Origin of the sequence: Salinisphaera sp., from assembly GCF_002729955.1 — a bacterium.
Taxonomy (GTDB): domain Bacteria; phylum Pseudomonadota; class Gammaproteobacteria; order Nevskiales; family Salinisphaeraceae; genus Salinisphaera.
Genome location: NZ_PBYA01000029.1, coordinates 55821 through 113251, shown reverse-complemented (window position 1 = coordinate 113251; position 57431 = coordinate 55821). Strand labels below are relative to the sequence as shown.

50 protein-coding genes (1 of these 50 only partly in view) are annotated in these 57431 nt (G+C 65.2%); 28 read left to right on the top strand and 22 right to left on the bottom strand.

Annotated features, from left to right (window positions below; all coding sequences use genetic code 11):
• From CMN27_RS08650 to CMN27_RS08640, 3 genes are all read left to right on the top strand, one after another.
• Nucleotides 1–77, top strand: partial view of a DASS family sodium-coupled anion symporter gene (locus tag CMN27_RS08650; protein ID WP_293625635.1) — the final stretch only. The gene continues 1420 nt to the left of window position 1, outside the view; 77 of the gene's 1497 nt are visible here — the last part of the coding sequence; its start codon lies off the left edge, out of view; it ends in the stop codon at nucleotides 75–77.
• A 7-nt stretch (nucleotides 78–84) separates the two neighbouring features.
• The gene (locus tag CMN27_RS08645) at nucleotides 85–681 is read left to right on the top strand and encodes an exonuclease domain-containing protein (protein WP_293625634.1); all 597 of its coding nucleotides are present in this window, start codon (nucleotides 85–87) and stop codon (nucleotides 679–681) included.
• Between the two features lie 122 nt (nucleotides 682–803).
• Nucleotides 804–1721, top strand: coding sequence for an oxygenase MpaB family protein (locus CMN27_RS08640; RefSeq protein ID WP_366515431.1), 918 nt, complete (start codon nucleotides 804–806; stop codon nucleotides 1719–1721).
• 650 nt (nucleotides 1722–2371) lie between these two features.
• On the opposite strand, the gene CMN27_RS08635 is transcribed toward CMN27_RS08640, so the two are convergent.
• A complete protein-coding gene (locus CMN27_RS08635; protein WP_293625632.1) occupies nucleotides 2372–3499 on the bottom strand; it encodes a M23 family metallopeptidase in 1128 nt (375 codons plus the stop codon).
• A gap of 133 nt (nucleotides 3500–3632) precedes the next feature.
• Here CMN27_RS08635 and CMN27_RS08630 point away from each other — a divergent pair, with 133 nt between their 5' ends.
• From CMN27_RS08630 to CMN27_RS08620, 3 genes are all read left to right on the top strand, one after another.
• Nucleotides 3633–5054 (top strand): amidase, encoded by a 1422-nt coding sequence (locus CMN27_RS08630; protein WP_293625631.1) that lies wholly within the window; start codon nucleotides 3633–3635, stop codon nucleotides 5052–5054.
• A gap of 199 nt (nucleotides 5055–5253) precedes the next feature.
• Entirely contained in the window at nucleotides 5254–6651 is a 1398-nt protein-coding gene (locus tag CMN27_RS08625; protein ID WP_293625630.1) for an FAD-linked oxidase C-terminal domain-containing protein, read from the top strand.
• Nucleotides 6652–6708: 57 nt separating this feature from the next.
• Nucleotides 6709–7104, top strand: a complete 396-nt coding sequence (locus tag CMN27_RS08620) for a PaaI family thioesterase (protein WP_293625629.1) — start codon at nucleotides 6709–6711, stop codon at nucleotides 7102–7104.
• On the opposite strand, the gene CMN27_RS08615 is transcribed toward CMN27_RS08620, so the two are convergent.
• From CMN27_RS08615 to CMN27_RS08605, 3 genes are all read right to left on the bottom strand, one after another.
• Nucleotides 7101–8285, bottom strand: coding sequence for an MFS transporter (locus CMN27_RS08615; RefSeq protein WP_293625628.1), 1185 nt, complete (start codon nucleotides 8283–8285; stop codon nucleotides 7101–7103). The genes CMN27_RS08620 and CMN27_RS08615 overlap by 4 nt on opposite strands.
• Before the next feature lie 99 nt (nucleotides 8286–8384).
• A complete protein-coding gene (locus CMN27_RS08610; protein ID WP_293625627.1) occupies nucleotides 8385–9578 on the bottom strand; it encodes an HD-GYP domain-containing protein in 1194 nt (397 codons plus the stop codon).
• Between the two features lie 249 nt (nucleotides 9579–9827).
• Entirely contained in the window at nucleotides 9828–10841 is a 1014-nt protein-coding gene (locus tag CMN27_RS08605; RefSeq protein ID WP_293625626.1) for an FAD-dependent oxidoreductase, read from the bottom strand.
• Between the two features lie 99 nt (nucleotides 10842–10940).
• On the opposite strand from CMN27_RS08605, the gene CMN27_RS08600 reads away from it, so the two are divergent.
• Nucleotides 10941–12230, top strand: coding sequence for a hypothetical protein (locus tag CMN27_RS08600; RefSeq protein WP_293625625.1), 1290 nt, complete (start codon nucleotides 10941–10943; stop codon nucleotides 12228–12230).
• Entirely contained in the window at nucleotides 12227–12994 is a 768-nt protein-coding gene (locus CMN27_RS08595; RefSeq protein ID WP_293625624.1) for a VacJ family lipoprotein, read from the top strand. Before CMN27_RS08600 ends, CMN27_RS08595 begins: the two co-directional genes overlap by 4 nt.
• A 10-nt stretch (nucleotides 12995–13004) precedes the next feature.
• Here CMN27_RS08595 and CMN27_RS08590 read toward each other — a convergent pair whose 3' ends face one another.
• Nucleotides 13005–14153, bottom strand: coding sequence for a glycerate kinase (locus CMN27_RS08590; protein ID WP_293625623.1), 1149 nt, complete (start codon nucleotides 14151–14153; stop codon nucleotides 13005–13007).
• Nucleotides 14154–14265: 112 nt separating this feature from the next.
• Between CMN27_RS08590 and CMN27_RS08585 the strand changes: the two genes are divergently transcribed.
• From CMN27_RS08585 to CMN27_RS08575, 3 genes are all read left to right on the top strand, one after another.
• Nucleotides 14266–15603, top strand: a complete 1338-nt coding sequence (locus CMN27_RS08585; protein ID WP_293625622.1) for a sigma 54-interacting transcriptional regulator — start codon at nucleotides 14266–14268, stop codon at nucleotides 15601–15603.
• Between the two features lie 284 nt (nucleotides 15604–15887).
• On the top strand, nucleotides 15888–16604 hold the full coding sequence (fliA, locus tag CMN27_RS08580) for an RNA polymerase sigma factor FliA (protein WP_293625621.1): 717 nt from the start codon (nucleotides 15888–15890) through the stop codon (nucleotides 16602–16604).
• A 145-nt stretch (nucleotides 16605–16749) separates the two neighbouring features.
• A complete protein-coding gene (locus CMN27_RS08575; protein WP_293625620.1) occupies nucleotides 16750–17277 on the top strand; it encodes a gamma-glutamylcyclotransferase family protein in 528 nt (175 codons plus the stop codon).
• A gap of 56 nt (nucleotides 17278–17333) precedes the next feature.
• On the opposite strand, the gene CMN27_RS08570 is transcribed toward CMN27_RS08575, so the two are convergent.
• The 5 genes from CMN27_RS08570 to CMN27_RS08550 form a co-directional block, all read right to left on the bottom strand.
• Entirely contained in the window at nucleotides 17334–18443 is a 1110-nt protein-coding gene (locus CMN27_RS08570; RefSeq protein ID WP_293625619.1) for a glycosyltransferase family protein, read from the bottom strand.
• 79 nt (nucleotides 18444–18522) lie between these two features.
• Nucleotides 18523–19497 (bottom strand): hypothetical protein, encoded by a 975-nt coding sequence (locus CMN27_RS08565; RefSeq protein ID WP_293625618.1) that lies wholly within the window; start codon nucleotides 19495–19497, stop codon nucleotides 18523–18525.
• A 63-nt stretch (nucleotides 19498–19560) separates the two neighbouring features.
• Complete coding sequence (locus CMN27_RS08560) at nucleotides 19561–20661, bottom strand: glycosyltransferase family 9 protein (protein ID WP_293625617.1); 1101 nt, start codon at nucleotides 20659–20661, stop codon at nucleotides 19561–19563.
• A 166-nt stretch (nucleotides 20662–20827) separates the two neighbouring features.
• Entirely contained in the window at nucleotides 20828–22102 is a 1275-nt protein-coding gene (locus tag CMN27_RS08555; protein ID WP_293625616.1) for a HAMP domain-containing sensor histidine kinase, read from the bottom strand.
• Between the two features lie 2 nt (nucleotides 22103–22104).
• Nucleotides 22105–22785: a response regulator transcription factor gene (locus CMN27_RS08550; RefSeq protein WP_293625615.1), complete on the bottom strand. Its 681-nt coding sequence runs from the start codon at nucleotides 22783–22785 to the stop codon at nucleotides 22105–22107.
• A gap of 225 nt (nucleotides 22786–23010) precedes the next feature.
• Between CMN27_RS08550 and CMN27_RS08545 the strand changes: the two genes are divergently transcribed.
• The 3 genes from CMN27_RS08545 (at nucleotide 23011) to CMN27_RS08535 (ending at nucleotide 26464) form a co-directional block, all read left to right on the top strand.
• A complete protein-coding gene (locus CMN27_RS08545) occupies nucleotides 23011–23826 on the top strand; it encodes an HAD-IIB family hydrolase (protein ID WP_293625614.1) in 816 nt (271 codons plus the stop codon).
• Between the two features lie 12 nt (nucleotides 23827–23838).
• Nucleotides 23839–25074: a glycosyl transferase gene (locus tag CMN27_RS08540; RefSeq protein WP_293625613.1), complete on the top strand. Its 1236-nt coding sequence runs from the start codon at nucleotides 23839–23841 to the stop codon at nucleotides 25072–25074.
• Between the two features lie 94 nt (nucleotides 25075–25168).
• Nucleotides 25169–26464 (top strand): GGDEF domain-containing protein, encoded by a 1296-nt coding sequence (locus tag CMN27_RS08535; protein ID WP_293625612.1) that lies wholly within the window; start codon nucleotides 25169–25171, stop codon nucleotides 26462–26464.
• On the opposite strand, the gene CMN27_RS08530 is transcribed toward CMN27_RS08535, so the two are convergent.
• On the bottom strand, nucleotides 26461–28176 hold the full coding sequence (locus CMN27_RS08530; RefSeq protein WP_293625611.1) for a sugar phosphorylase: 1716 nt from the start codon (nucleotides 28174–28176) through the stop codon (nucleotides 26461–26463). The genes CMN27_RS08535 and CMN27_RS08530 overlap by 4 nt on opposite strands.
• Nucleotides 28177–28270: 94 nt before the next feature.
• On the opposite strand from CMN27_RS08530, the gene CMN27_RS08525 reads away from it, so the two are divergent.
• The 6 genes from CMN27_RS08525 to CMN27_RS08500 all read left to right on the top strand — a co-directional run bounded on the left by CMN27_RS08525 (nucleotide 28271) and on the right by CMN27_RS08500 (nucleotide 35954).
• Nucleotides 28271–28678: a GFA family protein gene (locus CMN27_RS08525; protein ID WP_293625610.1), complete on the top strand. Its 408-nt coding sequence runs from the start codon at nucleotides 28271–28273 to the stop codon at nucleotides 28676–28678.
• A 10-nt stretch (nucleotides 28679–28688) separates the two neighbouring features.
• A complete protein-coding gene (locus tag CMN27_RS08520; protein ID WP_293625609.1) occupies nucleotides 28689–30077 on the top strand; it encodes a DUF945 family protein in 1389 nt (462 codons plus the stop codon).
• Nucleotides 30078–30272: 195 nt separating this feature from the next.
• A complete protein-coding gene (gene mnmG, locus CMN27_RS08515; protein WP_293625608.1) occupies nucleotides 30273–32186 on the top strand; it encodes a tRNA uridine-5-carboxymethylaminomethyl(34) synthesis enzyme MnmG in 1914 nt (637 codons plus the stop codon).
• 280 nt (nucleotides 32187–32466) lie between these two features.
• Nucleotides 32467–34074 (top strand): peptide ABC transporter substrate-binding protein, encoded by a 1608-nt coding sequence (locus tag CMN27_RS08510; protein WP_293625607.1) that lies wholly within the window; start codon nucleotides 32467–32469, stop codon nucleotides 34072–34074.
• 40 nt (nucleotides 34075–34114) lie between these two features.
• Entirely contained in the window at nucleotides 34115–35029 is a 915-nt protein-coding gene (oppB, locus tag CMN27_RS08505; RefSeq protein WP_293625606.1) for an oligopeptide ABC transporter permease OppB, read from the top strand.
• 37 nt (nucleotides 35030–35066) lie between these two features.
• Entirely contained in the window at nucleotides 35067–35954 is an 888-nt protein-coding gene (locus CMN27_RS08500; RefSeq protein WP_293625605.1) for an ABC transporter permease subunit, read from the top strand.
• 4 nt (nucleotides 35955–35958) lie between these two features.
• Here CMN27_RS08500 and CMN27_RS08495 read toward each other — a convergent pair whose 3' ends face one another.
• The 4 genes from CMN27_RS08495 to CMN27_RS08480 all read right to left on the bottom strand — a co-directional run bounded on the left by CMN27_RS08495 (nucleotide 35959) and on the right by CMN27_RS08480 (nucleotide 39175).
• Entirely contained in the window at nucleotides 35959–36315 is a 357-nt protein-coding gene (locus tag CMN27_RS08495) for a cupin domain-containing protein (protein WP_293625604.1), read from the bottom strand.
• The gene (locus CMN27_RS08490; RefSeq protein WP_293625603.1) at nucleotides 36312–37616 is read right to left on the bottom strand and encodes a cytosine permease; all 1305 of its coding nucleotides are present in this window, start codon (nucleotides 37614–37616) and stop codon (nucleotides 36312–36314) included. The genes CMN27_RS08495 and CMN27_RS08490 overlap by 4 nt, the downstream gene beginning before the upstream one ends.
• Nucleotides 37617–37665: 49 nt before the next feature.
• A complete protein-coding gene (locus tag CMN27_RS08485) occupies nucleotides 37666–38361 on the bottom strand; it encodes an isochorismatase family cysteine hydrolase (protein WP_293625602.1) in 696 nt (231 codons plus the stop codon).
• A 109-nt stretch (nucleotides 38362–38470) separates the two neighbouring features.
• Entirely contained in the window at nucleotides 38471–39175 is a 705-nt protein-coding gene (locus CMN27_RS08480) for a GntR family transcriptional regulator (protein ID WP_293625601.1), read from the bottom strand.
• A 275-nt stretch (nucleotides 39176–39450) separates the two neighbouring features.
• On the opposite strand from CMN27_RS08480, the gene CMN27_RS08475 reads away from it, so the two are divergent.
• Together CMN27_RS08475 and CMN27_RS08470 are read left to right on the top strand one after the other, a co-directional pair.
• Nucleotides 39451–40269, top strand: coding sequence for an ABC transporter ATP-binding protein (locus CMN27_RS08475; protein ID WP_293625600.1), 819 nt, complete (start codon nucleotides 39451–39453; stop codon nucleotides 40267–40269).
• Nucleotides 40266–41729, top strand: a complete 1464-nt coding sequence (locus tag CMN27_RS08470; protein ID WP_293625599.1) for a phospholipase D-like domain-containing protein — start codon at nucleotides 40266–40268, stop codon at nucleotides 41727–41729. The genes CMN27_RS08475 and CMN27_RS08470 overlap by 4 nt, the downstream gene beginning before the upstream one ends.
• Nucleotides 41730–41751: 22 nt before the next feature.
• Here CMN27_RS08470 and CMN27_RS08465 read toward each other — a convergent pair whose 3' ends face one another.
• Nucleotides 41752–42579, bottom strand: coding sequence for an endonuclease/exonuclease/phosphatase family protein (locus CMN27_RS08465; protein ID WP_293625598.1), 828 nt, complete (start codon nucleotides 42577–42579; stop codon nucleotides 41752–41754).
• Between the two features lie 56 nt (nucleotides 42580–42635).
• On the opposite strand from CMN27_RS08465, the gene CMN27_RS08460 reads away from it, so the two are divergent.
• The 3 genes from CMN27_RS08460 to CMN27_RS08450 are packed head-to-tail and all read left to right on the top strand — an operon-like array spanning nucleotide 42636 to nucleotide 46721.
• On the top strand, nucleotides 42636–43646 hold the full coding sequence (locus CMN27_RS08460) for an oligopeptide/dipeptide ABC transporter ATP-binding protein (RefSeq protein WP_293625597.1): 1011 nt from the start codon (nucleotides 42636–42638) through the stop codon (nucleotides 43644–43646).
• A 3-nt stretch (nucleotides 43647–43649) separates the two neighbouring features.
• The gene (locus tag CMN27_RS08455; protein WP_293625596.1) at nucleotides 43650–44879 is read left to right on the top strand and encodes a hypothetical protein; all 1230 of its coding nucleotides are present in this window, start codon (nucleotides 43650–43652) and stop codon (nucleotides 44877–44879) included.
• 57 nt (nucleotides 44880–44936) lie between these two features.
• Nucleotides 44937–46721, top strand: a complete 1785-nt coding sequence (locus CMN27_RS08450; protein WP_293625595.1) for an alkaline phosphatase D family protein — start codon at nucleotides 44937–44939, stop codon at nucleotides 46719–46721.
• 191 nt (nucleotides 46722–46912) lie between these two features.
• Here CMN27_RS08450 and CMN27_RS08445 read toward each other — a convergent pair whose 3' ends face one another.
• Complete coding sequence (locus CMN27_RS08445) at nucleotides 46913–47185, bottom strand: RNA-binding protein (protein WP_006914093.1); 273 nt, start codon at nucleotides 47183–47185, stop codon at nucleotides 46913–46915.
• Nucleotides 47186–47402: 217 nt separating this feature from the next.
• Nucleotides 47403–48170, bottom strand: a complete 768-nt coding sequence (locus tag CMN27_RS08440; protein ID WP_293625590.1) for a M48 family metallopeptidase — start codon at nucleotides 48168–48170, stop codon at nucleotides 47403–47405.
• 134 nt (nucleotides 48171–48304) lie between these two features.
• On the opposite strand from CMN27_RS08440, the gene uvrD reads away from it, so the two are divergent.
• From uvrD to CMN27_RS08425, 3 genes are read left to right on the top strand one after another with little or no spacing between them, the layout of a single operon-like run.
• Nucleotides 48305–50464 carry a DNA helicase II gene (uvrD, locus tag CMN27_RS08435; RefSeq protein WP_293625588.1) on the top strand — a complete coding sequence of 720 codons (2160 nt, stop codon included), beginning with the start codon at nucleotides 48305–48307 and terminating at the stop codon, nucleotides 50462–50464.
• Between the two features lie 54 nt (nucleotides 50465–50518).
• Nucleotides 50519–51538, top strand: a complete 1020-nt coding sequence (locus CMN27_RS08430; protein WP_293625586.1) for a DUF3187 family protein — start codon at nucleotides 50519–50521, stop codon at nucleotides 51536–51538.
• Between the two features lie 26 nt (nucleotides 51539–51564).
• A complete protein-coding gene (locus CMN27_RS08425) occupies nucleotides 51565–52719 on the top strand; it encodes a transporter substrate-binding domain-containing protein (protein WP_293625585.1) in 1155 nt (384 codons plus the stop codon).
• Between the two features lie 32 nt (nucleotides 52720–52751).
• Here the strand turns inward: CMN27_RS08425 and CMN27_RS08420 are convergent, their stop codons facing one another.
• The 4 genes from CMN27_RS08420 to CMN27_RS08405 all read right to left on the bottom strand — a co-directional run bounded on the left by CMN27_RS08420 (nucleotide 52752) and on the right by CMN27_RS08405 (nucleotide 57367).
• Nucleotides 52752–53480: an SPOR domain-containing protein gene (locus tag CMN27_RS08420; RefSeq protein ID WP_293625584.1), complete on the bottom strand. Its 729-nt coding sequence runs from the start codon at nucleotides 53478–53480 to the stop codon at nucleotides 52752–52754.
• Nucleotides 53480–55126, bottom strand: coding sequence for an arginine--tRNA ligase (argS, locus tag CMN27_RS08415; RefSeq protein WP_366515430.1), 1647 nt, complete (start codon nucleotides 55124–55126; stop codon nucleotides 53480–53482). Before argS ends, CMN27_RS08420 begins: the two co-directional genes overlap by 1 nt.
• 235 nt (nucleotides 55127–55361) lie before the next feature.
• On the bottom strand, nucleotides 55362–56705 hold the full coding sequence (locus CMN27_RS08410) for a HAMP domain-containing sensor histidine kinase (protein WP_293625582.1): 1344 nt from the start codon (nucleotides 56703–56705) through the stop codon (nucleotides 55362–55364).
• Complete coding sequence (locus tag CMN27_RS08405) at nucleotides 56702–57367, bottom strand: response regulator (protein WP_293625581.1); 666 nt, start codon at nucleotides 57365–57367, stop codon at nucleotides 56702–56704. The genes CMN27_RS08410 and CMN27_RS08405 overlap by 4 nt, the downstream gene beginning before the upstream one ends.
• Between the last annotated feature and the right edge of the window lie 64 nt (nucleotides 57368–57431).

Sequence of the window (57431 nt, the reverse complement as noted above, 5' to 3'; positions counted from 1 at the left end):
CCGGCTTCGCGCTCAATATCGTCTGTGTCGTACTCGCCACGCTGGTGCCGTATCTGATCATCAGCATGTTCTGGTAAGCGGCGCATGGCACGGCCGATCCCGGCGCCGGCGCTCGTGGCCGGCGTGCCCGACTTCATTGCCATCGACGTGGAAACCGCGAACCACGACGCCGGCAGCATCTGCCAGATCGGCTTCGCCGCCTTTGCCGACGGCGTGCTGATCGAGAACTGGGCCTGGCTGATCAATCCCCAGACCTGGTTTTCGGCGCACAACATCGGAATTCACGGCATCCGTGCCGCGGATGTCGCCGCCGCGCCGAGCTGGCCCGAGGTTTACGACGAGATCGTGGCCCTGCTGGCCGGGCGTATCGTGGTTTCCCATACGGCCTTCGATGTGACCGCCACGGCTCGTGCCTGTGCCCGCTACGATCTACCGCTGCTGGGCGCGCACTGGCTGGACTCCGCCCGCGTGGCGCGCCGTGCCTTTGCCCGGTTCGCACGCCGCGGCTGGGGGCTGGCCAGCCTGAGCGAGTATCTGGCGATCGAATTCGACCACCACGACGCCGGCGAAGACGCGCGCGCGGCCGGGCTGGTGGTGCTGGCGGCGGTCGAAGCCAGCGGTCGATCGGTGGCCGACTGGCTGACCGATGCCCACCGGCCGCTGCGCGAATTCGCCGGCTGATCCGCAACGCCAGGCCGGTCGAATGCTTGAACTTATTGCATCTGCGCCGGCGGTGTCGGCGGTATAGTCGTAAGCCCATCTTTCCAATCGGTCTTTGCGTGCCCCATCGTTTCAGTCAGCGCCTGCCCGCGCCGAGTCAGTGGCTTACGCCGCTGCATGCACGCCTGCGCGACTGGATCGTGGGCGTGGTGGCCACCACCGAGGATTTCGGCATCGACTACGATGCCCCCGTGGGCGACCCCGGCCTGTTCGGCCCCGACAGCGTCACCTGGAAGATCCACGGCGACTTCCCCGGCATGATGGCCGGCGGTATTGCCGCCCTCATGCTGCAGACCCTGCACCCGCGTGCACTGGCCGGCGTGGTCAACCACTCGCGGTTTCGTGAAGACCCGCTCGGCCGGCTGCGCCGTACCACCATGTTCGTGGCTGCAACCAGCTATGCGCCGACGGGCGACGCCGAGCGCATTATCGATATCGTCGATCGCATGCATGCCCGGGTCGTCGGCACCACCGACGAGGGCGAGCCCTATTCGGCCCGCGATCCCGAGCTGCTCACCTGGGTGCATTGCACCGAAATGGCCAGCTTTCTGGCCGGCTACATGCGCTATCGGCGCGCCGATCTGAGCGTGGCGGTACAGGATCGCTACTTCGACGAAACCCGACGGGTCGCCGAAGCGCTCGGGGCGAAGAACGTGCCCGCATCGCGGGCCGAAATGGACGACTATTTCGCCGCCATGCAGCCGCAGCTGCGCTTTGACCATCGTTCGCGCGAAACGCTGGCCGTGCTCGAGGCCATGGATCTGCCCATTCCCGTTGCCGGTGTGTCGCGGCGCATGTTCCTCGGCGCCGGCGCCGCGCTGCTGCCGCCCTGGGCCCGGGCGTTGATCCACCGCAGCTCGGCCCAGCGCTTGATCGACCGGGCCTCGGCCGAAAGCCTCAACCGGATCGCGCCGCTCATTCGCGCCTCCATGACGGAGGGCGTTGCCATGCGCTCGGCACGGCGCGTTGACGCGCCGCGCGAGTGTTTGCACTTCGATTGATGAGGCGACGTGCTCCCGGCGCGGATTGTTTGCCGGTTCCGACGTGGCAAAGTCCGCAAATAAACGCGAGAAGCGCAAATGACGGCGGGCGAGGGTTATTTACTCCCCATAGCGAACGTGGGCCGTAGGTGGATTAGCGAAGCGTAATCCAACAGGAAACACAGCCCGTGGGCCGATTCTGCCGCGTCTTTCAACCGTGTCACGGCGCCCGTCCAGCCCTGGTTTTACGCCTTGGCTCCAAGGGCAGGACGTAGGTTGGATTAGCGCAGCATAATCCAACAAGGAACGCAGCCTGCCCGGGCTGATGCGAGCTGCGTGTTCCGACCGCGCCGAGGTGGCGCGCCGTGTTGGCTTACGGCCTGTCGGCCTAACCCAACCTACGCGGCTTGGGCGCAGGGAGCACGTCTGCAAATGCACACCGGAAGCGCGAATGATGGATCGCGGCTCGATGATGACGCCCCAAAGCGAACGCAGGGCGTAGGTTGGATTAGCGCAGCGTAATCCAACAAAGAACGCAGCCTGCGGGGCCGATTCGGCCTGCGTCTTTCGACCATGTGCCGATGGCCGTGCCGCGTTGGTCGCAGGCACTTCGCCCCACATGCAGCTGTTCGGTACAAGGACGCCGATGTGTAGCCCCAGCCCCGACGCGCTCAGCCCTCCGGCAAATCCGGCGCCGGCCGCAGGAAGGGCGCGGGGTCGACCGGTCCGAAGCCGGTGTAGATGCCGAAATGCAGATGCGGCGGCGTGGTTCGGGCATTGCCGGTGTTGCCGACGTAGCCAAGCACGTCGCCGGTCGATACCGACGCCCCGGATTCGACGTTGAACGAATCGAGATGGGCATAGTAATAACGCGCCCCACCGATGCCGAGCATGCCCGACGACAGCCAGACATGTTTGCCGCCGATGCCGCCGGTGCCAATACGCACCCGTCCGTCGGCCACGGCGGTCACCGGTGTGCCGCGTGCGGCAAAGATATCCACGCCGTGATGCTTGCGCGCGCCGCCGTCGCGCGGCGCGCCGAAACCGCTGCCGATATCGCGCTCGGCTGCGCCGGTGACGGGAAACGACAGCGATCCACCACGGGCCATGGCCAGCTGGTAGCCCACCGCGGCCGCGAGTTCGGGTTGGAGCACGACTCGATAGTCGCCGTCGCGATCGGCAACGAATTCCACCACCTCGCCATCAGTACCCAGCATGCGCACGGTGACCCAGGCGTTCGGATCGTCGCTGTCGGCGTCGCGGCGCTGGATATCCGCATAAAGCGCGCTGCGACAGTCTCTACAGGCCGGCGCATCGCGCAGCAGCCGCACTTTGAAACGTTCGCCGCGTTCGAGCGCGGTCTGAAATACATGCGCCTCGATGGTGTCGGGTTCGAACATGCCGCGCGTGGCGTAGCGGGTGGAAAACCGGCCCGGATCCTCGCCGGCCCGCGCCACCGCACTGCGCCAGCGCTCGCCCAGGGCGCTGTCCGCGAGCCCGGCAATACGCAGCCTTGCGCCGTACACGTCGCGCGGCGAGATGTGGAAGGTTTCCATGGCCGTGGTGCGTGTCCAGGCAGCGGCTTCTGCGCGCCAGGCCGGACGATAGACGAGCAGGGCGATCAACGCCGCCAGAAGCAATGCCAATAACCACGGCCGGGCACGGCGATGGGGCGCGGCCGGCGTCGAGGCCGTTGTATTCGTCTCGGTGTCGCGGGCCGCTTCGTCGGGCCGAGTACGGGCCGGGTTTTCGTCGAGGTCGGTCGTACTGGCCGCCGGCCCGGTTTGATCTGATTGCATAGGGTCGATACGTTACCCATCGCAGGGCGGATGTTGCAGTCGTGGGCTTTCGGTGGGTAGTTGTACCCATGTTCGCGAGCGTTGATCGTCGGTACGCTCCGCGCCCCTTTTTCCAAGGCACCGCAGGGACAGCATGAGCGCGAGAGACGACGATCTGGGCACGATGGATGCCGGCAAGCTGATCGATCTATTCGAATCCGGGGACGCGTCGCCGCTGGAAGCCACGCGCGCCGCGCTGGATCGGATCGATCGCTTCAACGATGACGTCAACGCCTACGTCTATATCGATCGTGAAGGCGCCGAAGACGCCGCCCGTGCTTCGGCGCGGCGCTGGGGCCAGGGCAAGCCGCTGTCGCCGATCGACGGCGTGCCCACCTCGCTCAAGGATCTCACCGAGGTCAAGGGCATGCCGGCCCGTGATGGCTCGCTGACCACGGGCACCGGCAAGTGCGATACCGATGCGCCGCCGGCGCGCATGCTGCGCGAAGCCGGCGCCGTGCTGTTGGGAAAGACGAATACGCCCGAATTCGGCTGGAAGGCGGTGACCGACAACCGCGTATTCGGCGCGACCTGCAATCCCTGGGATACGCGGCTCACGCCGGGCGGCTCGTCGGGCGGTGCCGCGGCGGCGGCCGCCTTGAACATGGGCGTGCTGCATCAGGGCGGTGACTCCGGTGGCTCGATTCGTATCCCGGCGGCGTTCACCGGCGTATTCGGCTTCAAGCCGACCTTTGGCTGGACCCCGCAGTGGCCGCCGGCGAAGATGCCCACGCTGTCGCATCTCGGGCCGCTCACCCGGCATCCCCGCGATGCCGCCCGCATGCTCAACGTGATGGGGCGCTACGACTATCGCGACCCCTACGCGACCCGCGGCCAGCCCGAAGACTGGGGCGTGGATCTGGAATGCGACCTGCGCGGACTGCGCATCGCCTATTCCCCCGATCTGGGCTATGCCGACGTCGACGATCAGATCGCAGCCCGGGTCAAGGAAGCGGCCCTGAAGCTCGAGGATCTCGGCGCGGAAGTGGTCGAAGTGAACCCGGCCTTCAAATCGCCGATCGATATCTTTCGCAAGCTGTGGTTCACCGCCTCGCTGCAGGTCTGGGACCGCTGTGATGAAAAGGGCCGCGAGCTGCTGGACCCGGGCCTGGTGGCCAACGCCAAGCATGCCCAGAACTGGGACGCGCTGGAGCTGTTCGATGCCTTCTCCGAGCGCGCCGAGCTCACGCTGGCGCTGGAGAAGTTCAACCAGGACTACCACTTGCTGATGACGCCCACGGTGCCGTTGCAGCCGTTCGAGGTGAACCACGAAGTCCCGCCCGGTAGCGGCATGCGCGACTGGGAGGAATGGGCGCCGTTCTCCTATCCGTTCAACCTCAGCCAGCAGCCGGCGGCCTCGGTGCCCTGCGGGTTCACCGACTGCGGGCTGCCGGTCGGCTTTCAGCTGGCGGGCGGCAAGTTCGACGACGTGCGCGTGCTGCGTGCGGCCAACGCCTATATGGCCGCCTATCCGGCACGTTTCCCGGCGGTGCCGAACCCGGCGCAATACGGCTAGGCAGGCGCGATTGAATCGAGCGTTCTGCGTGGCGCGCGGCGGGAGTCGTGCGCTGCCTGAACGCGCCGCATCGAAAAGGCCGGGGCGCGGTTATGCGCCGGTGATGACCGGGTAAGCTGTATACTGCAGCGTTTCTTGTGCGCCGCGCGACGTCCGCCGTGTACAAGGGCAAGCTCTTTTCGTTGAACGAGGTGCCGCCATGGCAACCCAGGCCACGCTTCGCGCTCCGGCCGTTGCGCTCGAAACGGTCATCGTTGAAATCCGTGCGCTGCTCGGCGATCGCGTGAGTACCACCACCGCGACTCGCGAACAGCACGGCCACGACGAGTCCTGGCATCACCCGGCCATGCCGGACGCCGTGTGCTTTGTGCATGGCACGGCCGAAGTCGCCGCGATCGTCAAAGCCTGCAATACGCACCGCGTGCCGGTGATCGCCTATGGCGTGGGCACGTCGATCGAAGGCCAGATCATTGCCGAACAGGGCGGCATCTGTATCGACCTGTCGCAGATGAACGCGATTCGCGCGGTGCGACCCGAAGATATGGACGCCACGGTCGAAGCCGGCATTACCCGCGGCCAGCTCAATACCTATCTGCGCGATACGGGGCTGTTCTTTTCGGTCGACCCGGGCGCGGATGCGACGCTGGGCGGCATGGCGTCGACGCGGGCCAGCGGCACCAACACGGTCCGGTACGGCACGATTCGCGAGAACGTACTGTCGATGACCGTGGTCATGCCCGATGGTGAAGTCGTGCGTACCGGCGCCCGGGCGCGCAAGTCCGCGGCCGGCTACGATCTCACCCATCTGTTGATCGGTGCCGAAGGCACGCTCGGCATCATCACCGAGCTTACGGTACGCCTGCACGGTCTGCCGGAAGCGATGAGCGCGGCCACGGTCTGTTTCGAAGATGTCGCCGGCGCGATCGATGCCGTGATTGCCTCCATTCAGTACGGCATTCCCATGGCCCGTATCGAACTGCTCGACAGCCTGTCGATGTATGCAGTCAATCGCCATGGCGGGCTCGACCACCCCGAAAAACCAACGCTGTTTCTGGAATTCCACGGCACGGCCGCAGCCGTGGCCGAGCAGGCCGAAAGCATGGACGCGCTTTGTCGCGAGTTCGGCGGTACCGGCTTTCGCTGGGCCACGCTGGAAGAAGAACGCAGCGCGCTCTGGGTCGCGCGCCACAGCGCGGCGTATGCGGCCAAGCAGTTGCGCCCCGGCATGGAATTTCATGCCACCGACATCTGCGTGCCGATTTCGCGCCTGGCCGGCTCCATCGAAGCCGCCCAGGCCGATGTGGCCGAACTTGGCCTCACCGCGCCGCTGTTCGGTCATGTGGGCGACGGCAACTTCCATCTCGTGGTGGTCGTCGATCGCGACAACCCGGACGAGCTGGCCGCTCTCGATACGCTCAACGAGCGTCTGATCACCCGCGCCCAGGCAGCCGACGGCACCTGTACCGGCGAGCACGGTATCGGGCTGGGCAAGCGTCGGTATCTGGAAGCCGAGCACGGCGCGGGCTTGAACGTGATGCGCGCCATCAAGGCCGCACTCGATCCCAACGGAATCATGAACCCGGGTAAGCTGCTGTAGCGCTTTTCAGGGGTAACGAACCGCCGCGTGGAAACTTCGCAGGAATAACGAATCGCCATGAATGCCCGTCTGCAACAGGTCATCGACCATCCGCTGCACCAGCATCTGGGTATCGAAACCATCGACTCGGAAAACGGCGCAGCGCGGTTTTCAATTCGAGTGGATGAGAACACCCTCAACCCGGCCGGCGTCTTGCACGGCGGCGTGCTCTATCTGCTGTGCGACGTCTGCGCCTATGCCGGCCTTCTCAGCACTCTGGATACCAATACCGAAGCGGTCACCCACGATATCCATGTATCGGTGATGCGCGCGGTGGCGGCCGGCGAAGTCGTGCTGTTCGAATCGGAGCCGATCCGCGTGGGACGGCGTATCGCCTTCATCGACGTCAGCGCCCGCGTGGACGAGCGCGTTGTCGCCCGGGCACGGGTCACCAAGACGCTGTTGCAGGCCTAGTCGATGGCATCGCCGAGCGCTTCGCGCCGCGGCTTGCCGGGAAACAGCAGGACGGTCGCCAGCGAAAGCCCGGCGTTGGCGACGAAGGTGGTCGCCAGGCCCAACGGCTGTGCGGCGAAGCCCCCCAAAGCCGGGCCGATGATATTGCCCAGCGCGAACATCGTGAGCGTTGCGGTGAAGCCGACGGTGGGCAGGCGTGGGTGCAGATGGCTGCTCCAGAACGAAAAGATCGCGCTCAGAACCATGATGCAGGTGCCCTGCAGGGCAGCCGACACGAGCAGGCTGCTCCACGAGGTCGGCAGCAGGCCGAGCAATAGCAGCGACAAAAGCGAGCAGACGAAGATGCCGCGCACCAGGCCAGTCAGGCCCACACGCGCCTTGACGTCGGCGGTGAGAAAACCGACCAGGCCCCCGGCGCCCAGGGCGATATAGAGCACCGGCCCCGAGAGTGCCGTGGCAATGCCGGGCAGCCCGCCGGCCTGGGATACATGATCCACCGCGAACGACAGATAGAAGCCGTTGGTCAGGCCGAACGACAGGGCGATTGCGAGCAATGGCCAGGCCGGACGTGAAAACAGGCCGCCTAGTGCATCGCGATCAACGCTATGGCTATCACTGCGTGGCAGCCGCGCCAGGGCATACAGGTTGACCGCCGCCGTGATCAGCGCAGCCAGCGCAAACACCACCCACACCGTACGCCAGCCGTGTTCGAGCCCGGCAACCGCCAGCGCCAGAATGCCGGCGCCTACGATCCCGCCGGCCGTGCCCGTACTGATGATCGACAGCGCGCGTTCGCGCTCGTTAAATGGCACGCCGCGCTCGGCGGCATCATTGAACGGCGACCAGCAGAATCCCGCGCTGGTGGCGGCCAATACCGTGCCGACTGCCAGCATGGTCGGGTTCTGAGCGATGGCTACGATTGCCATGCCGAACAGCGCGGCGAAGCAGCCCAGGGCTACCGCGAGCCGGGGCCCCTGGATGACCACCAGCCATACGGTGAGCAGCAGGGCCAGAAAGAATCCGCCGAACGCGCTGCTCGCGATCAGCCCGGCCGTCGACGTGGACAGCGAGAATTCATCGCGAAATACCGGCAGGAACAGGCCGAAGCCCATGCGCGCGGGCCCGAAGGCCATGGCTGTTGCGAGGGCGCCGCCGGCAGCGAGGGGCCAGGCTCGTGACACGGGATCTCCCGTTGCGAATGCGAGCCGGCAGCCTAATTACAGGTTCTGGCCAGTACCATCCGTTAAAGCACGTGGGAACCGTCGGCGTCGCGTGATCGGCTAGGCTTCCCAGTTTTCCGCATAGTCGTCTATATCCACCCCGTAGCTGCCGGGGGTGAGCATGCGGTTGACGAAGAATTTCGGAAAACGCATCAGATCGCGCACGCGCTGCGGGAAATACCGGCGTTTCCTGTAGTCGAGTACGAGCAGCACCGTGGGCTTGGGCTGGCGCTCGGGGCTGGGGATCACCAGCCCGACTTCGCCGGTATTGAGTTCCACCAGCGTGCCGATCGGGTATTCGCCGTGATAATCGGTGAACTGGCGCAGCAGTTCGTCGTTGAAATCGCCCTCGAAGCTGGCCATGAGCTCCAGTGCCTGGGCCGGCGTACGCCCTTGCTGGTAAACCCGGTCGGTGGTCATGGCGTCGTAGACATCAGCGATGGCAACGATCTGGGTGTAATAGGAAATCTGTGCACCACGCAGCCCGCGGGGGTAGCCGCGACCGTTGAGGCGTTCGTGATGGTCGCGCACGATATCAAGGCTCGCCTGCGTCAGCCCGGAGGCCTTTTCCAGAATCTCCACACCGTACTGCGGGTGTTTCTTGATTTGTTCGTACTCGCTCGGCGTCAGCTTGCCGGGCTTGTTCAGAATGGCCAGCGGAACCTTGATCTTGCCTACATCGTGAAGAAGGGCGCCGACGCCCATTTCCTTGATGGCGCGTTCGTCGTTGCCCACGAATGTCGCCAGCGCGACCGCCTGCATGCACACGTTGAGGCTGTGAATCGCGGTGTATTCGTCCCGGCTTTTCAGATTGCTGAACCAAACCAGGGCGTCGGGATGACGGGCGACGCTGTCCATCATCTGTTCCACCACTTCCGCCACGGCGGCCGTGTCCGGGCGTCGGTTCTCGCTGATTTCCTCGTGGATGGTGCGAATCAGTCCGCGTGCGTTGTCGTGGATCTTGCGTGCGACCGGCAGTTCCTGGCGGAACGAGTGCGGCTCGTGATCGCCCGGCGGCGGTATGGTGGCCGCGCCCACACCGTTGCGGCGCCCGCGGCGGTCGTCATTCGCGGGGTCATCGCTGCGGATATAGGCGTACTCACACCGCGTTCGCAGTTGATCGATATCGGCTTCGGTCCTGATATCCACCCCTTCGAGAAGATAGGGCGTTTCCAGCCAGGGCCGATCAAGGGCCTCGACATACATGCCGATGCGCAGATCGCGGGTCTCGATTTTTTTCAGGTGTAAAGCCATCGACGGGTGCCACGAGTGCGGCGGAGGGGTTTATTTCACGCTCAGGTTATCTCTCTTCCCTGATATAGCATGAACGGTTGTCAAAAATATTATTGAGCGCGGCTGAAATCGCATTTCATAATAGCTCATGTGCAGCCGAATGCTGAGGCCGACCACGGCAGGGCGGCTCGGCACGTAGGGTCTAGCCAGGTGCAGCGCCGCATGCGGCGCCGAAATCGGCGGCGCCAGGCCGACGGGTTCAGCGTCCGGTCACTCGCTCAGTTGGGCGGCCGCGGCCGCACCGGATAGCCAGGCACCCTCGACACGTCCGCCGGCAAGCCAGTCGCCGGCCAGTACAATGCGCTCGTCGCGCGCGGCCTGGCAACGATCGGCGAGCGGCTCGGCCGCCGGGCCCGGGCGCGCATAGCGCCAGCGATGGGTTCGTACCAGTCGCATGTGCCGGGTGCTCGTGCCGGTGATCGCAGCGAATTCGCGGGTGAGCGTTGTCGCGATGGATTCCGGCGTATCTTCGAGATGCGCGGCGCTGAATTCGGGCCCGGCATGCAGCGTCCACAGGCGCGCGCTGGTGTCGGTATGGCCGGCCTTGTGGCTGTTGTCGGCACACCAGGACAGGGGGCCGTCCTTGACGAAAATCGCCTGGCAGTCCGGTAGCGCCGGTGCGGCCACCACCAGCGAATGGCAGGGCAAAAGCATACGGTCGGCCTCGGCCAGCGCCGGCAGGACGGCTGCCTGTTCGCCCAGCAGGCGCCTTGCCTGTACCGGCGGTACGGTGAGCACGATGGCGTCGGCGTTGAAGCGCCCGTGTTCGCCGAGATCGGCACGCCAGCCCTGGCTGGTGCGGCTCAGGCGACGTACCGGTTGGCCGCAACGCACATCGATATCGGCCTGCTCGAATACATAGCGCACCCAGTGGTTGAGCCCCTCCGGGCCGACCAGGCGCTCGCGTTCGTCGGGTGAGCGCTTGAGCTGCCAGCCGCTCGCGGCGTGTTCGGCCATGCATACCGCCGGCGACCAGCGCTCGAGCACCCCGGCAGCCAGGTCGCTTTCAACGCGCGCACGAAACGCGGTATCCCGCGCCGTGAAGTACTGGGCGCCGTAATCGAACCACGGGCTATGGCGATCGGGCGCGAGCCGGCGCGTGGCGCAACGTCCGCCGGGCCGGCGGGCCTTGTCGACCACAACCACGTCCCAGCCGGCGCTGTCGAGCGCCAGCGCGGCACTTGCGCCGGCCACCCCGGCACCGATGATGAGCACTTTAGCCATCACCGTATTGTCTTTGGCGCGTGGATAGCGCGCAAATGGTTATGAAATCGGTATGATCTGCGCTTTGTGTTCGATGCCTACGAAGCGCGGGTCCTGTCCATGCGTATTTTCTTGCGTGCGTGTCTTGCGCTGGGTTTGCCGCTGATCGCGTTCGTCGCGGTCGCCCAGCCTGTCACGGGCCCTTATCCCATCGACGACGGGCTGGCCGCGACGGTGGTGGGTACCCCGGCCGACTATCAGGCCGAGCTGCCCGCCAACCTCGATTTCGAAGTGCGCCGACTCGAGCCGCTGGTCGAACGCGAGACGCCGCCGACTTTGCGCTACGCGCGCCCACTGCAATATCTGCGCGTCGTGCAGGACGAGCCTGCACCGTTGGCATTCGTGATCGCGGGCACCGGCGCCAGTGCTCTGTCGAGCAAGTGCGTCACGCTTTCGAGCGCCTTGTACGAGGTGGGCTACAGCGTGGCCTGCCTGCCTTCGCCCACGAGCATGACTTTCATGCTCGGCGCCGCGGAACATCCGGTGCCCGGGCGCATGCGCAGCGATGTGCGCGATCTGTATCGGCTGATGCAGGCAGTTCGCGACGATCTTGATCCGCAGGCCCAGGTCACCGGCTATGCCTTGACCGGCTGGAGTCTGGGTGCAACCCAGGCCGCTTTCATCGCCCGTCATGATGAGACCGCCGGCGAGTTCAATTTCTCGCGCGTGCTGCTGCTCAATCCGGCGGTGGACGTCTGGGCGTCGGTGCAGCGCATGGATGCGTTGCTGGCCGAGAATCTCGACGGCGGCTTCGACGGCATCCCGGCCTTCGTCGCTCGGGGGCTGGGCGGGCTCAAGCAGCTGTATTCGGCGGGCGACCCGCTGCGCTTCAACGAGGATTTCCTCTATCGCGCCTACCGTACGCAGTCGCCCGAGCGCGGTGATATCGCCGCGATCGTCGGGCTGGCGTTCCGGCTGTCTCTGGCCAATATGGCGTTCGGCGCGGATGTGCTCACCCGTGCCGATGTCATCGTGCCGAAGAATGTCGAACTCGGCCCTTATGATTCGCTGGACCCCTATATCCGGCGCTCGTTCGAGATGTCCTTCGAAGACTATTTCGAGCGTTTGCTGTTGCCGTACTGGAACCGCGATGGCCGCCAGCTCACGCGTGACGAGCTGATCGCCGGCTCGGATCTGCGCGGTATGCGTGATTATCTTGCCGGCCACGCCAATATCGGCGTGTTCACCAGCGAGGACGATCCGATCCTCGGCGACGACGAGATTGCTTTTCTGCGCGACACCTTCGGTGAGCGGGCCCGTATCCGCCCGCGTGGTGGGCATATGGGTAATCTCGGGTCGGCCAATTCGATAGCCGCTCTGCAGCAATTCTTCGCACGGCCCGCGCCATGAACAACCCCAACGCACGCATGTACGCACGCCCGCCGTGCGCTTTTCTTCTTTTGCTGTGCCTCTGGCTGGCAGGCTGCGCGAGCACGCCCGTGCCGCAGACCGTGAGCCCGGATACCCCCGATGAGGTGCCGGTGGCAGAGACCACGGCCAATCCGCTGGCGATCTACGACCCCTGGGAAGGCTTCAATCGGCGCGTGTATCGCTTCAATGCGCTGGCCGATCGCTATGTGCTGATGCCGGTGGTACAGACCTATCGCACCATCACGCCGGGGTTTGCGCGCACCGGCGTACAGAACTTCTTTTCCAATCTGGGCGAGATCAACACCTTTGCCAACAGCGTGTTGCAGGCCAAGCCCACCAGTTCCGCGGTCACGCTGTCGCGTTTTGCGCTCAATACCACCGTGGGCCTGGCCGGGCTGTTCGACCCGGCATCTGCCATCGGCCTCGAACAGCGCAACGAGGATTTCGGCCAGACCCTGGGTCATTACGGCGTGGGTGCGGGCCCGTATCTGGTGCTGCCATTCTTCGGGCCGTCGACGCTGCGCGACAGTATCGGCCTGGCCGGCGACCAGGGCCTGATCTTCGCGCTCGACCCGCTCCAGCTCGACGACCACCCGTGGGCACGCCTGCCCTACTGGGCAATGTATGCCATCAACACGCGCGACAGCGTGAGTTTTCGCTACTACCAGACCGGTTCGCCGTTCGAATACACCCTCGTGCGCCTGGTCTACATGAACTATCGCGCGTTGTTGATCGAGGAGTAGCCCGGCCGGCTCAGCGGGGCGGCGCGTCGATCAGCCGGGGCAGATCGCGGCCGATATCGGCCGCGGCGCGCCGCGCCCAGTGCAGCGGCTCGGCCAGGGCCGCTTCGACCGAGCCGGCGCGTTCGATCAGCGTATAGCAGCCCGCGAAGTGCGCGCCCAGCTCGGTGCGTGCCTCATCGGCGATCGCCCCGGATAGCAGAACCGTGGGTGTTGGGCCCGCCGCGCGGGCGACGGCCAACGGCAGCTTTCCCGAGAGCGTCTGCCTGTCCGAGCGGCCTTCACCGGTGATCACCAGATCGGCTTGGGCCAGCGTTTGTCGCAGCCCGGTGATGTCGAGCAGCGTGTTCGCACCCGAGCACAGCTCACCCCCGATTAACGCCAGCGCGAAGCCAAGCCCGCCGGCGGCGCCGCTGCCGCTTGCACCGGCAAGCGAGCCCGGCCCCGCGCTTTGCGCGAGGCGGCCGAAAGCGGCCTCGACGGCTTCGATATCGGCGTCGCTCAAACCCTTTTGCGGGCCGTAGACACGGCTTGCGCCGTCCGCGCCAAGCAAGGGGTTGTCCACATCGCAGAGCACCCGGATACGGATGTGCTGCAGGCGTGCGTCCATTTCGGTGAGATCGATCCGATCCATGGACAGTAGTCCATCCATGGTAGGCGCCACCGTATCGCCGTGCATATCGACCGCCCGCGCGCCCAGTGCACACAGCATGCCCAGGCCGGCATCGTTACAGGCGCTGCCACCCAGGCCGATAACAAAGTCGTGAATACCCGTATCCAGTGCCGCTGCAATGAGTTCGCCCAGGGCCTGACTGCCGCGTGCCTGCAGGCGCGGCGCGTCGGCCTGCGCCTCGATCAACGGCAGGCCCAGCACCGTGGCCGACTCGATCACGGCGGTGCCGGCTTCGTCACGAAACCAGGGGGCCTCGATACGCTCGCCATGGATCGCCACGATCGATGTCGTTTGCCAGGCCACCTGTCGACCGGCCGCCAGACAGTCGAGCGTGCCTTCGCCCCCGTCGGCCATCGGGGCCAGCGTCAGCCGCGCGTGTGGGCAGACGGTCTGCAGCCCCTCGGCCAGTGCATGGGCGACGTCGAGCGCGCTCGCGCTGCCCTTGTAACTGTCGGGCGCGAGAACGATATGCGGCGTTGCGTTGTTCATGCCGCGCCAGCTAGGCGGCGACGCGCGGGGCGTGGGGGGCGTGGGGGGCGTTCGATCATGGGTAAAGACGGCTTTCGAATGGTGTCGATTCAGGGCAACGAGAATACGCGCTGTGGCATTCGCGTCATCCGATCATAACGCGTCGGTCCGGGTCGTAGCCGCCAGCCGCGATCTGGCCGCAGCGCTGCTCGCCGAACTGGCCGAGCTCGGCCTGAGCGTGGAATTCGTCGCGCCGGCCGATGCGGCTGACGATTTGGCAGGCTCGGCCTCACGTTGCCGCGTGGTCGTCGTGCTCGATACACAAGACGCGGCGTCACTCGGCGCGCTGGCCCGGCGACTGGCCGTTCGCCTGCCCTGTGTCCTGGTAAGCGATGGGGCGTACGTGAGCGACGAAGGTTTTCATTCGGTTGTACCCGCGCATACAACCCCCGTCGAACTGGCAAGCCACGTACGCCGCCTGCTTGCGCAGCGCGATGTCGCGCCCCCCATGCTGGGCGGCGATTCCGCTGCCATATCACAGGCTCGGTGGTTGATTGAACGCGTCGCCGCGAACGCCGCGCCGGTGCTGCTGTATGGCGAGGTCGGTACCGGCAAGTCGAGCGCTGCGGCACAAATCCATCGTCTTTCCGGAGGCCGTGGGGCGCTGGTGCGGGTTCAATGCGCGACCATCGCGGACGACGACGTAGAGACGGCCCTGTTCGGCGACACCGGCACACATCCGGGCTATCTGAAGGCGTCGGCCGGCGGCACCCTGGTGCTTGAAGAAGTCACCGAGCTGGCGCCGGCTTTCCAGGCGCGTCTGCTGCAATTGCTTCGTACCGGGCGTTGTACCCGTCCCGGCGATGCGCGGGCTCATGTTCTGGAGGCCCGGCTGATCGCGACCACCCGCTGGCCGCTACGGGCCGTGATGGAAAGGGGGCGGCTGCGCCCGGATCTCTACCACGAGCTGGCCGTGTTCCCGATCCGGCTGCCTGCGCTGCGTGAACGCCCCGGCGATATCGAAACGCTCATCGATCAGCTCTGCTCGGGCACATCGAAGGCGACGCCGCGGTTCGACGCGTCGGCGCTTGCGGATCTACAGCGTCACGCGTGGCCCGGCAATCTGCACGAGTTGTCCAACGTTATCGAGCGGTTGGCGATTCTTTACCCCGGCGTGTCGATCAATCGCGCCAGGCTCGAGGCCTGTCTGCATGTCGAGTGCACGGTCGCCACCCAGGCACGGGCCGACGAGGGGGGCAGCGATAGTTCGCCGGCCGCCCGTATTGCGGCCATGACGCTGCCGGAAAACGGCGTGGATTTGCGAAGCCTCTCGGAGCGTCTTGAAAAACAACTGATCGAACAGGCGCTTGCGCGCCACGGGCGGGTTGTCGCCCATGCCGCACGGGCCCTGGGCCTGCGTCGCACCACGCTGACCGAGAAGCTGCGTCGTTACGCGATCCGGACCGATTGATCTTCGAGATGACGATTACCTGACGCTCGGCGGCCTTTTCGGGTCATAAAGTGACGCTTAGCGTCATATTTTTGGCGTTTGCGCGTCGCCAATTGGCGCAAACCTGTCAATTTGGGTCAGTGGTGATCTCAACTTATTGAATATAAAGCGAAGTAAAACCGGGCATGCCGATTGCAAGGGGTAAGCCGTTACTCATTCAAACGCGCTGGCCTGCGGCGGCCAGCGACGCGCTAACGGCACTTCGTATCGCCCACGGCGGTGCGCTGACATGAGGGGATGACAGCATGCACGCGGCACTACAAACACTAAACCCGGTTCAGCAGGCCGGCCTGGTCGTTGACGAGAACCTGGAGTTGGTCAAGCGGATTGCCTGGCGGCTGTACCAGCGCCTGCCGGACTGCGTTCAGATTGAAGACCTGATTCAGGCCGGCACGATCGGGCTGCTCGAGGCCTGGGAGCGTTACCAGCCGGGCGAGCAGGCCAGCTTTTCGACCTTTGCGGGCATTCGTATTCGGGGTGCGATGCTCGACGAGATTCGCCGCGGTGACTGGGCGCCGCGTTCACTGCATCGCGCCGCGCGCGCGGTCAAGCAGGCGCGCTCCGATATCGAGCGGCGGTGTGGTCGTGCCGCGCCGAGCACCGAGGTGGCCGCCGAGATGGGTATGCCCCTCAACGAATATCGACGCCTCTGCGACGATGTGGCACTGGCCCACGTGACCAGTCTCGATGCCGCCATGGTCGAACAGCCGTCGCTGGAAGTGTCGGCCGGTATCGAATTCGCACCGGATGCCGCGGTTGAGTATGAAGACATGTGTGGCGCAGTGCAGCGAGCCTCCACGCAGCTGCCCGAGCGTGAGCAGCTGCTCATGCATCTCTATTACGAAAGCGGCTACAACCTGCGCCAGATCGCCGAGCATCTGGGCGTATCGGAATCGCGGGTTTGCCAGTTGCACGGTCGGGCCATCCGCCAGATTCGCAAGCTGCTCGGCGAAGCGGCCTAGGCCCGCCGCCGTTTTACGGACCTCGTAACTGACCGCCTTCGGGCGGTCTTTTTTTTGGCGTCATATCGCGCCGTGCTGCTGGGCCGCTTCGCGGTAGTCCAGCCGCCATGTAAGCTAGGCATCTGCGTCCAAGGCCCGGTTTTCGATGTTCTATTTCGCCTACGGCTCGAACATGCTGATCGCCCGGCTTGCCGAGCGTGTACCTAGCGTGCGCCCGGCAGGCCGGGCCTGGCTCGGCGGTCATCAGCTGCATTTTCATCTCAATGGCAGTGACGAGTCCGGCAAGTGCAACGTGCTTTATACCGGCAACGAAAGCGATATCGTGCACGGTGCCCTGTATGAGCTGGACGCGGATCGGCTGGACCGGCTGCATGCCGCGGAAGGTCCGCCCTACGTTTTTCTCGAGCTCGATGTGGGCACGCCGCAGGGCAGCGTGCGCGCCGCCACCTATCGCGGCCGCCCGGAATACCTCGACGACGAGTTGGTGCCCTTCGACTGGTATCGCGACTTCGTCACCTACGGCGCGCGCGAACATGACCTGCCCGCCGACTACGTTGCGCGTCTGGAAGCGGTGCCGACCGGGCGTGACCCCGATGAACAGCGCGCTGAGCACAATCGCCGCATTCTGGCGCACCAGGCGACCAACGTAATTCGCGATCCCGCACCGCGCTAGCGCGTCCCCCCCGCCGATCCGAGCTGCGCGTTGACGCGGCTGGTTTGCGGCCGTGCTCAGTAAGCGCCCGTCAGCCAGGCGAGCGGGCCGGGGCTGTTCCGCGTGCCTCGGCTCAGTGCCGCGATGTCACCGTGCAGAAGGTCGATCGCTTCGCTCAGCCCGTCGCGCCGGTGAGCATGGGTGGCCTCGGCATAGCCGTCGGCGTGTTCGAGAAAGCTGCGCAGTACGCCGGGCATGAGTCGATGCAGGGATGCGGCCGTGCCGACGCCCATCCGTCGAACCGCCTCGGCATTGAGGCGTTGTTCCACCGCGTCCTCGGGCAGGGCAAGAACCGGCTTGCCCAGATGTATGGCTTCGGAGAGCAGTTGATTGCCGGCGGTGCAGACCACGGCGCCGGCAGCGGCCAGGTCGGCAATGAAGCCGTTCTGTGATGGCGCCTTGAAATGCAGGTTGGCGCGCTGGCCGCGTTCGGGCGTGCCGTAGATGATGACCGGCGCGCCGCAGGCGCGCAGCGCGGCTTCCATGGCGGCGTTGTACTGGTGTGCGCCCTTGTTGAGATAGACCAGCACCGTGTCGCCGCGGCTGGGGCGGGCTTGGCGCACCGGTTCGCGCAGAATGGCGCCGACCGTGCGGATACGCTCGTGGCGCGGCGTGGCCGGATAGAAACTGGAGACGATTACCCGATCCGGATCGCCCATGAAGGCACGATAGCCGAGCCCGTCGCGACGTCCGGCCAGGGCGTCGCCGGGGGCGAAGTTGCAGTGGCAGAACGCCATGATGCCGACATGATCGAAGCCAATGCGTGCAATGCCGTGGTGGCGGGCAAAGCGATGGCTGTAGGTTTCGGAATCCGAGATCACGATGTCCGGCGCAAACTGTTCCATCTGCCGCCATACGGCGCGCGTGCGCGGTCCGGCCATCAGCAGGTCGGCCACTTTGGGCGCGTTGTGGCGTAGGGTGCGTCGCGCACAGATCCGGCCATGGGGGCCGTACTGATAGCCGATGACCGGAATTTCGACGCTGTCGTGGTCGTGGCAGAGCATTTCGTGGGCATCGCGCCCCGCAAATACGCGCACCCGATGGTGGCGTTCCAGCGCGGGCAGCACCGCGGCCGTGCGCATGGCGTGGCCACGGCCGTAACCCATCACCGCATAGGCGATCCGCATGACAACACCCGATTCATATGGCTTGGCCAGTATCGGGTCGTCGAATGACGGGAATATGACGCCGGTGGTCTGCCCTGTCTTATGCCAAGGGCATCTGGGCTTCGAATTCCACCAGCAGCTCGGGCCGGCACAGGGGGGCATGCAGCAGTGCCAGCGGTACCTCGGGTGCCCGTGTCCGGGCGATCTCGGCGACGATCGCAGCGTTCTCGGGGTCACGGATATAGGCTTTCAGGCATTGCAGGGCGCTAAGGCCCCGATCGTCTTGCCAGCAGGCCGCGCTTTGCATGACCGCGCTGACGTTGTCCAGCGCTTCGTTGGCCTGGGCGGCCACGTCGCCGACGTGGCGGCTCTCGTGGCCCACGATGCTGGCGGTGCCGGAAATCAGCAGGTAGGGCGTATCGCCCAGCTGTACCCGTCCGCCTCGGGCGAAGGCCGGCGCGCGCCGACCATAGTCGCGCGGGTAGGCATAGGCGCTGACCTGGCGTGGATTCTCGATGGCATGCACCGGTGTGTCGCCCAGTAGCGCATGCATGCGAAGGCCACGGCGGTGGCTGCTGACCAGCGTGGCCGGCGGCAGTACGGGCATGCCGTGCGGCGCGGCGTCGAGGGCCTGGCCACGGCCGAGACAAAAGCGCCGGTAGCGCTCGTCATCGCCAGTGCCGGCGGTGACGTTAGACAGCCAGTGCCAGATGCGTTGAACCTGGCCCAGGCCCAGGCGGCGCTGGAGACGAAACAGCGCGCCATAGGTATCGATGGCGGCCTGCTGGATCTGCTGTGGCGATTCGATATTTTCGCCGTCATCGATATGCAGCGCCGCGAAGGCGAAGCCGCCGCCCACGACATACTCCCAGCCCTCGGTCTGCCCGCGTTCGAGCGGTGCGGTGATCTGCCAGCTTTCCTGATCGAAGTCGCCGCCCAGCGATATCAGCGGGCAGTTGAACACGTCGGCGTCGGCCGCATGACGAACATGAATCGAGCCGGTTTCGTCGCACGCTTCGGGCCCGCTATGGGCGCGCCAGCTTACCGTGGCGGCCTGGGTCGGCGCGTCGGGCATAACAGTCACAGGGCAGTCGGAGGATGACGCAGTTTAGCCCGATGATTGATGAGGCAACAAAACTCAGGCGACGCGCGAACCGCGATACAGGGCACGCTGGCTGATCGCGTCCACGGCCGCCGAAGCGGTCAGCGCCGTACCTTCGAGCGATACGCAATCGTCGCCCAGGGGCGCATATTGTTCGGCGGGCGTGGCCTTGAATAACCCTACGACCGGTATGCCCGCCGCCGCGGCCAGATGCATGGGGCCGCTGTCAGCGGCCACGAAGCCGTTGAGCCGCCCGAGCAGGGCTGCGAGTACGTCGAGTTCGGCAACCGCCACGTTGGCGATATCGGCTTCGATCGGCTCGGGCTGGTCCGGTGCTCGAATCTGCAGCAATCGCGCCGTGGGCAGGCGCTGCTTGAACAGGGCGACGAACTCTTGCCACCAGTCGGCATCAAGTTGCTTGGCGCCGGTCGCAGGCGTGAAAAACCCGACGGTGGGGGTCGTCGATCGGATCGGCGGCGTGAAGGCAGCCTGCCAGTAGCGCTGGGCGGCGGCATTCGAGGGGCCGTGAGGGAACACGGCGAGGGTTTCGAAGGTTTTCCAGGGCACGCCGGTGATGCTGGAAGTGAGCAGCTCGACCGACTGGAGCGCCTGATGACGGCTTTTCGTACGTGGGGCGGCATGGGTGAGCCTGACCCACTGATCGTTTGCGGCAAACCCCAGGCGCTGACGCGAACCGGACAGGGCCAGGGCCAGCCGGTTGCTGGCGGAGTTGCCGCTGGGGTCGATGGCCAGGTCGTAGCCGATAGAGCGCAGCCGCCTGAGCAGCCTGAGCGTCGCAGGCAATGACTTGTTGCGCACCCAGACCTGGCCGATGGCGGGCAGGCTTTCCAGCAGCGGTTTCTGGCGTGGATCCTCGATCAATACATCGATGGTGGCGGCCGGCAGGGAGGCCGCCAGGCTGCGCAGCATGGGGGTCAGAAAAAGGATATTGCCCAGGCGTTTGTTTAAACGCACGACGAGAATACGGCGAGTATCGCCGGTCAGGGGGCTTGCCAGGGGTTCGACGGTGCCGAACAGCCGGGTCATCAGCCGGTTGAGTCGCTGGCGGTTGCCGCGCCGCAGGCGTTTGAGCCAAGCCTTGAAGCCGGTCGCGTTCACATCGCTATGCTGCGCCATGTGCGCTCCTGCGTAATACGCAAACGCAGTCATGATGAAGCGTCGACCCTGCGCGAACCGTCAACTCAACGTCAAAATTACGTTAAGACGCACGGGCATGCGTTATGCGGCCACGGTTTCGGAATGGTGGCCGGGGCGTGCTGTGGCGGCACGGCGAACACGCCGGTCAGGCAGTGTTTTCTAGCGGCGCGAAGCGTACCTCCACGCGTGTGCCCTCGTTGTGTCGGCTGGTCATGCGCAGCTGCCAGTCGTAGCGATGGGCAACGCGCTGTACCAGATACAGCCCCAGCCCCAGTCCGGCGCCGCGACCGTGGCGATAACCGCGCTCGAATGCCTGGCGTCTTTGTTCGGCGCTCATGCCGGGCCCGTCGTCGGCGACGCTGAGCACGCCATCGGCCAGTGTGACCCGAATATTGGGGCCGCCATGGCGCATGGCGTTGCGCAGCAGGTTGCCGAATACGATCACCACCGCGATGCGCGGGGCCGCAAGCGAACAGGCATCGAGCGCGGCGATCTCAACCCGGCTTTTGCCGAGCATTGGTTTGTAGGCATCGAGCAGTTCGCCGACCACGAGATCGGCCCGGCAGTATTGCTCGCTGGAAATACTGCGATCCTCGTCGCGGGCGAGAAACAGCAGCGATTCGATCAGGTCCGCCATCTGGGTCGAGGCGCGTTCGATGCGGGTCAAGGGCGCGCTGTCGACAAAGCGTGGGTCCTGTCGCAGCACTTCAAGCGCGCCCTGGATGACGGCCAGCGGGGTGCGTAGTTCGTGGCTGGCATCGGCGGTAAAGCTGCGTTCACGCTCGACGAAGCCGTCCAGACGCTGCATGAAGCGGTCGAAGGCCCGGGCGATGGCGCCTACTTCGTAGCCGTCGAAGCGTTCCGCCATGGCCTGGCCCGGTGCGCCCGGTTCAAGCCGGGCGACGTGGTCGGCCAGCTGGTTGATCGGTTTCAGGCTGAGCCGGGCAATCCAGATACCCAGCGGCAGCGCCAGTGCGAAGACGATGACCACGGCTGCGATAAGCGCCGCCCGAAACACCGACTGGCGGGATTCGATCGCGGTGGTGTCGTAGGCCAGAAAGGCACGCTTGCCGTTGATGACGGTGCTGGCCACGCGGTAGCTGCGTCCGCCGTAGCTCAGGTTGGCGCCGCTGGTATGCAGCGGCAGCGGCTGCAGCGGTTTGGGCAGGCGCTCAAGTTCGTCGGGTTCGACAACGAAGCCCTTGATGGTGGCCGAGTTGGGCAGCGCCGCTTCGCCTTCGAGCGGGTACTCGGCTTCCAGCTCGCCGAGCTCGTGGGCGACCATGCCGTCGAGCAGGTCGTGCTCAAGGCGTTCGTTGATCGCGAACAGCGCCAGCACGATCAACGTGGCCATCACGGCCACGAACAGGGCCAGGGCCGCGGTGACCCGAAGCTGAAGGCTGTGCAGCGGACGGAACAAGTCTAGGCCGCGTCCGGCGCGATCAACCGATAACCCATGGTGGGTACCGTATGCAGCAACGGCGTGCCAAACGGTTTGTCGATGGCTGCGCGCAGGGCGTGGATGTGCGTGCGCAGGGCTTCCGAATCCGGCGGGTGGTCGCCCCAGATGGCGGTTTCCAGTTCGCCGCGACGCACCAGTCTGGGCGAGGCGCGCATGAGTACTTCCAGCAGGCGTAGCGCGGTGGGGGTGAGGCTCACGCGCTGGTTGTCGCGCGTGGTCTGCCAGGTGTCCAGATCGAGCACGAGATCGGCCACGCGCAGCACGTGCTGGCTCTGGCGCGGGCCGCGATTGCCGAGTGCGGTCAGCCGGGCATCGAGTTCGAGCAGGGAGAACGGTTTGATCAGGTAATCGTCGGCACCTGAGGCGAAACCGGCCAGCTTGTCGTCGAGCGTGTCGCGCGCGGTCAGCATGAGGATCGGCGTCTGTCGATCGGCCTCGCTGCGCAGACGTGTGCATAGATCGAAGCCGTCAATACCCGGCAACATGAGGTCGAGTACGATCGCGTCGTAATCGTTGACGACCGCCAGGTGCAGACCGGTCACGCCGTCGCTGGCAGAGTCCATCACGTGATGGCGAGCCGAGAGAAAATCGATGATATTGGCGGCAAGATCCTCGTTGTCCTCAATTACGAGTATGCGCATAGTCGAAGTTCCCGCCCGAGCCGTATTGCCAAAAGAAGCGCCTGGCACGAAGCCATGCGTATTACACGCACCATGTTATCCGTATTTCGCCAGCCCCGGGCTTACGCGCGGCACGCGAGAGCGCGTCGTGCCGCCTCACCATTGCCCCGCCAGCCGCAATACCATGACTGATTCGATCCCGACTGTCTGTCTGCTCCACGTGTCGGCGGGGTGCGCGCGATGAGAATGGCGCGCTCGTCGGCCGTGGTGTTCACCGATCTGGATGCCACGTTACTCGACCACGATGACTACGGCTGGCAGCCGGCGGCCCAGGCGTTGGCATTGCTGGCCGCGCGTGACGTGCCGGTGTGTATTGTCACCAGCAAGACCGCGGCCGAAGTGGCGGCGCTGCGAACCGAGCTGGGTAACGCCCATCCCTTCGCCGTGGAGAACGGCGGCGCGGTCGCGGTGCCCCGGGGCTATTTCGACGGCGCGCGCTGCGATGCCCAAACGCCGGTGACCCTGACCACGCTGGGCGCGGAACGCGACCGGCTGCGATCGCTGGTGACCCGGTTGCGCGAGGAACAGGGTTTTCGGTTCACCGGGTTCGGCGATATGGGCGTCGACGACGTCGTCGAGGCGACCGGGCTTGATGCAGCGAGCGCGCTGCAGGCACTCGAACGCAGCTCCTCCGAGCCGCTGCTCTGGCAGGACAGTGAAGCCGCGCTCAAGGTGTTTTCTGCCGAGGTCGCCGCAGCGGGCCTGGTGGTGCGGGTGGGTGGACGTTTCGTGCACGTGCTCGGCCCGGCCCACAAGGGCGATGCCCTGGACTGGCTGCGTGCACGTTATGCGCAGGCCCACGGTCCGATTCTTGCTGTAGCGTTGGGCGATAGCGGCAACGACGCCGACATGCTCGAGGCGGCCGATATCGGTTACTGGGTCGCCCGGCCTGACGGCAGCTATCATGCGCCGGCGACCGGCCATATCCGCCATGCGCGCGGTGTGGGCCCCGCCGGCTGGGCCGAGGCGATCGAGGCGTTGATCGCCCATCACGAAATCTGAACGGGGAACGGTATGGCGGATTTTCATCAGAACGGGTTGATCACCACCCTGCACCGGCTGGGCGATCGGCCCATCGAAGCGCTCGAGGCGGAGCTGCGTGCCTTTGGCGAGCGCCGGGCGATGTCGTTGATTCTGCCCTGCCTTTATTCCGAGCTCGAAGGCGACGCGCTGCCGCATATCGTCGAAGAACTCGCCAAGGTCGATTATCTGGACGAGATCATCATCGGGCTCGACGCCGCCGACGCTACCCAGTTCGCGCATGCCCACGCATTCTTCGAGCGCCTGGGCCAGCATTATCGCGTGCTCTGGAACGACGGCCCGCGCCTGCAGGCGCTCTACGATCGGCTCGATGCCGAAGGGCTTGCACCCGAGCGCCCCGGCAAGGGCGCCAACGTCTGGAACTGCATGGGCTATTTCCTGGCCTCGGGGCGTGGACGCGTACTCGCCATGCACGACTGCGATATCAAGACCTATAACCGGGATCTGCTCGCCCGTCTTTTCTATCCGATGGTGCACCCGAACTTCACCTACAAGTTCGCCAAGGGCTATTACGCGCGGGTGGCCGATGGCGGCATCAACGGTCGCGTGGCCCGGCTTTTCGTCACCCCGCTGGTGCGCGCGCTGATGACCGCGGTCGGTGAGATGGAATACCTGCGCTATATGGACAGCTTCCGCTATCCCCTGTCCGGCGAGTGCGCGATGACGGCATCGGTGGCCGAATCCATCCGTATTCCCAGCGACTGGGGCCTGGAGATCGGTATTCTCGCGGAAGTGCATCGCAACTACACGCCGAACGCGATTTGCCAGGTCGATATTGCCGATGCCTATGACCACAAGCACCAGCCGGTTTCCGATCACGAAGCCGATACCGGGCTGGCCAAGATGAGCGCGGATATCGCCAAGGCGCTCTATCGCAAGCTGGCGACCTATGGCGTCGTGCTCACACCGGAAACCATTCGCACCATCAAGGCGGTGTATCTGCGCAATGCGCTGGACAGCGTCGAACGATTCTATTTCGATGCGCAGATCAACGGCCTGGGCTACGATCGTCATCAAGAAGAAAAGACCGTGGAAGTCTTCGTCGAGGCGATCATCAAGGCGGGCGAGCAGTACGTCGCCAATCCCATGGAAGTGCCGTTCATGCCCACCTGGAACCGGGTGCGCGCGGCCTTCCCGAATTTTCTGGCCGACTTTCATGCGGCCGTGGAGGCCGATCACGCAGAAGCCCTTGCTGCCAGAGGGGGTTAAGTCTGCCGGTGTAGCGCATGCGTGGCTGTTAAGCAGCGCGTCACGCTGCACCGTGTTATGAAAGCACGCAAAAAAGCGTGCAAGGACCCCTTTCATGGCGACGTTGTCCAATACCAACGCCCTAGCGAGCTCGCGAGAAATCGAAAAAACACAGTCGGGCCCCGAAATGGTCGGCCTGATCCGCCAGCAGCTGGAGGACGGCTTCGGCTCGCTGCGTTTTCAGCCGACGCTTGAGCAGGCCTTTCGCCAGCACAACAACGAAGCGGCGCTGGTCAATCGGGTTGCCCTGCTGGTGCTCGCCCTGATCGTGCTGTTGATCAGCCCGCTGCTCGATACCACGTTTTTTGGCGTGCCGTTGGCCGCGGCCGGCTATTCGCGCGGGCTGCTCATCGGCTTGCTATGCCCGGTGATCCTGGCTGCACTGCTGTGGTGCATTTGCTGTCGGCGGTCGGCGATCACCGAGTATGTAATCACCGGCCAGTTCGCCATCGTGAGCATCGGGCTGCTGGCCAACCATATCCTGCTCAACCGCTACGGTGCCGATTTTCCGATCGAGTTCCTGGGCGCCGCACTGGTCGCGGTGGTCGCGCTCGGACGGGTGCGCTCCTGGCTGATATTGCCGGCAGCGTTGCTGCTGGTCGTGATTACGCTGGCAACCGAGGTCTGGGTGGTGAATTCCAGCCCGGCCGACTATTACCATCTTGCCGCCGCAGGCGTGCTCGCCCTTTTCGCGATCTACCTGCAATACAGCAACGAATACGTGCTGCGGCGCAGCTGGCTCGATCGACAGCTGTTGCAGCTCGTCGCCCGCCATGATGGCTTGACCGGGCTGCTCAACCGGCATGCCCTGGAAAACGCGCTGGCCACCGCCCATGCCCATGCCGTGCGTGTGCGTGCCGACTATGGCCTGGCCATGATCGATATCGACAAGTTCGGTGCCTACAACAATCACTACGGTCATCCGGCCGGCGATGAGGCCTTGCAGAAGGTCGCGAGCGTGATCGGATCCCATGCCCGGCGCCCGCTTGACGTATGCGGTCGCTACGGTGGAGAAGAATTCGTGGCGTTCTGGATCGAGGGCGATCAGCACAAGCTCGAAGTGCATGCCGAGGCGCTGCGCGCCGCCGTCGAACAGGCTGCGATCTCGCATGCGACCTCGGATGTCGCATCGGTAGTTACCGTCAGCATTGGTCTGTGTCATGTCGCGCAGCCGCAGGATCGCGATTCCCTGTCCTCGGTGCTTTCCTGTGCCGACCAGCTGCTCTACGACGCCAAGGCCCAGGGGCGCAACCGCGTGGCGGTGGGTCACTTCGACCGGATCCAGGGCGACAAGGAGGACTCGCAGCAGCCGGTGAGCAGGCGTGGGCGCGGCCGTGGGCGCGCCGGTTAGTCGCTGATCCAGGCCACTTCGTACGGGCCCAGCGTAATCGAGCGGCTTGAGCCGCTGATTTCGCTGGCGGCGACCACGTTGCGTCGCAGGCGCGCCTCGGGCAGCACATGGGCAGGCACCTTGACCGGCCGATCGGTGACGTTATGCAGTGCCAGCAGCGTCTGGCCTTGGCCACGGCGCTGCACGGCGAACAAATGCGGACCGAGATCCACCAGCGTTTGGGCGGCATCCGGATGCAGGGCGGGCTGGCGTGCCCGCACCGCCAGCAGGTGCTTCAGGCGTGCGAAGACGGTGGCGTGATGGCTCTGGCTGGCCAACTGATAATCCAGCTCGCCGGCGTCCCACTTGCGGCGGTTGATGGTGCGATAGCGACCGCTTTCCTCCACCCGTGCCAAGTCGTTGTGGGTCGCGGTCAGGCTATGGAAATACAGCGCGGGAATACCGGCGAGTGCCATGGCGATCGCCTGACTGCAGATAAAGCGTTCGATATGCAGCGGCGTATCGCGTTCGGGCGCGGCGGCGAGCAGATCGTAGTAGGAAATATTGAGTTCGTAGGGCTTGTGCGAGCCGTCGGCGACGGCACGGGTGGACACGAAGCCGCCACGCTCGCGAACGGTGTCCACCAGTGCGGTGATGGACTCGGGCTCGAGAATCGATTCCACCGCGCGCAGGCCGATGCCGTCATGGCTGGCGGTGAAATTCAGGAAATGACAGCCCTCGGGCAGGGCCGGCAGGCTGCGCGCCCAGTGGCTGAGCGTGCTCGCGTCGCCGGTGAGCAGGGCATCGGCAACCAGCGGCGGCAGGGCGAACTGGTAGGCCACATGGGCCTCGTCGCCGTCCACGAGATAGGAGATGTTCTCCACATGCGGCACGTTGGTTTCGGTAATCAGCTGCACGCCGGGCGCATAGTGGGCCAGCAGCGCGCGCAGGAACTTGATCAGCCGATGAGTCTGGGGCAGGTGAATACAGGGCCCGCCAATGTCTTTCCAGAGAAAGGCCACCGCATCCAGGCGTAGCAGCCGCGCGCCACGGGCGACGTATTCGAAGATGATGTCGATGAATTCCGACAGCACCATCGGGTTGGCAAAGTTCAGGTCGATCTGGTCTTCCGAGAACGTCGCCCACAGATGCCGGGTGCCGCGGGTGGTGGCCACCTCGGCGAGCAGCGGCGTACTGCGCGGACGCACCACCGCCCGCAGGTCGGCGGCCGGATCGACCTCGATGAAATAATCGCGGCCGGGATCGACGTCGGCGAGGTAATTGGCAAACCACTGGCCCTTGCGCGAGGCGTGGTTGAGCACGAGATCGAACATCAGCGGATGATCGTCGCCGAGTGAGGCCACATCGCCCCAGTTGCCCAGCTGCGGGTCGACGGCGCGGTAGTCCATCACCGAAAAGCCGTCGTCCGAGCTGTGTGGATAGAAGGGCAGGATATGGATCGCGGCGATCGAATCGGCCAGATGCTCGGCCATGAAGGCCTTCAGCGTGGCCAGCGGCGCTTCCCCCGGGCGCTGGACGATATCGCCATAGGTGATCATCACGTTGAAGGCCTGATCGATCGGCGTGGCCGCTTCGATCGGCAGGCCGTGGCGCAGGGCCGCCGTGGCCGCGCGGTCCACGCAGTCGGTCGCGGAGGCTTCGCCGTAAAGCGGGTCGAGCCAGTCGATCAGCGGCTGACGTGGCGCGGGGTTGGAAGAGCTTGCATCAGGCATGGGTTTGCAGAAACAAGGTTTGTGCCAGCATGCATTATGCCGGGGCCGGTTCTATGATGGGTGCCGTGCTCGATTTCCATGACGAGGCGCGATCATGATCGAAGGCGGCTGTCTGTGTGGCGCCATACGCTATGCGATTACCGGCCCGCTTGCGGATATCCAGGTCTGTCATTGCCATAGCTGCCAGAAAGCCCAGGGCGGGCCGTTTGCGACCAATATCCCGGTCGATCGAAGCTGTTTCGAATGGCAGGGCGGCCAGGCGCATATTCGTAGCCATGAATCCTCGCCGGGCAAGCACCGCCTGTTCTGCGGCCGCTGCGGTTCGCCGCTGATCAGCCGTCGCGACGATGCACCGGAAACGGTGCGCGTACGCGCGGGCACGCTCGATCGTGCGCCGGCGGTGGGTATTGCCAGCCACGCATTCACCGCCGATGCCGCGTCCTGGTGGGATGGCGACGACGCAGCGCCGCGTTTTGCTGGCCCGCGGCCGAAAGCGCAGTGATGGACGCCGCATGATTCGCAGGACCCTGATTCTGGGCGTGCTGGCGCTGCTCGTACTGGCCGCGGCCGCGCCGGCGCTGGTCGGACTTTATCTGGAGCGCGAGTTCGCCGGCGTCGTTGCCCGTCTCGACCGTCCCGGCGTGACTCGAGTCACCCAGGCCCGGTTCGAGCGTGGCTGGTTCAGTTCCACGGCGACCATGCGCCTCGAGCTCGCACCACCGCTGTGCAGCGCGCCGCCCTGTGCCGGCACCACTGTGCATACCCGCATTCATCACGGCCCGCTGCCGTTCGGTGCGCCGTTGGCCCGCGACGAAGGCTTCGAACCCAGCCTGGGTGTGGGCGTAACCGATATCGATCTGGCGTCTCTTTGGCCCAGGCGCGTGTTCGAGCCGGCCCTGGCGCCCCTGAAGGTGTTGACGCGGGTCGGGTTCGACGGGGTGGCTCGCTCGCGGCTGCGCTTCGACGGGCGCACGCTGGATATTTCGCGCGATCGGCTGCTGGCCCATATCGAAACCGCGCCGATCGAGGCTGACGTACGGATACCGCTGAGCGGCGGCTCGCTCGCCCTGGACGCGAATGCCCCGGAGTTCAGCATCGTCGGCGCCGACGGCGGACAGCTGGCCTGGCATGAACTCGACGCACGGCTCGATGCTGGGGGCAGCGGCACGGTACGCGCGCGTTCGTTGAGCCTGGCAGACGGGCTCGGACAGGCATTGCTGCTGAAGACGCTGGCCTGGCAATGGCAAAGCCTGCCCGGCGCGCCGGGCCGTCTCAGCGCACGCCTGGATGGCAGGATCGCGCGCGCGGTGTTCGACAACGAGGCATATGGCCCGTTGGCGCTGGAAGCCCGGGTGGCCGATCTGGATTTGCATGCCTGGCATGCGCTGGCCGCCCAGCTCGGTCGAATGCGCAATGCCGACACCGGCGCGATCAATGAAGCCGCCCGGGCCGAGCTGTACCGCGAGACGCTGCCCGCGCTGCTGGAAGGCGGCCCGCGTATCGAGATACCGCGCCTGCGTCTGACCACGCCTCAAGGCGATGTCCGTCTGGCGCTGCGCGTTCAGGCCCCCGAAAAGATGCGCCGCGCCCGCCTGCTGGCGGACGTGGTTTCCCAGCTGGACGTGGACTTCGAAACCCGGGTGCCGGCGGGCCTGGCCCGTGATCTGACCGTTCAGGTAATGCAGGCCAGCGGGCGGGCGCCCGAGACCATCGAAGACGCCGATATCGATCGGGCCCTGGCCGAACTGGTGCAACAGAACCTGATCGAATCGATCGACGACGGCGCGGCCTATCGTTTGCGGCTCACGATCGAGGCCGGGCGGCTTACGCTCAACGGCCGCAACCAGATCGGCTGGAAAGCCATGGTCGACCAGTTCGAGGCTGCCCGCGAGCGGCTTTGATCCAGGCTTGCAAGTCGCTCGCGGCGTGTGAGACGAGCGATTTCGACGGCGGTCGCGCCGGTGGCATCGATCGATGAACCCACGCCCGATCGTAGGGGCGAAGCCAGAAATCTTCGCGCAACGCAAATGAAGCACAAAACACGTTAAAATACCGGGTTTTCCAATTCGACCGCGGCCATGTCGCGGGAGCGCGCAATGAACACGCAGACCGATTTCGACGTCATCGTGGTCGGCGGCGGCCATGCCGGCACCGAAGCGGCCACCGCCGCTGCCCGTATGGGCGCGCGTACGCTGCTTTTGACCGACAATATCGAAACCATCGGCCAGATGTCCTGCAATCCGGCCATTGGCGGTATCGGCAAGGGCCATCTGGTGCGTGAAATCGATGCCCTGGGCGGCGTCATGGCCCGGGCCGCCGATCGCGGTGGCATTCAGTTTCGCACGCTTAACGCCCGCAAGGGACCGGCGGTACGCGCGACCCGTGCCCAGGCCGATCGTGCGCTCTACAAGGCCGCCGTGCGCTCGATGGTCGAGAACACGCCCAATCTGGCGTTGTTCCAGCAGTCGGTGGCCGATCTGATCGTCGATGGCGATCGGGTGGCCGGCGTGATGACCACCATGGGCCTGGCCTTTCATGCACCCACGGTGGTGCTGACGGTGGGCACGTTTCTGGGCGGCACCATTCATATCGGCCACAAGCGCTTCGGCGGCGGTCGCGCGGGGGATGCGCCCTCGAATGCGTTATCCGAGCGCCTGCGCGCGCTGGACCTGCCGGTGGGCCGGCTCAAGACCGGCACGCCGCCGCGTATCGATGCCAAGAGCATCGACTATTCGCAGCTGGCCGAACAGCCGGGCGACGAGCCCGCGCCGGGGTTTTCGTTCATGGGCGAGCGCGGCGAGCATCCGCGCCAGGTGAGCTGTCATATCACCTATACCAACGAAACCACCCATCGGATCATCGCCGACAACATTGGCGAATCGGCCATGTACTCCGGGCAGATCGATTCGGTGGGCCCGCGCTATTGCCCCTCGATCGAGGACAAGGTGGTGCGCTTCGCCGACAAGGCCTCACATCAGATCTTCATCGAGCCGGAGGGCCTGACCTCGGCCGAGGTCTATCCCAACGGTATTTCCACCAGCCTGTCGTTCGAAACCCAGCAGAAGGTCGTACGCTCGATCGCCGGCTTCGAGAACGCGCATATCACCCGGCCGGGTTATGCCATCGAATACGATTATTTCGATCCGCGGGCGCTTTCCTACACGCTGGAAACCCGGGCCATTGCCGGGCTGTATTTCGCCGGCCAGATCAACGGCACCACCGGCTATGAAGAAGCCGCCGCCCAGGGCCTGCTGGCCGGGCTCAACGCCGCTCGGGCGGTGGCCGGCGAAAGCGCCTGGTGGCCGCGCCGCGACGAAGCCTATCTGGGCGTGCTCGTCGACGATCTGATCACCCGCGGCACGATCGAGCCCTATCGCATGTTCACCTCGCGCGCCGAGCATCGCCTGCTGCTGCGCGAAGACAATGCCGATACGCGCCTGACCCCCGTCGGCCGGGAGCTGGGGCTGGTTGACGATACGCGCTGGGCGGCGTTCAAGGCGGCGCGCGACGCGGTGGCCGCCGAACAGGCGCGATTATCGGCGATCGTGGTCAAGCCGGAAGACTTCGGCGCCGATCGCGGCGAACGCGTTCTGGGCAGCGTGCTCAAGCAGGCAACGCCCGCGGCCGAACTGCTCAAGCGCCCGGGCGTGGATCATGCCTGTGTGGTGGCCATTGAAAGCGTGGGCGCGCCCGATCTGTCGCACCTCAACGCCGAGGCCGCGGAAGCGGTCGGCGAGCAGGTCGAAATCCAGGCCAAGTACGCGGGCTATATCACCCGCCAGAGCGCTGAGATCGAAAAGACGCGCCAGCACGAAGCCACCGCCCTGCCGGCCGACCTGGATTACGCGGCGGTATCCGGGCTGTCCAACGAACTGCGCGGCAAGCTCGAGGACGTACGCCCGGCCACCATCGGCCAGGCTTCGCGTATTCCGGGCATGACGCCGGCCGCGATCTCGTTGCTGCTGGTTCACCTGAAAAAGCTGGGCATGAAGCTGGCAAAGAGCGCCTGAACGGCGCCCCAAACCGGGCAAGCGTTTGGCCGCGGCGGCATTCGCCCTGAGCCGTATCCGGCCGCGCGTTGTCTTGCGTTGGGCGGCAAACATTCGTGTAACCTAGCTAGCGACCCGTGATGAAAATATCTTCATGCGGGGTTGATAGCGCGGGTATGCACCGGCCTTTGTTTTGAATGCGTTGAACAGCAGCTGACGTTCAGCTGTCTTGCCCGGCCGGCAGTCAATCAGAAAGCGGTTTTGCGGGGCCAAATTGAACAAGCTTCGAGCGTTCGGGTGTGTGTTTTTTGTTGCGCTGTCGATCACGGCGTGCAGCAGCGACGAATCGGAAAAATTCCCGGTCAAGAGCACGCCGGAAATCCGTGAAGACGGCAGCACGGTCCTGCGTCGCGGCAACGGCGCCGAGCCGGAGAGCCTGGACCCGCATCAGGCCCGCAGCGTGCCCGCGGCCAACGTTCTGCGCGACCTGTATTCGGGCCTGGTCCAGATTTCGCCGAGCGGGGCGATCGAGTCGGCCGATGCCGAATCCTGGGAGATCGGCGACGAGGAGCGGGTCTATACCTTCAAGTTGCGTGACGACCTGCGTTGGTCCAACGGCGAGCCGCTGACCGCGCAGGACTATGTCTACAGCCTGCGGCGCAGCGTCGACCCGGTCACCGGTTCGCCCTACGCCCAGCTGCATGCGGCGATCATCAACGCCAAGGCGATCATCGCTGGCGACAAGCCGCCGCAGGCGCTGGGCGTACGCGCCGTGGACGACCGCACGCTCGAAATCACGCTTACCGCGCCCACGCCTTATTTTTTGGGCACGCTGGCGCACAGCATCAGCTATCCGGTCTACCGGCCGGCCGTCGAAGAGTACGGCGCCGCGTTCAGCCAGCCGGGCAACGCGGTCACCAACGGCGCCTATCGCATGGAAAGCTGGCGCGTGAATTCCATGATCGCGCTCGAGCGCAACCCCGAGTACTGGGGTGATGACGAGACGTCGATCGGCCGTGTCGAGTTCTATCCGATCACCAATCAGAACTCGGCGCTGTCGCGCTATCAGGCCGGGGAACTGGACTGGGCCACGACCGTGCCGATCTCGCGGCTGGAGACGATCAAGAAACATATTCCGGCCCAGCTGCACGCCGAGCCGACGCTGGGCGTCTACTACTACGGCCTGAACGTCAAACGCCCGCCGTTCAAGGATGCCCCGGAGCTGCGCCAGGCGCTGTCGATGGCGATCGACCGGCGTACTATCGTCGACAAGATCACCCGCGGCGACGAAATTCCTGCCCACGGCTGGATTCCGCCGGTGGTGGAAGGCTATGCCGGGGCCCAGTTCGAATGGGCGAAGCTGTCCGATTCGAAGCGTGAGGCCAAGGCCCGGGAACTCTACAAAAAGGCGGGGTATTCCGAGGACAAGCCGCTGACGGTGGAGATTCGCTACAACAGCGGTGAAGGCAACAAGAAGATCGCCTCGGTCATCGCGGCGATGTGGCGCAGCGTACTCGGGGCCGAGGTGACCCTGCGCAACGAGGAATGGAAGGTCTTTCTCGACAGCGTGCGCCAGGGCACCGACACCGAGGTCTACCGACTGGCCTGGATCGGCGACTACAACGATCCGAATACCTTCTTCGAGCTGATGAATTCGAAGTTCGGGCTCAACGGTACCGGCTATGCCAGCGCCGAGTACGACCGCCTGCAGGAAAAACAGGCGCATATGCCGGACGGCCCCGAGCGCATGAAGACCATGAAGAAAGCCGAATCGGTCCTGCTGGCCGACAGCCCGATCATTCCGATCTATTTCTATGTCAGCAAGTATCTGATCAAGGACTACGTCAAGGGCTTCGAAGGCAACCCGCTGGATTCCTACTACAGCAAGGACCTGTCGATCGAACCGTGAGCAGGTCGATACGAATCTCGCCACTCGGGCGCAGCCGCTCATGTTGAGCTATGCGCTGCGCCGCCTGCTCGGGGCGATTCCCACCCTGTTCATTCTGCTGACGCTGGCGTTCGTGATGATGCGGGCCGCGCCCGGCGGGCCCTTTGACGCCGATCGCGAGCTGCCGCCCCAGGTGCGCGCCAATCTCGAAGCCAAGTATCCCCTCGACGAGCCGCTCTACCAGCAGTACGGGCGCTACATCTGGGATATCGCCCATTTCGATTTCGGGCCCTCGTTTCAGTACCGCGATACCAGCGTCAACGATCTCATTGCCTCGGGTTTTCCGGTTTCGCTCAAGCTCGGTGCGGCCTCGCTAGCGTTTGCGCTGATCTTTGGCATACCGCTGGGCATGCTCGCGGCCCTGCGCCAGAACCGCCCGGCGGACTACGGCGCGATGGCGATCGCCATGCTGGGCATCTCGATTCCCAATTTCGTGCTCGCGCCGCTCATGATTCTGGTGCTGGCCGTCTATAACGACTGGCTGCCGGCCGGCGGGCTGGGCGGCTGGCAGAACTACGTCATGCCCGTGCTTGCCCTGGGTACCGCCATGATGGCCTATGTCGCCCGCCTGGCCCGGGGTTCCACCATCGAAGTCATGCGCTCGAACTATATTCGTACCGCCCGTGCCAAGGGGCTGTCGGCGGCGCGCGTGGTGTGGGTGCATGCATTGCCCGCCGCGCTTACGCCGATCGTGTCGTTTCTGGGCCCGGCCGCGGCCGGCATCATCACCGGCTCGGTGGTCATCGAGACGATCTTCGGCATTCCGGGGCTGGGCCAGTTCTTCGTACAGGGCGCGCTCAACCGCGATTACACGCTGGTGATGGGCGTGGTGCTGTTCTACGGCATTCTCATTGTGGCCTTCAATCTGGCGGTCGATCTGCTCTACGGCTGGCTCGACCCGCGGGTGAGCTACTGATGGCGTGGGTGGTCGGTTCAATCGAGCGAAGTCGCGCATGATCTTCGGGCGACGCAAGAAAATGCAGCAGGCGGCGCATGGCCGCAGCCTGTTTTCGGATGCGCTGCGCCGGCTGCGCTCGAACAAGGCCGCGCTGGCTTCGATTGGCGTGCTCGGCTTCATCGTGGTCGCGGTGGTGGTCGGCCCGTGGCTGTCGCCACACAACTACTTCGCCCAGGACTACGGCGCGATCTGGGTCGCACCGACGACGACGGACGCCCACTGGTTCGGCACCGACGGGCTGGGGCGGGATCTGTTCGTACGTGCGCTCGAAGGCGGGCGTATTTCCTTGATGATCGGCTTCGTCGCCACGCTCGTGAGCCTGGTCATCGGCGTGGCCTACGGGGCCACGGCCGGCTATGCCGGCGGGCGCGTGGACGGCGTGATGATGCGCATCGTGGATATTCTCTACGCGATGCCGTTCCTGTTCTTCGTGATCCTGCTGATGGTGTTTTTCGGCCGCAATATCCTGCTGATCTTCGTGGCCATCGGTGCCATCAACTGGCTGGACATGGCGCGTATCGTGCGCGGGCAGACGCTCGCGCTCAAACAGCAGCCCTTTATCGAGGCCGCGCGCATGTCGGGCGCGCCGGCGGTGTCGATCATCGCCCGCCATATCGTGCCCAACCTGCTCGGCGTAGTGGCGGTCTATATCACCCTGACCATTCCGCAGGTGATTCTGTTCGAATCGTTCCTGAGCTTTCTCGGACTCGGCGTGGCCGAGCCGGCCACCTCCTGGGGCGCGCTCATCAAGGACGGCGCCGACGAAATGAATCGGGCCCCCTGGCTGTTGATCGTGCCGGCGGTGTTTCTGGCCGCCACGCTGTTCTGCTTCAACTTCATCGGCGACGGTCTGCGCGACGCGCTCGATCCGAAGGATCGCTAGGCGGTCATTCGAAGACCACCGGTGCAAACCACTGAATGAGCACCCGACAGCCCTCGGGACTGGCCACACTGTGGGCGCTTCCCGCCGGATTGTAGACATAGCTGCCGGCCGCGTAGCAGCCGTTTTCGTCCTGTTGGCTGCCCTGGAGCACGTAAATGTGCTCGTCGCCGCCGTGACGGTGCCAGGGCACGCTTGCGCCCGGCGCATAGTCGAGCAGGGCGATCCGTGGTGTTGCTTCGTAGCCGGGTTGTAGTACGAATATCTGGACGCCGTCGCGCAAACTCTCCCAGCCCGGGCCGGTGCGTGGGCCGGCCTCGGGTACGACAAAGCCGTCGGCCCGACGCTTGTCTGCGTAATTCATGGGGTTCGCGGGGTCGCCCGATCCGGGCGTACCGTTGAATTGGCCCCCCGGCCCATGCCCAGCCTATCCACCAGCCAGAACCCGGCAGCGCCACCCACCATGGCAGTCACCGCGACCGACAGCTGGGCGAGGAACGCATCGACGAAGGCGGCCAGTACGATAGCGATGGCCCAGCCGGCCAGCGCGGCCGTCGGGTTGGCTTCCCCGGCGATGCCCTTGAGTCCGAAGTGCGCGATCATCACACCGCCGATCCCGGGAACCACGACCCCCAGCAGGCTCAGCCAGCCGATGAGCATGTCCCAGACACCGGCGCTCGCCGCGAGCGTGCCGATTACCCCGAACACGATCGCCATGGTGGCGAAACGTTGTGAAACCACCTGGCTCCAGCCGGTCGCCGCGTTGTAGAGACAGTGCATGCAGACCGAGGCGCAGTTGATGACAAAGAACAGGGCGGCGATCGGCGTCAGCCACGGCGCATACCCCGCCACCACGGCGGCGAAATTGCCGTCCTGTGCCGTGCCGGCGGCTGTGACCACCGCGCCGAGCATCATCGACAGACCGTTGGCCACAGGGAAGGCGCTCGCGGTGGCGATCAGCGCATGGGTCGGGCGTTTTGCCCAACGGGTGAAGTCGGCCGTGAGCGTGCCTGAATCGATGAACAGCGAGATGACCATCGTCATGCCGATACCGATGGTGATCGCACTCGCATCGGGGCTGCCGGCATAGCCGCCGATCTGCTGCCAGGAATGGTCGGCCAGCGTGATCGCGAGCGCTGCGACCGCCATGATGATGAAAAACGGCACCGACAACGCTCCCACCACGGTCAGCGCACGCACGCCGAGCATGGTCATGCCGGTGAACAGCGCGCCCGCGAACAGGCTGACGACGAGCGCGGGCCAGCCGAGCATGTCTTCGAGCCCTGCGCCGGCCAGCCCGGTCTGGACCGCGAACCAGCCGACCACGAGGGTCGACAGAAACGCGGAGACGGCCTGGGCGGCCCTGGGGCCGAACACATCCCGCGACAAAAGCGAAAACGAACGGCCGGTGCGTGCGGCGGTGACACTTTGGGCGCCGACATAGGCGAACATGACGAGGTTGCCGGCCACGATTGCGAGCACGGCGAGGTCGAAACCCAGTGCCCGGGTCAGTTCGCTGCCGAGGAAGCCGCCGGTGACCACCAGTGGAAAGCCGATCCAGACCAGCGTGACCGATAGCAGCGAATGCCGATGTGTCGATGGCACCGGTTCGTTTTCGAACTCGTGGGTGGATGCGGCCTGTGTGTTTTGTGCGGTATCGCGCATGAGGGGCCCTTGTCGATGGTGTGCGTGGACGGATTGCCTCGTTTGGCGATCAGGCGGATTCGAGCCCGGCGAGCAGGGCTGAGGAGGGCGCGGTCGCGCCGAAGATGCCGCCCTGCATGCTGATCATGGAAATCGCGGCATCGCGGTGCCGGGTTTCGGTGGCGCCGGTGCAGTCGGTGAGCATCAGGCATTCGAAGCCGCGGTCGTTGGCTTCTCGCATGGTGGTATGAACACAGACATCGGTGGTGATGCCGCCGATGATCAGGTGGGTGCGCCCACAGGTATGCAGGACATGCTCCAGATCGGTGGCATAGAACGAGCCCTTGCCCGGCTTGTCGACCACGATCTCGCCGTCGGCCGGCGCCAGCTCGGGGATGATTTCCCAGCCCGGCTCGCCGCGCGTGAGTACGCGCCCGCAGGGGCCGGGTTCGCCGATCGTCGCGCCGATCTGCTCGCTGCGCCAGCGCTTGTTGGCGGGCAGATCGACCAGCTCGGGGCGATGACCTTCGCGCGTATGGATGACCATGATTTCCGGGTGCCGGCGTACCGCTGCCAATACGCGCTGTAGCGGCTCGACCGCGGCCCGGGTCAGGGACAGGTCATATCCCATGCGATCGACATAGCCACCGCGCCCGCAGAAATCGGTCTGCATGTCGATCACGATCACGGCCAGTTTCGACAGCGCGACTTCGTTGTCGAACGGCCAGCGATAAGGGTCGGCGGGCAGGGAAAGCGTCTTGCTCATGGTTGAGTCCTCAAACGAAACGGTCGATAGGGTTTGAAAAGCGAAAATTGCGTACCGGCGCCGTTGGTCGCACCTGTACGAGATTGGTTTGGGGGTAGCGTGCAGACAGTCATGGCGCGGACTCGCTGCGCGCTTCGACATAGCAGCGCGCGCTGCGCGCGACCGAGAGCACGTGAGCGCGTGCGGCCTCGGCTGCCGCTGCGGCATCGCCGGCCACGACAGCGGCGACGATGGCGGCGTGTTCGTCAAAGGAATGCAGGGTGCGGCGTTCGATCGCGAACTGGGTATGGCGAAATGGCTGCAGCCGAGCACGCGTCGCTCGGGTGAGTTCGATCAGGTGATCGCTGCGCGAGCCCTCGTAAAGCGCGCTATGGAATCGGTCGTTGAAGGCGCTGTATTGCGCTCGATGTGACTCGTCGAGCCAGGCGCGCGCGGATTCGTGCAACGCCTGCAGCGCACGTCGTTCGGCAAGCGGCATGCGCAAGGCACAGAAACGCGCGCAGGCGGCCTCGAGCTCGGCCATGGCTTCGAACATGGCGAACAGTTCCTGCTCGTCGATGGACGCCGTGACCACGCCGCGGTTGGGCCGGCGCTCGACGAGCCCCATTGCAAACAGGTGGCCGAAGGCCTCGCGCACCGGCGTGCGGGAGACGGCAAAACGCTGGGCAATGCCGGCCGCGGTCAGGCGGGTGCCGGGGGGCCAGTCGCCGGCCACGATCTCCTGTGATAGCCGCGTGACCATATCGTCGACGCTCGTACCTTCACGTACAGCCGTGCTGCGGGAACGCGGGTTCGCTTCGTTGCCGGCTGCCATCGTCGAAATCGCCTGATCGGGAGTACGAACGATTGCATGCAGTTTCAGTGCCAACCTCCGAACGCCCTGCGCTGGGTGGCAACGGCGTTCGCACCAGGCTCAATTACGGGCTGTTGCGCGGTTAGCGTGCATCTTTCGATTTATAAAAGTGCATGCACTTCGCAGGCACGACAGGCCCTGTCCGCCACGAGAGGCTTGCGATGGATATATGCCGGCCGTCGTTTTGATGCCGACAACTGCGCACCGGCGTGCAGCGCTTGTCATACACTGGGCGCATGCTGCTCGACGTTCGCGATCTGAAAGTGAGTTTCGACACGCCCGATGGCGTGGTGGAGGCCGTGCGCGGTTTCGATCTGCAGCTGGCAGCAGGTGAGTCGGTGGGCATCGTGGGCGAGTCCGGCTCGGGCAAGAGCCAGAGCGTGCTGGCCCTGATGGGTTTGCTGGCAGACAACGCCCGGGTCACGGGCAGCGCGACCCTGCAAACGGACCGCGGCGGTCTGGAGTTGATCGGCGCCAGACGGCGCGCGCTCGAGCGCATTCGCGGTGCGCGTATCGCCATGATCTTTCAGGATCCGATGACCACCCTGAACCCGCATCTGCGTATCGCCACCCAGCTCAGGGAAGTGATCACCCGCCATCGCGGTCTGCGTGGCCGGGCAGCCACCAAAGCCGCCATCGACATGCTCGAGGCGGTCAAGATCCCGGATGCGGCCCGGCGGATTCGCTATTACCCCAACCAGTTTTCCGGCGGCATGCGCCAGCGGGTAATGATTGCCATGGCGCTGGCCTGTGAGCCGGATATTCTGATTGCAGATGAACCCACCACCGCGCTGGATGTGACCGTGCAGGCCGATATCCTCGATCTCATGGCCGAGCTGCGCCAGCGCACCCAAGTCGCCCTGTTGCTGATCACCCACGATCTGGGTGTGGTGGCCGGCCAGTGCGAACGGCTGCTGGTGATGCGCGCTGGCGAAGTGGTCGAACGCGGCGCGATCGACACGATCTTCGCATCGCCGGCCCATCCCTACACCCGTGACCTGCTGGCCGCGGTGCCCAGGCTCGAGACGCCGCATTTCGCGCGCGCGCCTTCATGAACCTGCCGGACTATCTGACCGATCCGCAGCTGATCGGACTGCTCAAATTCTGGGGTACGGTCGTGGTGCTGACCGGCAGCGCGATCGCGGCCAGCGTGCATGCGCTGCTCACCCGGGAAACACCGAGCAGCGCATTCGGCTGGATCGGCGTGTCGATTCTGTTTCCGCCGATCGGCCCGCTGCTGTATTACATGTTCGGGGTCAATCGCGTGCGCATACGGGCACGGCGCCTGGATCGCCAGTCGCGCCATGGGCTCGGGGCACACCAGCCGGGGGCCAACGCCGAGCTGCGCGATTACAGCGACATACTCGATCGCCGCCGACTGGGCCTGGCCGCCGCCGGCGATCGGCTTTCGGCCTGGCCGGTGGTCGCCGATAACGGCGTGGACGTGCTCTACGACGGTGAGCAGGCCTATCCGCCCATGCTGGAGGCGATCGAGAAGGCGCGTCGTTTCGTCTATCTGACCACCTACATCTTCGAAACCAACCGGGCCGGCAAACGCTTTATCAAGGCCCTGGCACGCGCGGCCGAGCGTGGTGTGGACGTGCGCGTGCTCATCGACGGGGTCGGCGAATACTATGCCTGGCCGGGCTGGCGCGCCGTACGACTGCTGCAAAAGCAGGGCGTGCAGGCCGCGCGTTTTCTGCCGCCACGGCTTATTCCGCCGTCGCTGCAGATCAATCTGCGCAATCACCGCAAGATTCTTGTGACCGATGCGGGGGTGGCGTTCACCGGCGGCATGAATATCGGCGACCGGCATCTGGTGGAAACCGGTAATGGCGTGGCCGATATGCATTTTCGTTTTGCCGGGCCGGTGGTACGCCAGATCGAGGCGGTGTTTCTATCTGACTGGGCCTTTGCCACCGGTCGCCAGACCGGGGTATCGCGCGGCGAGATCGCCCCGGCCGGCAATGCGGCCTGTCGCAGTATCGAAAACGGGCCCACCCGCGATACCGAGCGCCTGACCACGCTTATCCAGACCGCGATCGCCAGCGCCCGACGCAGCGTATTGATCATGACGCCGTATTTCCTGCCGGGCCCGGCGCTCGTGGGGGCGCTGCAGTCGGCGGCGCTGCGCGGCCTGGAGGTGAAGATCGTACTGCCGGCGAAGAACAACCTGCCGTTCGTGCACTGGGCCTCGCGGCATGCGCTGGGCGAACTGATGATGCGCGGCGTACAGATCTATTACCAGCCGCCGCCTTTCGCCCATACCAAGCTGCTGGTGCTCGACGAGGACTATGCACTGGTCGGCTCGCCCAATCTCGACCCGCGCAGCCTGCGCCTGAACTTCGAGCTGGCGGTGGAAATCTTCGACCCGGTGGGCGTGGCCGGTCTGGCCCGGCATATTCGTGACACCATCGCGCAAAGCCGCGCCTATTCGCTCGCGGAACTGCGGCGGCGGCGCTGGCCCACGCGACTGCGCGACTCCTTCTTCTGGCTGTTCTCGTCGTATTTCTAGCGGCCCGTTTGGGTCGGCGGCGTCATGCCGGGGCGTGGCGAGCGCCCAGCGTCTCGGCCAGCGGCGCGGGCAGCGCGATACGCATATGCAGTGGCAGATGATCCGACAGCACGGTATCGATCACCCGGGCCTCATCGATGGCAAGGCTCGGTGAAGTGAGGATATGGTCGATTCCGCGGCGCGGGCGCCAGCTCGGAAACGTCGGCAGCGGCCGGTCGTAGACGCGCAGGCCGCTGGCGGCGAGCGCCGGGTCGGCAATCAGCGCCGCGGCGGTGCAGTTGGTATCGCCCATGATCACCACATGCCGGTCCCGGGCGACCAGCTCGCAGATCGCGGCCAGCTGGCGGGCGCGACTGCCCGCGCCCAGTGCCAGATGCGTGATCACCACGGTGAGGGGTTCGTCGGGTGTGCCAAAGCGCGCAATCAGCGCGCCGCGCCCGGGCAGGCGCCCCGGCAGCTTGTGCTCGCTCACGGCAAAGGGCGTATAGCGGCTGATCAGGCCGAGCCCGTGCTGGGCCACGCGGCCCAGATTACGGTTGACCTGAACGCGCCAGTATTCGAAGCCGGCAGCCTCGGCGAGCTGCTCGATCTGGTTGCGATACTGGCTGCGCCGGCTGCCGGCATCGATTTCCTGCAGGCCGATGATGTCATGGCCGACCAGCAGCTCGCCGATACGATCGAGATTGTCGCGCACCTGCTGGCTGGGCAGCACATGGCGCCAGCCGCGGGTGACATACTCGCGATAGCGTTTGGTGCCGACGCCGACCTGCATGTTGAAGCTCAACAACGACAGGCTCGGCCCCGCTTGGCTGGGGCGCGTCAGGGCGCCGGGTGCAGTGGGCGAATTCACGAGTCCAGCGTACCATCGTTATCGGGTTTGCGATGCGTTACGAGAACGGCTTGTCGATGAGCGAAGCACTGCTGCGGGTAGACGATCTGAAAGTGCACTTTGAGCAGGGCGGCGGCTGGTTCGGCGGCGCGGCGAACCCGCTCAAGGCCGTGGACGGCGTCAGCCTGGATCTCAAGCCCGGGCAAACGCTGGGCCTGGTCGGCGAATCCGGCTGCGGCAAGTCCACGCTCGCGCGTGCATTGACCGGTATGGTTCCGGTGACCTCGGGGCTGATCATGTTCCTGGGTCAGCAGGTGCGCCACGATCGCGCTGCCAGCTGGAAAGCGCTGCGCCGCGATGTGCAGATGATCTTTCAGGACCCGCTGGCCAGTCTCGACCCGCGCATGACGGTGGGCCAGATCGTGGCCGAGCCGTTGCGCCATCTGCGGCCCGATCTGAGCCGCGCGGATCGCAGCCGGCGCGTGGCGGCGATGATCGAGCGCGTGGGGCTGTCGCAGGCCCATATCAATCGCTATCCGCACGAATTCTCGGGCGGGCAGTGTCAGCGCATTGGCATTGCCCGTGCGCTGGTGGTGGAGCCGAAGGTATTGATCTGCGACGAGCCGGTCTCGGCGCTGGATGTCTCGATCCAGGCGAAAATCGTCGAACTGCTGCAACAGCTTCAGGCCGAGTTCGGTATTGCCCTGTTGTTCATCGCCCACGACCTGGCGGTGGTGCGCCAGATCAGCGACGAGGTGATGGTGATGTATCTCGGCCGGGTCATGGAGCGGGCGCCTTCGGATGTGCTGTTCGATACCCCCGCGCATCCCTACACTCGGGCGCTGCTGTCAGCCGTGCCCCGCCCGGACCCGACCATCGAGCGCAGCCGCCGCCGTATCGCCCTGCCGGGCGAGTTGCCGTCGCCGGCCGACCCGCCATCGGGCTGTGTTTTTCGTACCCGCTGCCCCTGGGCCCAGGCGGACTGCGGCGCGCAGACGCCGGCCCTGCGCGCATTCGGCGAGCAGACCCGGGTGGCCTGTCTGCATGCCGAAACCGTGGTAGAGGGCCGTCCCGCGGCCACGGGTTGAACGATGAGCTACGAGCGCCTGTTCAACCGGCTGGGCGTGCTGGCCCTGTTCGTGGCGCTGGTGGCCGTGGCCGGCGTGGCCGGCTGGCATACCGTGCTCAACACCTATGCCGGCGCCTGGTCCCATCAGCCGGAGGACGCCGACTGGGTACTGCCGGAGGCGGCACGGAAACTGATCGCCGACAGTCTGGCCGATATCGATGGCGCGGTCGTGGATCATCGGATCACGCTGCTGTCGAGTGACCGCATCGGTCGCCAGCTCGAGGCCGAGCCGGCCCAGCCGCGGGTGCCTGCGGGGTCGCCCACCACGCCGCGTGCCTGGCTCGACTGGCAGTTTCTGCGGCATGCCGCGGGGGTGAAAGACGAGCTGCAGGTGTTCGATGTGTATGCGTCGCGTCTGCTGCGCCAGATCGAGGCCATGCCGGCGGCCTATCGTGCCCAGGTGTTCGCCCGGGACGCCGTCTATAGCGCCGATGGCGAACTGGATGAACAGGCCACCACGGGGTTCGTCGCCAATGCCGACGTGGTGGAACTGGCAGCGCGCAGCGGCGGGCGGCTTATTCCGGTGGTGTCGGTGCATCCGGCACGCCCCGATGCGACAGCCGTGCTCGCAGACTGGGCCGATGCCGGCGTGCGCGATGTGGCCTGGTGGCCGACCGCCCAGCACATCGATCTGGGCGGCGCGCCGGCCCGGGCCGCCTATGCGGTGATGGCCGAGCGCGATCTGCGTTTGCATATGCGGTTGGGCTCGGGACCCGAGACAGGCGGGGATGAGGGCGCGGTCGATGTCGACGCCCTGCGGCCCGCGCTCGATGCCGGTGTGCGGCTCACCGTGTCGATCGGCGACGTGGCGGGCGACGAAGGCGCGGTCATGCAGGCGCTGTTCACGCTGCTGCGGGTGGGCGCCTATCGTGAACAGCTGGCGATTTCGCTTGACGGTGTGCTGTCCGGTAAACGTGCTGAAACGGTGCTCATTCCGCTGTTACAGCATCCGCAGTTCTTCGATCGTCTTGTTTATGCCAGCGGCTATCCACGCTCGGCGCTGGCTGGGGCGGTCGATCTGGCGCAGCTGGCTGACAAGGGCTTCATCGACCCCGCGCTGATCGCGCCGCTGCGGGCCATCTACGACGTCAATCCGCTGCTGTTCGTCTACGTGACCCTGCGCCAGATCCACCTGCCGACCACGGGTCTGGCCCTGCCGGCGACCGTGTTCGAGCGCCGGGACGGGTCATGAAGACTTCATAGGCCCGCTTCAGGCTGAAGCCGTCCAATCTTCAGCAGGAGCTATGCCATGGGTCAGCCGAAGCAAAATCATCGCAGCGCGCTTGCGCCGCAAACCCGTCGTTCGTTTCTACGCCGGGCCGGCTTTGCCGGCGGCGCGGCTCTGTCCGTGGTCGGGCTGGGCGGCTGCAGCGACGATGGCGGCAGTGCCGCGCGCGTATCGCGTGCGCCGGGCAGCAGTGCCGAAACGTTCGCCCATGGCGTGGCCAGCGGCGATCCGCTGACTGACCGCGTCATGCTCTGGAGCCGGGTCACCCCGTCGAGCGAGGGCGATGTCAGCGTCAACTGGATGCTCTCCGAATCCCCGGACATGAGCAACGTACTGCGTAGTGGCACCGTCATCACCGATGCCACACGGGATTACACGGTCAAGGCCGATGTAACCGGGCTGGCCGCCGGCACCACCTACTACTATCAGTTCGAAACCGCCGGCGAGCGTTCCCCGATGGGGCGTACCCGCACGCTGCCGGCGGCCGGGGTGCAACGGCTGCGCATGGCGGTGCTGTCCTGCTCGAACTATCCGTTCGGCTTCTTCAACGTCTATGGCCGGGTGGCCGAACGCGCCGATCTGGATCTGGTGCTGCATTTGGGGGATTACCTATACGAATATCCGGGGCGCGGCGTCGGGCCGGAAGAAAATCCCAAGGAATATGGCGATGGCCGTCCGCTCGGCCGGGCCCCCGAGCCGCCCTACGAGATCGTCAGCCTCGACGATTATCGGACCCGTCATGCCTGCTACAAAACCGATGTCGACCTGCAGGAGCTGCATCGCCAGCACCCGATGATCGCGGTCTGGGACGACCACGAATCGACCAATGACAGCTGGCGTAACGGTGCCCAGAACCACGACCCCGACCGCGGCGAAGGGCCGTGGAGCGAACGCGAGGCCGCCTCCATCCAGGCGTATTACGAATGGATGCCCATTCGCGAAACCGACCCGGACAACCCGGACCGTATCTATCGCGGCTTCGAGATCGGCGATCTGGTTTCGCTATCGATGCTGGATACGCGCCTGATCGGCCGCGACGAGCAGCTAGCCCCCAATGCCGGGGACGATTTCACCGATACCGGCGACTATGCCAACGCCGACCGCAGCCTGATCGACGACGCGCAGCGCCAATGGCTGGCCGGGCAGCTGCAGCAGACCCGGGCGCGTTGGAAGCTGATTGGTCAGCAGGTGATGTTCGGCCAGCTCAAGCGCCAGGGCGCGCCTAATTCGAGCAATACCGCCAATCCCGGCGGCCAGGGCGGTGTGTTCATCAATTCCGATCAATGGGACGGCTACCCGCGGGCGCGGGATCAGGTGTGGAATATAATCCGCGGCGGCCAGGCCGCCCCGAATGTGGCCATCGACAACGTCGTGGTGCTCACCGGCGATATCCATACCTCCTGGGCGCTGGATATTACCGAAGACCCGAACGACGCCACAGCCTATGATCCGGATACCGGCATGGGCTCGATGGGCGTGGAGTTCGTGACGACAGCCGTCACCTCGCCAGGGAGGGACAGCAACGACGCCCGCCCCGCGCTATTGAGCCAGAACCCGCATATGAAATATGTCGAGCTAACCAAGCGCGGCTATCTGTTGCTCGATATCACGCCCGAGCGTATGCAGGCCGAATGGTGGTACGTCGACGATATCGAAAGCCGCAACGATCAGCAGCGCTTTGCCAGCGCCTGGCAGGTACGCGCCGGCGAAAACCACGTGGTGGCGGCCGATAGCCAGAGCCAGCCGGTCGCTGATGCGCCGGCATTGGCCCCCTCGGGTAGCCAGGCCACGGCTGCAACCGGCTGAGTGCTGGAACCGCGGGCACGCCCGGTATTCGGGCGTGCCCTGGCCGCTTGCAAACGCACCGGCTCGGCCGCTGTGCGGCCCGCCTGTCGCGTTCGTTCAGTCGCAGCTGCGCTGCGATTTCATCTAGCGCACAAAAAGAAAGCCGCACGATGGCGGCTTTCTTCTTCGCGGTTATGCGTAGCGCGTAGCGCTTAGAAGCGACGCGGGCCGCGCGGACGATCGTCGCGCGGACGGGCTTCGTTCACCCGCAGGGTGCGACCACCGAGATCCTTGTTGTTCATGCCTTCGATGGCCTGCTTGGCATCGTTGTCGTCCGGCATTTCCACAAAGCCGAAGCCGCGCGAACGGCCGGTTTCGCGGTCCATGATCACCTTGGCCGACGATACTTCACCGAACGCTTCGAAAGCGCCCCGGAGTTCGTCGTCATTGGTGTTCCACGACAGATTGCCCACGTAAATATTCATCTCGACTGATCCTAGCGATACCGTGTCATTATTTCTGAAAAACCGTACGGACTCGTCAACGACACCAAACTAAGACCAACGGAGGACGGCTAAGCCGAACAATTCCGAGTCTACATATTTTTCGCTGCTTGCAATAGCTCAAGCCGAAAAAAAATTCAAGCGCCCCAATCGGCCCGCTACACCGGGTATGCGGGCGCTCGATCGGGCCAGCCTGGCGCTAGCTGCAGTTCGGCTTGTTGGGCGCCTGCTGGTAAAGCTGCATGGCCTGGTTCATGTGGCTTTGCAGGTTGTTGATCCGGCTCTGGTTGGACGGATGGGTCGACATGAACTCGGCCGGCTTCTCGCCGCCGGCTGCGGCCATGTTCTGCCATAGCGCAACCGACTGACGCGGATCGAAGCCGGCGCGGGCCATCAGTTCCAGGCCGATGGTATCGGCCTCGCTTTCCTGGGTGCGCGAAAACGGCAGCAGTATGCCCACTTGCGCACCGAGGCCGAGCGCCGACATCACGGCCTGATTGCCGCCCCCGCCGCCGCCGCCCAGAAAGGCCGACACGACCTGCAGTCCGCCCTGGGTCGCAGCCTGCTGGGAGACGCGTTCGTTGCCGTGGTCGGCGAGTACGTGCCCCACTTCGTGGGCGATCACCGTAGCGAGCTGGTCGTCGGTCTTGGCCACGTCGAGCAGTCCGGAATAAACGCCGATCTTGCCGCCGGGCAGGGCGAAGGCGTTGACCTGGTCGTCCTTGAAGACGGTGATTTCCCATTCGCCGCCGGTGACGCGGGTGACCGCATCGGCCACGCATTTCACATAGCGATTGTCGGCGGTGCTGGTGTCGATGGGCTCTTTCTGCTTCATCTGCTGATAGCTCTGAACGCCCATCTGCGCGATCTTTTCTTCCGAAAAGAGCTTGAGCTGATTGCGCCCGGTCGGCGAGGTTGCACAGGCAACCAACAGCAACAGTAGCGAAGCGGCATAAATTCGACGCATGGTCGGTATTCTCCGAAAGCGGGCCGTTAAACGGCGATTGCTCGTGTCTCCCAGCCGCTGAGTCTATCGCGCTGAGCTTTCGCGTCCATGAATGCCCGGCCGGCGGGGGCGGCGCATTGGTTACAATGCGCGCCATGGATGATGTATCGACAATTCTCGACTCTTTGAACGAAGCCCAGCGCGAAGCGGTGGGCGCACCGCCGGGGCATATGCGCGTGCTCGCCGGCGCGGGCTCGGGCAAGACCCGGGTATTGATTCATCGTATTGCCTGGCTGATTGGCGTCGAGGGCGTCTCGCCGCAGTCGATACTGGCCGTGACCTTCACCAACAAGGCCGCCGGCGAGATGCGTGCCCGGCTCGAGCCGATGCTGCGCGTACCGGCCCGCGCGCTATGGGTGGGCACCTTTCATGGGATCGCCCACCGGCTGCTGCGGCTGCATTTCAAGGAAGCCAAGCTACCGCAGGCGTTCCAGATCATCGATTCCGACGATCAGTACCGCCTGGTACGACGCACGCTCAAGAATCTGGAAATGGATGAGCAGCGCTGGCCGCCGCGCCAGATGCAGGGCTTCATCAACAGCTGCAAGGAGGCCGCCGAGCGTCCCCGTGATCTGGCCGATACCGGCGACTATGCGCGCAGTCAGATGATTCGCGTCTATCAGGCCTATGAGAGCGCGCGCGAATCGGCCGGCCTGGTCGATTTCCCCGAGCTGCTGCTGCGCGCCTTCGAGACCTGTCGCGACAACGCCGACCTGCTGGCGCACTACCGGCGGCGCTTCAGCCATATCCTCGTCGACGAATTCCAGGATACGAACGCGCTGCAGTATGCGTGGATTCGCCTGCTGGCCGGCGACAGCGGCAAGGTGTTCATCGTCGGCGACGACGATCAGTCCATCTATTCCTGGCGCGGCGCGCGGGTGGATAACATCCTGCGCTTCGAGGAAGACTTCAAGAACACCGCCACCGTGCGTCTGGAGCAGAACTATCGCTCCACCGGCACGATCCTGGGCGCGGCCAACGGGCTGATCGGCCACAATCTCACCCGGCTGGGCAAGGAGTTGTGGACCGCTGGCGCCGATGGCGAGCCGATCGACGTCTATGCGGCCTTCAACGAGTACGACGAGGCCCAGCATGTCGTTACCCGTATCCAGAACTGGATCGCGGACGGCGGCAAGCGCTCGGATATCGCCATCCTCTATCGCTCCAATGCCCAGTCGCGCGTGCTCGAAGAGCGGCTGATCGCGGCCGAGATTTCCTATCGCATCTACGGCGGCCAGAAGTTCTTCGAGCGCGCCGAGATCAAGGACGCATTGGCCTATATGCGGCTGCTGCAATCCCGGGCCGACGATGCCGCCTTCGAGCGTATCGTCAACACGCCTACGCGTGGCATTGGTGCGACCACGGTCGACAAGATCCGCAGCCATGCCCGCGCCGGCGCGATGAGCCTGTGGCAAGCCGCGTTCGACCTGGCCGAGAATGGGCTGCCGGCCCGTGCCGGCAAGATGGTCATGGCCTTCATCGAACTCATCGATACGCTGGATGCCGAGATCGAAGGCATGGCCCTGCATGAAATCGCCGAAAAGGTGATCACGGCCACCGACCTCAAGGCCCACCACGGCAAGGGCGGCGACGAAAAAGCCGAAGGCCGCAAGGAAAACCTCGACGAACTGGTATCCGCCGCCCGGGCCTATGCGGCCGATGACGACGACACCATGGACGAGGTCACCCAGTTTCTGGCCTATGCCTCGCTGGAAGCCGGCGAGAACCAGGCCGGCGAATGGGACGAATCGGTTCAGTTGATGACCCTGCATTCGGCCAAGGGCCTGGAGTTCCCGTTGGTGTTCATGGTCGGCCTCGAAGAAGGTCTGTTTCCGCACCAGCGCTCGGTCGACGACGACAACGGCCTCGAGGAAGAACGCCGCCTTTGCTATGTCGGCATGACCCGGGCAATGGAGAAGCTGCACATCTCGCATGCCGAGGTGCGGCGCCTGCATGGCTCGGAGAATCTGTGCGCGCCGTCGCGTTTTCTGCGCGAGATCCCGGCCGACTTTCTGCGCGAAGTGCGGCCGCAGGCGGGCATCAGCCAGCCGGTGTATCGCCCGGGCAGCATCGCCAAGTCCGAACAGCGCGCGGCCGGGCTGTCGCTCGGTCAGCGGGTGGCGCACAAGAAATTCGGCCAGGGCACGGTACTGGCCTTCGAAGGGGATGGCGCTCGCGCGCGGATTCAGGTCAACTTCGACGGGGTGGGCAGCAAGTGGCTGATCGCCGGCTATGCCAAACTCGATCCGGTATGACTTGATCGATAACTAAAAACCGCGCTCGGGGGCGCGGCCATTGGGGGACGCGTTATGGGGCTGGGTCGTTTACGGGCATGCGGGGCGTCGTGCCTGCTGTTTTCTACTCTGTTTGGGGTCACACCGGTACTCGCACAGGCCGACGACGGACAGGCGCCGCAGCCGCTGGCGTTTTCGGACCAGTCGCCGACGGTGGCGATCTACGGGCTGCCGCGAGCCGACGGCTATACCGTGGTCGAACCCGGCGCCTGGCGTGGCGGGCTGCGCGTGGATTTCACCAGCCACTACACCGAACAGAACAGCGGCAACGAACGCCTGTTGTTCGACGGCGAAACCACCCGTGCCGCGCTGGTATTCGAGCGTGGTCTGGCCAACGACTGGCAGGCCAGTATCGAAATACCCTTCGTCGATCACAGCGGTGGCTTTGCCGACGGTTTCATCGACGATTTCCACGATCTGTTCGGGTTTTCCGACGGCGGGCGATCCGATGCGCCCCGCGATCGCCAGTCGTTTCGATATGAGCGCGATGGTCGCGTTGCCCTCGACGTGAGCGATTCGCCGTCCGGCGTGGGCGATGTGCGCCTGGGCTTGAAGAAGCGCCTGGCCGGTTTCGGCGACTGGGGCATGGCCCTCGCTGGCGAACTCAAGCTGCCGACCGGCGATGCAGATCGGCTGACCGGCAGCGGCGCGGCCGACGTATCTCTGTGGGGCACGATCGGCAACAACCAGGGCGGCCTTTCGCGCTGGCGCATGCTCGCCGGCGTGGGCGGGCTGTATTCCGGCGAGGGCGACGTGCTCGAAGACCAGCGCGTACAGGAAGTCGCCTTCGGCTGGGCGACCCTGGGCTATGCGGTGCTGCCCTCGGTGGTGGTCAAGGTACAGGGCTATGCGCATAGCCCGTTCTATGAAAATACCGATATCGAAGCGCTCGACGGCACCGCCGTGTCCGGCGCGCTGGGCGTGGACTGGCAGCTCAGCGAGCGCTCGCGCATGGAATTTGCGATTATCGAAGACCTGAACACCGGGGTTTCGCCGGACGTGAGTTTTCTGCTGGGTTTGCGCCACGGTTTCTGACGCGGCCCCGCCGAGTGGGGGAGTCCATGAATAACCGTTATTTCCAGGGCCTGCGTCATGCCGCAGTGCTGGCGATGCTGGGCGTGCTGCTATGCGCCAGCCCGGCGTTTGCCCAGACGGGCGGTATGGAAGCGAGTACGCCCGATATCGTGGCCCAGGCCATGCCGGCGAACGAACGCGGCGCACGTCTGCGGGTGGGCACCAAACACGCGCCGCCGTTCGTGGTCGATAGCGGCGACGGCCGTTTTTCCGGGGTGAGTATCGTGCTCTGGCAGGCAGTCGCCGAGCGGCTGGGCATCGAATACGATTACGTGCCCAGTGATCTGGCCGGGCTGTTCAGCGGTCTGGAAAACGGCGAACTGGATCTGTCGGTCGCGGCATTGACGGTGACCGCGCCCCGCGAAGCCCATATCGATTTTTCCTACCCGTTCTATTCCACGGGCCTGGCGATCGCCGTGCCCGCGAATGATGGCAGCGCGGTCTGGGCCACGGTGCGTCGCTTCTTTTCCTGGCAGTTCTTCACCGCACTCGCCGCGCTCGCCCTCCTGCTGATGGCGGTGGGCGTGATCATCTGGCTGTTCGAGCGCCGGGCCAATGCCGAGGAATTCGGTGGTAGCACCGCCCAGGGCCTGGGCAGCGGCTTCTGGTGGGCGGCCGTGACCATGACCACGGTCGGCTACGGCGACAAGTCACCCAGGACCCTGGGCGGGCGGTTGATCGGGCTGGTCTGGATGTTTGCCGCGATCATCATCATCTCAAGTTTCACGGCCGCCATCGCCACCTCGCTGACCGTCGATCGGCTGGCCTCGGGCATCAAGGGCGTCCAGGATCTGGCCGATGCGCGGGTGGTCACGGTAGACGGCTCGGCCGCGGCCGAGGCCCTGCGCGATCGCGGCATCGCTTTCAGCGCCCGGCCCGAGCTCGAAGACGGACTTGCCGCACTGGCGGCGGGTCGAGTCGATGCGGTGGTCTACGATGCGCCGCTGCTCAACTACCGGGTGAAAAACGAATACGGCGATACGCTGAGCGTGCTGGAGTCGATCTTCGACCGCCAGGACTATGCCTTTGCCATGCCCGAGGGCAGCGACCTGCGCGAACCGATCAATCGCGCCATCCTCGAATATCTGGCCAGCGATGCCTGGCGCGATACCCTGACCCAGTATCTGGGCAGCCAGCCCTAGACAGGGCCAGCGGGCGTGCCCGGCGACACGCCCTAGTTCTTGGCCCGCATCACGAGGGTATCGATACGGTTTTCGCGCAGCCGTTTGAGCATGTTGTTGAGCTCGCTCGACGAGCTGATGGTATTGCTCTGCACGCGATAGACCGTCTTGCCGGAGGGCAGGTCCACTTCCACCGTCTTGGCGGCCAGCCCGAGCAGGCCCAGCTCGGCCTTGCGGCGTTCCGCGTCGGCCGGAGTGGAGAAGGAGCCGGCCTGGATGATGTAGCGCCCCGGCTCTTCCACCTTGGGCGTGGTCGGCTGCGGCTTGGAGGCCGGCTGCTCGACTTCGGCAGCGCTGGGCGTCTCGCTGTGCGAGGCCGACCGATTCTTTTTCTCCGGATATTCCTCTTCCGGAATCACCACTTCATAGTTCGGCAGCATCTTGTAGAAGGAAAAGCGCGGCTCTTCTTCTTCGGCTTCGGGCTCGGCCGGGGCGGCGGCTTTTGCCGACTGCGAGGATTCGTCCTTGCCGGTTTTTTCCGGCATGGCGATCTCGATCTGCTCGCGCGCCAGATCGCCGCCGGGGCGGGCGAATACATAGAACACCGCGGCCACGGTCAGACCGATACACAGCCCGCAGATCATCCACACCCAGCCCGGCGGGCCGCCGCTCTTGGCGCGCTTGGTCGGCGTGGGGCGCGCGGCCGGCTTGCCGCGCGTGGGCTTGCGCTTGCCGTTGTTCGAAGAGGAACTGTTCGGTCGGCCGGAATAATCTCGCGCCATTACATCTGCTCCGGTGCGCTCACGCCCAACAGCTTAAGCCCGTTGACGAGCACCTGTCGTGTCGCGAACACCAGCGCCAGGCGCGCGTTGCGCAGGGCGGCGTCGTCGACCAGGAACTGCTGGGCGTTGTAGTAACTATGAAAGGCATCGGCCAGATCGCGCAGATAATGAGCCACGGCCTGCGGGGCAAAATCCGCGGCGGCGCTTTCCACCAGTTCCGGATAGCGCGAAATCGCGGTGATCAGGCGCTGTTCGTGGGGACTGTCCAGGCGGGCCAGATCGGCCGCCTCGCGGCTGTAGTCCAGCCCGCGTTCCTGTAGCTGGCCGAGCACGCTGCAGATACGCGCATGCGCGTACTGAATGTAGTAGACCGGGTTTTCCTCGCTCTGACTGCGTGCCAGATCGATATCGAAGGTCTGCTGCGAATCCGGTTTGCGCGCCGCCAGAAAATAACGGGTGGCATCGCGACCCACCTCGTCGATGAGATCGCGCAGCGTCACGTAAGAGCCGGCCCGCTTGGAGAGCTTCACTTCCTCGCCGCCGCGCATCACGGTGACCATCTGGTGGAGCACGTAGTCCGGCCAGCCTTCGGGAATACCGATGGCCAGCGCCTGCAGTCCGGCGCGTACGCGGGCGATGGTGCCGTGGTGGTCTGCGCCCTGTTCGTTGATCGCGCGGGTGTAGCCGCGTTCCCATTTCGCCACGTGGTAAGCCACGTCCGGCACGAAATAGGTATAGCCGCCTTCGGCCTTGCGCATGACGCGATCCTTGTCGTCGCCGAAGTCCGTGGTCTTGAGCCACAGCGCGCCGTCCGCCTCGTAAGTATGGCCGGCCGCGACCAGCGCTTCGACCGTGCGCTCGACCCGGCCTTCGCTATAGAGCGCCGATTCGAGCGAGTAGACATCGAAATCCACTGCGAACGCCTTGAGGTCGGCGTCCTGTTCGCGGCGCAGATAGGCCACGGCGAATTCGCGGATCGCGTCGAGATTGTCGGCATCCGCGGCGCCGGTGACTTCGCGATCGTCCGCGGCGACCGTTTCGCCGGCGAGATAGGCCGCGGCCACGTCGGCGATGTAGTCGCCGCGATAACCGTCGGCAGGCCAGGCATCGTCTTCGGGGGTGATGCCCTTGGCTCGCGCCTGAACGGAAACGGCGAGGTTGGCGATCTGGGCGCCTGCATCGTTGTAATAGAACTCGCGCGTCACCTCGAAGCCGGTGGCTTCGAACAATCGCGCCAGACAGTCGCCAACGGCCGCACCGCGACCGTGACCGACATGCAGCGGGCCGGTGGGGTTGGCCGAGACGAACTCGATCATGATCTTCTGGCCGGCACCGGTATCGCTTTGCCCATAGGCCGTACCGGCGGCGAGCACGTCGTCGATGGCCGCGCGAAACGCCGCGGGCGCCAGAAAGAAATTGATGAAGCCGGGGCCGGCAATCTCGACCCGGTCGATGCGTTCGTCCTCGGTCAGTGTGTCGATGATCGTCTGGGCGATCTCGCGCGGGTTGCGACGCAGCGTTTTGGTGAGCGTCATCGCGATATTGCTGGCGAAGTCGCCGTGGGCGGCATCGCGGGTACGCTCCACATGGGGCGCATCGGCGGTGTCGATATCGGGCCAGGCGCGGGTGACGGCGTCGGCAAGCAGATCCTGAACGAGACGTTTCACGGTGGTTTCGATAGGCGGTCGCAAGAATGACCGCGCAGTCTAACGCGCGCGCTCACGCCGGGCCATGTCTGGCCGGCCGGATTCGGGCTTTAAAAGCAAGAAGGCGCGCCGAAAGGGCGGCGGCGCCTGGGTGGGTATCCACCAATGCGTATTAGGGCGCTTGTCGTGGCATCGCGGGTTGGCGACAGGCGGGTAGGCGTGGTCGGCCCAGCGTTTACGAGCGATGCGCGGCGGGCAGGCGCACGGTCACGCACAGGCCGTCGCGGCTCGGCGGGTCAATACCGGCGTGGCCGCCATGGGCCCGGGCGATGGCCCGAACCAGCGCCAGGCCCAGGCCACTGCCTTCACCGAAGGTGTTTTCACCGCGATAGAAGACGTCGAAGGCCCGGGCGCGATCGGCTTCGGGCAGGCCCGGGCCGTGATCGCGTACGTGCAGCGTAAGCCAGTGGTCGTGGTGTGCGAGGGTGACCTCCACCGGCGTGTCGGTCGGCGCGTGCCGGCAGGCGTTATCGAGAAGATTGGTCACCAGTGCCTCGAGCAGGGATGCGTCGCCTTGCAGTTCGGCGGGTCGATCGACGCCATCGCAGGCCACGCGTGCATAGTCGCCGCTGATACGCGCGACGAGCGCGGCAAAATCCAGCGTATGCCGGGCAATTTCAGTTTCGCCGCTATCCAGGCGGGCCAGGTGCAACAGGCGCGAAACGAGTTTTTCCATATGCTCGCCGGCCCGGGCGATACGCTCGAGCGCATGTGTTTGCTGCTGCGCATCGGGCGCGCGCTGGGCCACTTCGATCTGGGTACGCAGCCCCGCCAGTGGCGTGCGTAGCTCGTGGCCTGCAGCTGCGGTGAACAGGCGTTGTGCGTTCACGGCGTGGCGAAGCCGTTCGAACAGTCCGTCGAGCGTGCGCCGCAGGGCGCGTATTTCCACGATCGCATCGTTGTCGACGCTGCGAATCGGGGCGAGATCGGTGGCATCTCGACGGGCGAGTTCGCGGCTGAGGCGGCGCAAGGGGCGCAGGCCATAGACAAGGGACATCCAGCCTAATACCAGAATCAGGGGCACGCCCAGCAGCAGCGGCTGGTCGAAGTGGGGCGCGAGCGTGGCTTCGCGCAGGCTGCGGTCGTGTTCGTTCAATGCGACACGGCAAATGATCCGGCGCTGGCTGTCGATGACGGTAAAAACCCGCCACCGTGTATTTTCGATTTCGGCGTTGCCATAGCCGGGGCCGGCTGCACGCAGGGCGTGGGTACGCAGCGGGAAGTCGTGCGAGCGCAGCAGGACGCGGTTGTCGAAAGTGGTGACTTCGAAAACGGGCAGGCGCTTGCCGTCGGGCGCCGGTGGGGCGACAGTCAGTGCCGGAATGCTGGCGACGGTCAGATCGTTTGAAACCTGCCAGCTCAGTAATAGCGTATGCGCGACCCGGCCCAGGCGGGCGTCGATATCGGCCGCGGCTGTGCGCCGTGATTCATATCGCCCGGCCTGTTGCGTCACCAGCACGCCAATCGCGAGAGCGACGCTCATGAGCAGCAGCAGGCGGGTTTGCAGGCTGATGTTCAACGGTCTGGCTGGGCCATGCGATAACCGAGCCCGCGTACGGTCTTGATGCGTTGCCGTCCCAGCTTGCGACGCAGATTGTGGATATGAACTTCCAGGCTGTTGCTTTCGGGCCCGCCGTCCCAGCCATAGAGGCGCGACGCCAGCTGTTCGCGGGTAAGCGTTTGCCCGGGGCGTTCCAGCAGGGCGGTGATGATCTGGCGTTCATGGGCGGATAGATCGAGTACCTGGCCGTCGATGCTGAGGATGCCGCTTGCGCGGTTGAACTCGATGCCGTCCCAGCGCAGGCAGTTGTCGGCCTGTCCCTGGCTGCGCCGCACCAGTGCTCGCAGTCGCGCAGCGAGTTCTTCCAGGGCGACAGGTTTGACGAGATAGTCGTCGGCGCCGCCGTCGAGACCGTCGATACGGTCGTCGAGCGCATCGTAGGCGGTCAATACCAGAATCGGGACCGTCTGGCCCGCATCGCGCCAGTCGGCGAGCAGCTGGCGGCCGGAGCGCGAGGGCAGGGCGAGGTCAAGGATCACGGCGTCGAACTCGTCGTTGGCCAGGGCATCGGCAGCGAGTGCGCCGTCGGCGAGCCAGTCGACCGAATAGCCCGCCTGTTGCAGGCCGACCTGCAGGCCGTCGCCTAGTATGGGGTCGTCTTCGATGAGCAGTATGCGCATGCGCTGAACATGACGTGATCGCCGGGGCTGGTCAATATGGCCGCATGCCGGCGATAGCTGCGGA

Excerpts from the sequence above, each read along its gene's own strand:
- CMN27_RS08645 (WP_293625634.1), top strand. The coding sequence starts at position 85 with ATGGCACGGCCGATCCCGGCGCCGGCGCTCGTGGCCGGCGTGCCCGAC.
- CMN27_RS08635 (WP_293625632.1), bottom strand. The coding sequence starts at position 3,499 with ATGCAATCAGATCAAACCGGGCCGGCGGCCAGTACGACCGACCTCGAC.
- CMN27_RS08630 (WP_293625631.1), top strand. The coding sequence starts at position 3,633 with ATGAGCGCGAGAGACGACGATCTGGGCACGATGGATGCCGGCAAGCTG.
- CMN27_RS08625 (WP_293625630.1), top strand. The coding sequence starts at position 5,254 with ATGGCAACCCAGGCCACGCTTCGCGCTCCGGCCGTTGCGCTCGAAACG.
- CMN27_RS08620 (WP_293625629.1), top strand. The coding sequence starts at position 6,709 with ATGAATGCCCGTCTGCAACAGGTCATCGACCATCCGCTGCACCAGCAT.
- CMN27_RS08610 (WP_293625627.1), bottom strand. The coding sequence starts at position 9,578 with ATGGCTTTACACCTGAAAAAAATCGAGACCCGCGATCTGCGCATCGGC.
- CMN27_RS08605 (WP_293625626.1), bottom strand. The coding sequence starts at position 10,841 with ATGGCTAAAGTGCTCATCATCGGTGCCGGGGTGGCCGGCGCAAGTGCC.
- CMN27_RS08600 (WP_293625625.1), top strand. The coding sequence starts at position 10,941 with ATGCGTATTTTCTTGCGTGCGTGTCTTGCGCTGGGTTTGCCGCTGATC.
- CMN27_RS08595 (WP_293625624.1), top strand. The coding sequence starts at position 12,227 with ATGAACAACCCCAACGCACGCATGTACGCACGCCCGCCGTGCGCTTTT.
- CMN27_RS08590 (WP_293625623.1), bottom strand. The coding sequence starts at position 14,153 with ATGAACAACGCAACGCCGCATATCGTTCTCGCGCCCGACAGTTACAAG.
- fliA (WP_293625621.1), top strand. The coding sequence starts at position 15,888 with ATGCACGCGGCACTACAAACACTAAACCCGGTTCAGCAGGCCGGCCTG.
- CMN27_RS08575 (WP_293625620.1), top strand. The coding sequence starts at position 16,750 with ATGTTCTATTTCGCCTACGGCTCGAACATGCTGATCGCCCGGCTTGCC.
- CMN27_RS08570 (WP_293625619.1), bottom strand. The coding sequence starts at position 18,443 with ATGCGGATCGCCTATGCGGTGATGGGTTACGGCCGTGGCCACGCCATG.
- CMN27_RS08565 (WP_293625618.1), bottom strand. The coding sequence starts at position 19,497 with ATGCCCGACGCGCCGACCCAGGCCGCCACGGTAAGCTGGCGCGCCCAT.
- CMN27_RS08560 (WP_293625617.1), bottom strand. The coding sequence starts at position 20,661 with ATGGCGCAGCATAGCGATGTGAACGCGACCGGCTTCAAGGCTTGGCTC.
- CMN27_RS08550 (WP_293625615.1), bottom strand. The coding sequence starts at position 22,785 with ATGCGCATACTCGTAATTGAGGACAACGAGGATCTTGCCGCCAATATC.
- CMN27_RS08545 (WP_293625614.1), top strand. The coding sequence starts at position 23,011 with ATGGCGCGCTCGTCGGCCGTGGTGTTCACCGATCTGGATGCCACGTTA.
- CMN27_RS08540 (WP_293625613.1), top strand. The coding sequence starts at position 23,839 with ATGGCGGATTTTCATCAGAACGGGTTGATCACCACCCTGCACCGGCTG.
- CMN27_RS08535 (WP_293625612.1), top strand. The coding sequence starts at position 25,169 with ATGGCGACGTTGTCCAATACCAACGCCCTAGCGAGCTCGCGAGAAATC.
- CMN27_RS08530 (WP_293625611.1), bottom strand. The coding sequence starts at position 28,176 with ATGCCTGATGCAAGCTCTTCCAACCCCGCGCCACGTCAGCCGCTGATC.
- CMN27_RS08525 (WP_293625610.1), top strand. The coding sequence starts at position 28,271 with ATGATCGAAGGCGGCTGTCTGTGTGGCGCCATACGCTATGCGATTACC.
- CMN27_RS08520 (WP_293625609.1), top strand. The coding sequence starts at position 28,689 with ATGATTCGCAGGACCCTGATTCTGGGCGTGCTGGCGCTGCTCGTACTG.
- mnmG (WP_293625608.1), top strand. The coding sequence starts at position 30,273 with ATGAACACGCAGACCGATTTCGACGTCATCGTGGTCGGCGGCGGCCAT.
- oppB (WP_293625606.1), top strand. The coding sequence starts at position 34,115 with ATGTTGAGCTATGCGCTGCGCCGCCTGCTCGGGGCGATTCCCACCCTG.
- CMN27_RS08500 (WP_293625605.1), top strand. The coding sequence starts at position 35,067 with ATGATCTTCGGGCGACGCAAGAAAATGCAGCAGGCGGCGCATGGCCGC.
- CMN27_RS08495 (WP_293625604.1), bottom strand. The coding sequence starts at position 36,315 with ATGAATTACGCAGACAAGCGTCGGGCCGACGGCTTTGTCGTACCCGAG.
- CMN27_RS08490 (WP_293625603.1), bottom strand. The coding sequence starts at position 37,616 with ATGCGCGATACCGCACAAAACACACAGGCCGCATCCACCCACGAGTTC.
- CMN27_RS08485 (WP_293625602.1), bottom strand. The coding sequence starts at position 38,361 with ATGAGCAAGACGCTTTCCCTGCCCGCCGACCCTTATCGCTGGCCGTTC.
- CMN27_RS08480 (WP_293625601.1), bottom strand. The coding sequence starts at position 39,175 with ATGGCAGCCGGCAACGAAGCGAACCCGCGTTCCCGCAGCACGGCTGTA.
- CMN27_RS08475 (WP_293625600.1), top strand. The coding sequence starts at position 39,451 with ATGCTGCTCGACGTTCGCGATCTGAAAGTGAGTTTCGACACGCCCGAT.
- CMN27_RS08470 (WP_293625599.1), top strand. The coding sequence starts at position 40,266 with ATGAACCTGCCGGACTATCTGACCGATCCGCAGCTGATCGGACTGCTC.
- CMN27_RS08460 (WP_293625597.1), top strand. The coding sequence starts at position 42,636 with ATGAGCGAAGCACTGCTGCGGGTAGACGATCTGAAAGTGCACTTTGAG.
- CMN27_RS08455 (WP_293625596.1), top strand. The coding sequence starts at position 43,650 with ATGAGCTACGAGCGCCTGTTCAACCGGCTGGGCGTGCTGGCCCTGTTC.
- CMN27_RS08450 (WP_293625595.1), top strand. The coding sequence starts at position 44,937 with ATGGGTCAGCCGAAGCAAAATCATCGCAGCGCGCTTGCGCCGCAAACC.
- CMN27_RS08445 (WP_006914093.1), bottom strand. The coding sequence starts at position 47,185 with ATGAATATTTACGTGGGCAATCTGTCGTGGAACACCAATGACGACGAA.
- CMN27_RS08440 (WP_293625590.1), bottom strand. The coding sequence starts at position 48,170 with ATGCGTCGAATTTATGCCGCTTCGCTACTGTTGCTGTTGGTTGCCTGT.
- uvrD (WP_293625588.1), top strand. The coding sequence starts at position 48,305 with ATGGATGATGTATCGACAATTCTCGACTCTTTGAACGAAGCCCAGCGC.
- CMN27_RS08430 (WP_293625586.1), top strand. The coding sequence starts at position 50,519 with ATGGGGCTGGGTCGTTTACGGGCATGCGGGGCGTCGTGCCTGCTGTTT.
- CMN27_RS08425 (WP_293625585.1), top strand. The coding sequence starts at position 51,565 with ATGAATAACCGTTATTTCCAGGGCCTGCGTCATGCCGCAGTGCTGGCG.
- CMN27_RS08420 (WP_293625584.1), bottom strand. The coding sequence starts at position 53,480 with ATGGCGCGAGATTATTCCGGCCGACCGAACAGTTCCTCTTCGAACAAC.
- CMN27_RS08405 (WP_293625581.1), bottom strand. The coding sequence starts at position 57,367 with ATGCGCATACTGCTCATCGAAGACGACCCCATACTAGGCGACGGCCTG.